Here is a 56,587-nt window from a genome sequence, read left to right as displayed (position 1 = left end):
CGGCGGTCTGTCCGGCGCGGGCGGCGGCGGTGGTGCGGGCGCGGACGACCGGGCCGGGGTCGGGGCCGTTCAGCCACTCGGCCTCGGGTCTGGTGGCGATGCGGTCCATCAGCGTGGCGTCGGCTGCTCGGCCGTCCTCGCGCCAGGTGGCCGCCTGGCGCGCGGCGCGGGAGTCGGGGGTGGTCCAGAAGGCTTCCGGTACGTCGCGGGTCGCTCCGGCACAGAGTCCTGCGAGGAGCGTGGCGAGGAGGGCTCGCTGTACCGGTGTGGGCAAGGGAGGCTCCGTTCTTGCCGGTGACTTGTCCTTCCGGGAGTTTGCGGGGCACGCGTCAACGAGTCGCCGTAGCGTCGGTCAGGTCGCTGCGAGATCACCCCGATGGATGCGCTATCGAGAGTGCCGCGATGTGTTGTTTGGCGGGTGCGGCGGCGGCGTGGCTGGTCGCGCAGTTCCCCGCGCCCCTGAAGGGGCGCTGCCCCACAACCTCTTCTTCGGCACCGGGCTCGCATAGCTCCCCGCTCTGCTCGTTCTCAGGCCCAACCCCACCAGCGACTCCGCCAGTTTCACCGCCGCGCCGACCCCGTCCACGACCGGCAGCCCCAGCTTCTCCCCCACCGCCCGCTGCAGTCCCGTCATCCCCGCGCAGCCCAGGACCAGGACCTCGGCGCCGGCCGCGCACGCCCGTTGCGCCGCCGCGAGGAACGCCGCCTCCGTACGGTCCTCGTCGCCGCCGAGGTCGAGGACGCTCAGCCCCGTCCCCACCACCGCCGCGCAGTTGCGGCCCACCCCGGCCAGCTCCAGGCTGTCCTCGATCTGGCCGCACGAGCGTTCCAGCGTGGTGACGACGCCGTAGCGGCGGCCCAGCAGACAGGCCAGATGGGCAGCGGCCTCGGTGATGTCGACGACCGGTACGTCCACCAACTCCCGTACGCCTTCCCGCCCGTGCTCCCCGAAGCCGGCCATCACGACGGCGTCGTAGCGCGGTCCGTCGTAGGTCCGCAGCAGGTCCATGACGGCCGCGGCCGAGAGGTAGCTGTCGAGCCAGCCCTCCGCCGATTCCGGTCCCCATGCGGGGGTCAGTCCGGTCACGGTGGTGCCCGGGCCTGCGGCGGCCCGGGCACCTCGTACGATCTCCTCGGTCATCTCCTGCGTGGTGTTGCAGTTGGTGACGACGATGCGCACTCCGCTCAGACCTCCACCGGCTTGAGGACGGGCTCGGCGGCGGCTCGGTCGGTGCGGCAGATCAGCAGGTAGAGGCCGGCGCCCAGGGCCGTACCGATGAACCACGAGTACGGGGCGACGTCGCTGAACGTCTTCACCAGTGCGAGTGCGGCCGCGACGCCCGCCGAGGGCAGGAACGCCCACAGGGCCTTGGGGTTGACGCCCTTGCGGTAGTAGTAGCGGGAGCCGGGGGTCGCGTCGAAGAGTTCGTCGACGTCGACACGGCCGCGCTTGACCCAGTAGTAGTCGACCATGATCACGCCGAACAGCGGGCCCAGGAAGGCGCCGAGGCCGCCGAGGAAGTAGTTGACGACCGTGGGATTGGAGAAGAGGTTCCACGGAGTGACGACCAGTGCGGCGACCGTGCTGATCATGCCGCCGATCTTGAACGTGATCTTCTGCGGCCAGACGTTGGCCAGGTCGTACGCCGGGGAGACGAAGTTGGCGACGATGTTGACGCCCATGGTGGCGACGGCGAACGTGAACGCGCCCAGCACCATCACCCAGGTGTTGCCGACCTTGGCGACCAACTCGGCCGGATCCGTGATGGCCTGTCCCCAGACCTCCAGCGAGCCGGCCGTCACGATCACCGAAACGACCACGAACGCGGTGGAGTTGATGGGCAGGCCCCAGAAGTTGCCGCGGCGGACGGTCTTGTAGTCGGGTGCGAAGCGGGAGAAGTCGCAGAAGTTGAGCATCAGGGTGCCGTAGATGGCGAGGATCAGGCCGATCGCGCCGAACCACTGGCGCCACTGCTCGCCGAACGAGACCGGGTGCGGGGTGGAGGTCAGCGAGATCGACCAACCGGCCTTCGCCAGCACCCAGATGGCCAGCGCGATCATCACCAGCCAGATCGCCGGGCCGCAGAAGTCCTGGAACTTCCGTACCGACTCCATGCCTTGACTGATGATCACCGCCTGGATCAGCCACAGGGACACGAAGGAGACCCAGCCGAGGGCGTCAAGTCCCAGGAAGGAGTGGTGAGTCCAGGATTCCAGGCCCGGCCAGGCGGCCAGCAGCATCACGTTCACGGCGACGGAGGCCAGATAGGTCTGGATGCCGTACCACATGATGGCGATCACGGCCCGGATGAGGGCCGGGATGTTGGCGCCCCAGACGCCGAAGCTGATGCGGCTGACGACGGGGAACGGGACGCCGTGCGCCTGCCCGATCCTCCCCATCCAGTTCATGCCGACGTAGATGAGCACGAAGCCGACGAGGAGGGAGGTGAAGACCTGCCAGACGTTCATGCCGAGGACCAACAGGCCTGCGGCGAACGTGTAGTTGCCGAGGTTGTGGACGTCCGACATCCACATGGCGAAGAGGTCGAAGACCTTCCAGTTGCGCTTGTCGGCGGGGGCGAGGTCTTCGTTGGTGAGCCGGGGGTCGGGGACGAACGCTGGTGTGCCGGTGGCTTCGGCGTGGTCGGCGAGGGACACGGGGCCTCCAGGGCAAGGGGACGGAGGTGCGAGGAGGGGTGGGGGGTGGAGTGGGAGAAGGGGGAGCAGGACGGCTACCGGTGTCTTTTGGTATACCAAACTGCCGTCATGGTCCTCCCGTCAACGGTTCCGACCGATGTCCCCACTGTTAACGCTCCGTAAAAGACCCCCGGAGTCGGCGAAGATGGCCCCATGAGCTCCATGACAGCGAAGATCGAACCCCTCGGGGCGGTGCGCGAACGCGTCCTGGCGACCCTGCGGCAGGACATCATCGCCGGTCGTCTCCGTCCCGGAGACCGGCTGGTGGAACGCGAGCTGGCCGAACGCTTCGGGGTCTCGCGGGTGCCGGTCCGGGAGGCGATCCGGGCCCTGGTCGCGGAGGGCTTCGTCCTGTTCGAGTCGGCCCGCCGTACGGTCGTACGACGGCTGACCCCGACCGACGTCAAGGAGCTGTTCGAGCTGCGCGAGGCGCTGGAGGTGTACGCGGCCGGGCTCGCCGCGACCCGCGCCACTCCTCAAGCACTCGCCGAACTACGGGAGTTGCTGGACAGCGCGGCAGAAGCCACCAGGTCCGACGACGCCGAGGCGATCACTGACGTCAACACCCGCTTCCACGACCGCATTCTGGCCCTGGCCGGCAACAGCCTGCTGATCTCGGTCATGGAACCGGTCGACGGCAGACTGCGCTGGCTCACCCGGCAGAACGAGGAGTGGCCCCAACTCCTCACCGAACACGAGGAGTTGTACGAGGCGATCGCCTCCGGCGACCCGGAACGCGCCCGCGCCCACGCCCTCAGCCACGTCCAGGCGAACTACCGGTCCACCGTGCGTCACCTCTTCGGCACCGCAGGGGACCAACTGGGCTGACGGCGGGCGTACTTGTCCGTCGCCGCCACCAGCGCCTCCGCCACACCGGGCGCGCTCGCGTTGTGCCCGGCCTCGTCGACGATCACCAACTCGCTGCCGGGCCAGGCGTGGTGCAGCCGCCAGGCGCAACCGACAAGGTTGCCGAGGTCGAGGCTGCCTTGGACGAGGGTGCCGGGGATGCCCTTGAGCAGGTGCGCGTCCCGGAGCACGACGCCCTCGTCGTTGCCCTCGCCGAGAAAGTGGTCGTTGCCGAAGTAGTGCGTGACGGTGCGGGCGAAGCACATACGGAACTTCGGGTCCTCGTACCGCTTTTCGGAGCGCGGTGGGGCGGGGATGATCGCCGTCTCCCAGTCGGTCCACGCACGCGCCGCCCGCTCCCGCACCGCCCGGTCGGGGGACTCGATGAGGCGGTTGTAGGCGGCGGCGAGGTTCCCGTCGCGTTCCCCCACGGGCAGTTCAGCGATGAACCGCTCGAAGGCCTCGGGGAAGATTCTCCCAAGTCCCCTGGTCAGCAAGGCCACTTCGGGATCGGAACCGGTGGCCACACAGGTCAGCACCAGCTCCGACACCGCCCCGGGATGCGTCTGCGCGTACCGCAGTCCGAGCACCGAGCCCCACGACGCGCCCCACACCAGCCACCGTTCGATCCCCAAGTGCCGCCGCAGCAGCTCCAGATCGGCGATCAGATGAGCCGTCGTGTTCACGCTCATGTCGGTGTCGTAGACGCTCGCGTGCGGGGTGGAACGTCCGCACCCGCGCTGGTCGAGCAGCACGATCCGGTAGACGGCGGGATCGAAGTAGCGCCGGGGGTAGGGGGAACAGCCCGATCCCGGGCCGCCGTGCAGCACGACCGCCGGTTTGCCGTTCGGGTTTCCGCAGGTCTCCCAGTGGACGAGGTTGCCGTCTCCGACGTCGAGCATGCCGTGGTCGTACGGTTCGATCTCCGGATACAGGCCCATCCGGCGACCCTAACGTCCGCCGCGAATCCCCTGCCACCGGTTAAGAATCCCCTCGACCGGTCATGGCGCGACCGGCAGCCCCGCCGCCCCGGCCGCCGTGCGCAGCACGTCCCGCAGCATCGCGGGGGTGAGCTTCCCGGTGAAGGTGTTGCGCTGGCTGACATGGAAGCAGCCGAAGAGGTCGAGGCCGTCGAGCGGCACCCGCACGCCGTGCCCGAACACCGGCCGCGGCCTCGGCACGGCCCATCCCGCCGCCGCGAACGCGGGCAACGCGGCCTGCCAGCCGAAGCCACCGAGCACGATCGCGGCCTTCAACGTCGGCCGCAGCAGCGTCAGTTCGTCGACGAGCCAGGAACGGCAGGTGTCGCGCTCCTCGGGGGTGGGCTTGTTGACGGGCGGTGCGCAGCGCACCGGCGAGGTGATGCGCACGCCGTACAGCTCCAGGCCGTCGTCGGCGCTCACGGCGGTCGGCTGCGAGGCGAGACCCACGTCGTACAGGGCCTCGTACAGGACGTCCCCGGAGCGATCGCCCGTGAACATGCGGCCGGTCCGGTTCGCACCGTGCGCGGCCGGGGCGAGGCCGATGATCAGCAGGGGTGCGTCGGCGGGACCGAAGCCGGGTACCGGGCGGCCCCAGTACGTCCAGTCGGCGAAGGCCGCACGTTTGGTGCGGGCGACCTCCTCACGCCAGGCGACCAGCCGGGGGCAGGCCCGGCAGCCGGTGATCCCGCGATCGAGGTCGGACAGGTTCATCCCCTCACCGTACGGGCTCCGGCGATCACCGTACGGACTCGGGTGCGGACCGGGCCGAGCACCGGGCAGCCGCGGGTCAGCCGATCACCCTGACCGGCGGCGTCGGCAACTGCCACTGCCCGCTGTCCCCCGGGGACTAAAATCGCGGCATGGCTTCCGAGGGCGTGCACGAGAGCGACGACGTGAGCGACGAGACCGACGACCGTCGCCCCGCGCCCGAACCGCAGGGCGAAGCCGTGGCCGCCGGTCCCTCGAACGGCGAGAGCGTCCGCGTCGACAGCTGGATCTGGTCCGTCCGGCTGGTCAAGACCCGCTCCATGGGCGCCGCCGCCTGCAAGGGCGGCCACGTCCGCGTCAACGGCGAGCGGGTGAAGCCCGCCCACTCCGTCCGCGTCGGCGACGAGGTACGGCTGCGCCACGAGGGCCGGGAACGGATCGTCGTCGTGAAGCGCGTCATCCGCAAGCGGGTCGGCCCTCCCGTCGCCGCCGAGTGCTATGTGGACAACTCCCCGCCGCCCCCGCCCCGCGAGACCGTGGCCCCGGCCGGTGTCCGCGACCGCGGCACCGGCCGCCCCACCAAGCGCGACCGCCGCGAGCTGGAACGCCTGCGCGATCTGCCCACCTCCGGCTCCCCCGGCGAAACGCCCGATCCGCACCGTCCGGCACACGGCACCGCCCGCCGTACCACCCGCCGGGGCACGCAACGGTGAGATCGGGCGCAGCCGTCGGCTGTCAGTCCATCGGCACCGCCCGCACCCACATCCGGTCCGGTGTCAGATAGCTGTCCACCTTCAGTCCCGCCTCCGCCAACGCCTCCTCGAACTGGTCCTTCGTCAACGGCCGGGACAGGAACGTCTGCGTCCAGATCGCGTCCGGGAACACATACTCCGCGCGGACGGAGTCGACCCCGTCCCCGACCGGCTCCGCCGACACCAACCGCACGGTGAACCCGCTGGGGTCGACCCGCTCGCGCGGCACGTTCGAGTGGTAGTCCTCGCCCTCCCGCTGGATCAGCACGCAGCCGCCCGCCGCGACATGCCGTACGCAGGTCCGCAGCAGTCCGCGCCGCACCTCGGCGTCTCCGGCGTGCACCAGGAACGACGCCAGCATCACGACGTCGAAGGTCTCGCCCAGGTCGAGATTCTCGATGGGGCTGCATATCGTGCGTGCGCCCCTGACCCGCTCCAGCATCTCGGCGGACTCGTCGACCGCCGTGACCGTGAACCCGCGCTCCAGGAGGGGGTGGGTCACCCGTCCCACCCCGCTGCCCAGCTCCAGGATGCGCGCGCCCGCCGGCACGGCCGCCGAGATGATGTCCGGCTCCTCCCCCACGGTTAGCCGTGAGTACAGCTCCACCGCGCAGCCGTCCGGAGTGATTGCCCCGGGTCCTGTCCCCTTGTATCCCTCACGCATTTCGAGTCGCATGCCCGTCCAACGGCTCGCGACCGCACGCCCGTTCCCGACTCGCACTGATTCACTCGTACGAGTCAATTCCCTTTGGAGAGGCAACCGTTGGAGCGGCCTTGGAGTGGAACCCGCCGGAATCGGATGCGGGCGCCCGGGCTCAGAGCGGGAACCACCCGTGCCCGAGGTACCAGTGTCCGCCCGCCCGCAGATGGTCCCCGACGGCCCGCTCCACCGAGGTGCGCCGAGGCAGGGTCGCCACCGGCAGAGCAGGGTTGCCGAACACGAACTGGACCGGATCGCCGTCGGTCGGCTCCGTGTCGTCGTAGGCCACCCGGAACCGTTCCTGGAAGTGGACGATGTTCGAGTCGGCCGGCAGGTGTCGCTTCAACTGCCGGTCCAGCAGCCAGGAGTGGCAGACCGCGATGGCGTGGCGTTCCTCGGGGAAGTACCGGGCGAAGAACGGGCGGGCCAGCTCCAGCGAGCGGTCGCAGGCGGTCGGCGAGAGCGGTCCTTGGAAGTCGGGGATGTGCAGGTTCAGGCAGGGCGATCCCGGCTCGACGTCCAGCCCGGCCGCCTTGAGCGCCTGTGCGGTGCGCTCCCCCAGCCGCGCGCGTTCGTACTGCAGTCGCCCCAGCTGGTACAGCTCGCCGCGGAAGTGCGGGACGAGCCACTGCGGGAACGGCAGGCCTGGCCCGCCGTACCGTTTGCGGTGCACCGCGATGTTGCGTCCCAGGTCAGAGAGGGTGTGCCGGGAGATGTCCGCGGGGATGCCGCGTTCGCGGTGGTACGCGCGCGTGGCGGGCAGCGCGGCGACGAACACGTACACGGCGAAGTAGGGGCCGATCTCCGGCGGGGCCTCGGGCAGCCGGGCGAGGAGCAGCTCGGTGAGCCGGGTCCAGTGGCCGTGCTCCCCGATGTCCTTCACCAGTTCCCCGACGCACTCCTCCAGGAGCCCTACCGCATCGGGGTCGCGCGCCAACACCCGGCGTAGTCGGACCAGTTCGTTGATGTCCTCGTGGGGTACGGCGAGGTCGAGCAGGACCTCGGGCAGTTCGTCGGTGTCCGGCAGCACAGTGCGCTTCCCCTCCCTGTGGAGAACGTCCGACCCGAAGAGTACGTTTCAAGGAGGAGTAGTGATCCTGATGCGTACGGGCAGTGAGCCGACGACAGCGCGCAGTCCGCTGCGGGCGCGGTTCTGGCTGAGCGTGTGGGGGCTGGTCTGGACGATCTTCGGCACGGCCGCGTTCGCACTCGCCGGGCGCCCCGGCTGGGCGGCGGCCTGTGGGGTGCTGTGGCTGATCGTCACGGTCGACATGACCATGATCCTCCGACATATGCGCCAGGGCCCGCACTACCAGCCGGGCCCCGACATCCCGCCGTACCGACCGCCGGAGCACCGCCACCCCTGACCGACCGCGTGGCCCGCGCGGGGTGCGCCTACCCGTCGAAGCGGGCCGCCTTCAGGTACTGCGGCTGGGGATCGAGCGCGGCGGCCAGCCGGAAGTGGCGTTTGGCCTGGTCGGCGCGTCCCTGCCGCTCGTAGGTCCGGGCGAGTGCGAAGTGCGCGAACGCGTTGTCCGGCTCCCGCTCCAGGACGATGGTGAACTCCAGCTCGGCGGGGCGCAGTTGCGCGGCGGCGAAGAAGGCACGCGCGCGCAGCAGGCGGGCGGCGGTGTTCTCGGGGTGCGCGTCGATGACGTTGTCGAGCAGCTTCACCGCGCCCCGCGGGTCCCGCGCGGCGAGCAGCTGCTCTGCGGCGCGGAAGTCGATGACATGCGTCTCCGGAGTACGTCCGGTCGTTCCGCTGTTCTCGGGCACGGCGAATTCCTTCCCTCGCTCGGACGTTTCAACGCCCGGGAGAAGGCCCGCTATTCCTGGGGTGGCTGCTGGGGCGCGTGCGCCCTGCGCACGAGTTCCGCCCATACGTCCTGTACGCGCCGCTCCAGCGCCTCCAGGGGTACGTCGTTGTCGATGACGATGTCCGCGACGGCAAGCCGCTTCTCGCGCGTCGCCTGGGCGGCCATGCGCGCGCGTGCGTCCTCCTCGGTCATGCCGCGCAGCCGCACCAGCCGGTCGAGCTGTGTCTCGGGGCTCGCGTCGACGACGATTACGAGGTCGTACAGCGCGGCGAGGGCGTTCTCGGCGAGGAGGGGTACGTCGTGGATCACCACGGCGTCGTCGGCCGCCGCGGTTTCGAGCTCTCGGGAGCGCCGGCCCACCAGGGGGTGGACGATCGAGTTGAGCACGGCGAGCTTCTCGGGGTCGGCGAAGACGATGCTGCCCAGCTTCGGCCGGTCGAGGCCGCCGTCCGCGCCGAGCACGTCCTCGCCGAAGGCCTCGACGACGGCCGCGAGCCCGGGGGTTCCGGGCGCGACGACCTCGCGCGCGATGCGGTCGGCGTCGATCAGTACGCCGCCGTACCCGACGAGCAGCCGTGACACTTCGCTCTTACCGGCACCGATGCCCCCGGTGAGGCCGACCTTCAGCATGGACAGAAGCCTACGGCCTGTCACTGACAGGCCACTCGGCAACCGTCGACCGCCGGCTGCGGGCCGGCTTCGGCTAGTTGTCGCCCTCGCGCTCCGCCAGGAAGCGCTCGAACTCCTGCCCGATCTCGTCCGCCGACGGGATCTCGACCGGCTCGGCGAGCATGTTGCCGCGGCTCTCGGCGCCCGCGGCGGCGTCGTACTGGTGCTCAAGGCCCTGGACAAGCGCCACGAGTTCCTCGTCGCCCTCCTGGATCTGGCGGTCGATCTCGGTCTGGGTGCGGTGGGCCTCGGTGCGCAGGGAGTGCGCGATACCCGGGAGGACCAGTCCGGTGCCCGCCGTGATGCCCTCCAGGACGGTCAGGGCCGCGTCCGGGTACGGGGAACGGGCGATGTAGTGCGGGACGTGCGCGGCGACGCCCAGGACGTCGTGGCCGGCCTCCATGAGGCGGTACTCGACGAGCGCCTCGGCGCTGCCGGGGACCTGCGCCTCGTCGAAGGGGCTGCGGTGGCCCGGGACGAGGTCGGTGCGGTTGCCGTGCGGGGTCAGGCCCACCGGGCGCGTGTGCGGGACGCCCATGGGGATGCCGTGGAAGTTCACGGACAGGCGGACGCCGAGGCGCTCCACGATCTGCTGGACGGCCAGGGCGAAGCGCTCCCACTCCACGTCCGGCTCGGGGCCGGAGAGCAGCAGGAAGGGCGCTCCGGTGGCGTCCTGGACCAGCCGTACGTCGAGCGTGGGCTCCTCGTAGTCGGTCCACCGGTCGCGCTTGAAGGTGAGCAGCGGACGGCGGGCGCGGTAGTCCACGAGCCGGTCGTGGTCGAATCTGGCCACGACCTGGTGCGGCAGCGTGTCGAGCAGTCGTTCGACGATCTGGTCGCCCGTCTCGCCCGCGTCGATGTATCCGTCGAAGTGGTAGAGCATGACAAGACCGGCCGACTCCTGTGCGAGCGCCATGTCGACGACGGCCAGGCCCTTCGGCTCCCATGCGTACAAACCCTGCGGATCAAGCACTGTGACCGCTCCTCCTCGTGTTCGTACTGCACAACGCCCTCCAGGGCATGGGCATTCCCGCCCATGCCCCTGATCAGGCGCCTCTTACTGGCTTTTCATGCGCCGCTCCCCTGCGTCACCAGGAGAGCGCCCGCGTCACGAGGACAGCACGCGCGCGTGGAGCGCGGTCACGGCCTTGCGGGCGGAGGAGAACGCGCCGTGCTGCCAGGCGTCGGTGTAGCTGAGCCAGTCGCCGGCGAAGTAGACGCGTCCCGTGGGTTGGTTGAGCGGCTTGTAGCGGACGTCGTCGGGGCCGCCAGGGGTGTCGTGCCACGCGGCCTCCAGGTGGGGCGTCTGACGCCAGTGGTGGGAGAAGGACGATGCCAGTTCGCTGCGGTACTTCTCCCCGTAGATCTTCACGCCCACGGCCACCGCCCGCTCCTCACGCCCCTTCGGGGAGAGCTTCGCGTACGAGTCCGCGTCGTCGTCATAGTTGTAGTACCCGATGAGGACGCCCCGCTCACCGTGGAAGCCGTACGAAGGGTGCCAGATGTGGGTGACGTCCTGGTCGGTCTCGGTGATGCCGCCGTAGATCCGGTGATCGAGTTCCCACCAACGGGACTTGTACTCCAGGCCGATCTTGGCGGCGGACGACGGGGTGATCGCCTCAAGGGCGCTCTGGACGCCGCTGCCGAGGTTGTGCGGGATCTTGGCGAGGATGTTGGGCGGCAGGGCGCCGACGCAGTAGTCGGCCTCGACGACCCTCGTGCGGCCTCCCTGGGTGTAGGTGACGGAAACACCACTCCCCTTGTCGGTGATTTTCGAGACGACCGCTCCGGTGCGGATGCGATGGGCGCCGATCGCCCGGGTCAGCGCCTTCGGGATCTGGTCCATGCCGCCGACCGGCTGGAACATCAACATGGCTTGGTCGAAGCCGAATTCGAAGGAGAAGTAGCGGCCGACACCGCTGGCGAGCACCTCGGAGGCGGTGGGTATGTCCCCGAGCAGTACGCCCGGGGTGCCCGCGGCGGCCGGTACGGTCGTGTACCCGCGCCGCTCACCGCCCGTGTACTTCAGCGTGTCGCCCAGCTCGCCCCAGTCCTTCAGGAACTCGACCAGCCGCTCCTGGTCGGTGGCGGTCAACTCCTTGTCCAGGGCGCCCTTGTCGGTGGCCTTGGCGAGCAACTCCGAGACATAGCCGTAGACATCGGCCTTGGCGGTGCGATAGCGCTCGGGCTTGGTCATGCCGGCGGACTCGTTGTAGATGTACGCGTCCGCGTTGACGTTGGTGAACACCTGGATGGGGACGCCGAGTTCACGGCAGTAGTCGAGGGTGACCATCCACTGCGGGATCCGCGCGGGGCCGCAGTTCATGTAGTGCCCGTCGGCGAAACGGGCGGTCTGCCGGTTGCCGTAGAGGTCGGTCGTCGTGTCGCCGCCGCGGACGGTGAAGTTGCGGCCTCCGGTACGGTCCCTGGCCTCCAGGATCGTACAGTCGTAGCCGGCCTTGCCCAGTTCGTACGCCGTGGTCAGTCCGGCGATGCCACCGCCGACGATCACGACCTTGGCCGCACCGCGCCCGGTGAGCGTGAAGTCGCTCGCGTTCAGGGCGCGGAAGGGCTGCTCCCGCTGGGCCGCCTGGGCGGTGGGGGCGAGCCCGAGGGCCCCCATGGTGGCGAACATGGTGCCCGCGCCACCGGTGAGACCCACGTTCCGCAGAAAAGCACGTCGGCTCTGGTTGCTTGCCATGGTCCGGCTCCCCTCTCCGATCATGAATGACCGGGGAAGCGTGCCAACGGCCGGTTACGGCACAGCGGTTGCTGATGTATCCCGCAGGTTTCTGCAAGCCCGGGAAAACGCGCCCCTGGGGCGCGCCCCAAAGGGGCGCGGGGAACTGCGCGCCCAGCCCCCACCGGCCCGCAGCCAAACACACGACTGAGGGGCCGCACCCCGAAAGGTACGGCCCCTCAGTTCAAGAGCTACTGCTCAGGTGATCAGCTCTGGCCGCCGGCCAGCTTCTCACGCAGGGCAGCGAGCGCCTCGTCCGAAGCCAGGGCACCAGACGTGTCCGCACCCTCGGAGGAGTACGAACCGCCGCCGCCACCGGCCGCGGCCGGAGCCGCACCCGGGGTGTCGACACCCTCGGCCGCCGCCTGGGCGTCGGCCTCGCGGGACTTGATGACCTGCGCCTGGTGCTGCTCGAAGCGCTGCTGCGCCTCGGCGTACTGGTGCTCCCACGCCTCCCGCTGGGTCTCGTAGCCCTCAAGCCAGTCGTTGGTCTCGGGGTCGAAGCCTTCGGGGTAGATGTAGTTGCCCTGGTCGTCGTACGACGCGGCCATGCCGTAGAGCGTCGGGTCGAACTCGACCGAGGCCGGGTCGGCACCGAAGGACTCGTTGGCCTGCTTCAGGGACAGCGAGATCCGGCGACGCTCAAGGTCGATGTCGATGACCTTGACGAAGATCTCGTCGTTGACCTGGACGACCTGCTCCGGGATCTCCACGTGGCGCTCGGCCAGCTCGGAGATGTGCACCAGACCCTCGATGCCCTCGTCCACGCGGACGAACGCACCGAACGGAACCAGCTTCGTGACCTTGCCGGGCACGACCTGGCCGATCTGGTGGGTCCGGGCGAACTGCTGCCACGGGTCTTCCTGGGTCGCCTTCAGCGACAGGGAGACACGCTCGCGGTCCATGTCGACGTCGAGGACCTCGACGGTGACTTCCTGGCCGACCTCGACAACCTCGGAGGGGTGGTCGATGTGCTTCCAGGACAGCTCGGAGACGTGAACCAGACCGTCGACGCCACCCAGGTCCACGAAGGCACCGAAGTTGACGATCGAGGAGACCACGCCGGAGCGGACCTGACCCTTCTGGAGGGTCGTGAGGAAGGTCTGGCGGACCTCGGACTGGGTCTGCTCCAGCCAGGCACGGCGGGACAGGACCACGTTGTTGCGGTTCTTGTCCAGCTCGATGATCTTGGCTTCGAGCTCCTTGCCCACGTAGGGCTGGAGGTCGCGGACACGGCGCATCTCGACGAGAGAAGCCGGCAGGAAGCCACGGAGGCCGATGTCGAGGATGAGACCACCCTTGACGACCTCGATGACGGTACCGGTGACGATGCCGTCCTCTTCCTTGATCTTCTCGATGGTGCCCCAGGCGCGCTCGTACTGGGCGCGCTTCTTCGAGAGGATCAGGCGGCCTTCCTTGTCCTCCTTCTGGAGAACAAGGGCTTCGATCTCGTCGCCGACCTTGACGACCTCGTTCGGGTCGACGTCGTGCTTGATCGAGAGCTCGCGGCTCGGGATGACACCTTCGGTCTTGTAACCGATGTCGAGCAGGACCTCGTCCCGGTCGACCTTCACGATGACGCCGTCGACGATGTCGCCGTCGTTGAAGTACTTGATCGTCTCGTCGATCGCGGCGAGGAAGGCTTCCTCGTTACCGATGTCGTTGACCGCTACCTGCGGGGTGGTGGCGGTGGTCTCGGTGCTGCTCGTCATGTGGGAAAGGGCTCCGGTACGGACATTGAAGTCGTAGGTACTGCTCACGCCGAGAGCCTTTTTCGCTTCGCTCTGCAGAAGGCCGGACAGCCAAGGAAGCGCCGATCCGGAACACCAGGTGTCCGGTGGCGCCTCGAAAACCGAGGGGACATACATACAGATGCGAGCGCAACCTGCTACGTCTGAGGTGCGCAGGCCCGCAGCGCAACTTGTAGCATACGGGGGCAGCCGGACAGGGTCAATGCGCGAAGGCGCACACCCGGGGCGGATCGCCGCATACCCGGCACAAAACGTGTCCCGCGAGGCCACGCAGGCCTGACACACCCCTTCAGTGACGCCGCCGGGGCAGCCGCACCGTAGAGGTGACGGAAGAGTACGACGAGGGAGCCGATCATCCAAGAGCCCGATACGTTCGAACCGGAAGCCACCCGACGTGACGCCGACGTCACCGAGAGTTCGCGCGCCAACCGCGGCTGGTGGGACCGGAACGCGGACGACTACCAGGTCGAGCACGGCACGTTCCTCGGCGACGACCGGTTCGTGTGGGGCCCCGAGGGCCTCGACGAGGTGGAGGCCGAACTCCTCGGCGCGCCGGAGGAGCTGAAGGGCAAGGACGTCCTGGAGATCGGCGCCGGCGCGGCCCAGTGCTCGCGCTGGCTGGCCGCCCAGGGTGCCCGTCCGGTGGCCCTGGACCTCTCGCACCGCCAGCTCCAGCACGCGCTGCGTATTGGCGGATCGTTCCCTCTGGTGTGCGCCGACGCGGGCGCGCTGCCCTTCGCGGACGAATCCTTCGACCTGGCGTGCTCGGCGTACGGGGCGCTGCCGTTCGTCGCCGACCCGGCCCTGGTGCTGCGCGAGGTGCACCGGGTGCTGCGGCCCGGCGGCCGGTTCGTCTTCTCGGCCACGCACCCGATCCGCTGGGCGTTCCCCGACGAGCCGGGCCCCGAGGGACTCACGGTCTCGGCCTCCTACTTCGACCGCACTCCGTACGTCGAGCAGGACGACGAGGGCAACGCGGTCTACGTGGAGCACCACCGCACCCTCGGCGACCGCATCCGCGACATCGTCGCGTCGGGCCTGCGCCTGGTGGACCTCGTCGAGCCGGAGTGGCCGTCCTGGAACACCGCCGAGTGGGGCGGCTGGTCGCCCCTGCGCGGCAACCTGATCCCGGGAACGGCCATCTACGTCTGCGAACGCGACCGCGGGCGGGACTGACGGAACACGGGCACGCGCGCGTAGAGGCCGTTCCGGAAGCCGTACGACACTGGGGGCGTGATCCGCTACGACGCCCTCGACGCGCTGCCCGTCCACAGTGCCCTGCCCGGCCTCGACGCAGCCCTGGAGGCGGGCGGCGCCGCGGTGCTCGTCGCGCCGCCCGGCACCGGCAAGACGACGCTGGTGCCGCTCGCGCTGGCCGGGCTGCTCGGCAGGGGCAGCGAGGGGCCCGCGCGGCGGGTGGTCGTCGCCGAGCCGCGGCGGATAGCTGCACGGGCGGCGGCCCGGCGGATGGCGTGGCTGCTGGGCGAGAAGGTCGGCGAGAGCGTCGGCTACACCGTGCGCGGCGAACGGGTCGTGGGACGGCACGCACGCGTGGAGGTCGTCACGACCGGGGTGCTGCTCCAACGCCTGCAGCGGGACCAGGAGTTGACGGGCGTCGACGCCGTGGTCCTGGACGAGTGCCACGAACGGCACCTGGACGCGGACACCGTGGCGGCCTTCCTGGTCGACGTACGGGAGGCGCTGCGGCCCGAGTTGCGTCTGCTCGCGGCGTCCGCGACCACCGACGCGCAGGGCTGGGCCCGGCTGTTGGGCGGGGCGCCGGTGGTCGAGGCGGAGGGCGTCGCGTACCCCGTGGAGGTCGTCTGGACCCCTCCGGCACGCCCGGTACGGCCGCCGCATGGGATGCGCGTGGACCCGGCGCTGCTCACGCACGTGGCGTCGGTGGTACGGCGGGCGCTGGCCGAGCGGGACGGGGACGTGCTGTGTTTCCTGCCCGGGGTCGGCGAGATCGCCCGTGTCGCCGGGCAGTTGGGGAACATCGGTGACGTCGAGGTGCTCCAGGTGCACGGGCGGGCGCCGGCCGCCGTACAGGACGCGGTGCTGTCCCCGGGGACGCGACGGCGGGTGGTGCTGACGACGTCCGTGGCGGAGTCCTCGCTGACGGTTCCCGGTGTCCGCGTGGTCGTGGACTCGGGATTGGCGCGGGAGCCGCGGGTCGATCACGCGCGCGGGCTCAGCGCGCTCGCGACGGTACGTGCCTCGCAGGCGGCCGGGCGGCAGCGGGCGGGCCGGGCCGGGCGCGAGGCGCCGGGGGCGGTGTACCGGTGCTGGGCGGAGGCCGAGGACGCGCGTCTGCCGCGTTTTCCGGCGCCGGAGATCAAGGTGGCCGATCTGACGGCGTTCGCCCTTCAGGCGGCGTGCTGGGGGGATCCTGGGGCGTCCGGGCTGGCGTTGCTCGACGCGCCTCCCGCCGGGGGTATGGCGGCGGCTCGGGGGGTGTTGGCTGCGGTGGGGGCCGTCGACTCGGGTGGGCGTGCGACGGCTCGGGGGGTGCAGTTGGCTCGGTTGGGGTTGCATCCCCGGTTGGGGCGGGCGTTGTTGGATGCGGGGGCGGCGGGTGCGGAGGTTGTCGCGCTGCTCAGTGAGGAGGCTCCGCGGGAGTACGGCGATGATCTTGCCGGGGCGCTGCGGCTTGCCCGGCGTGGAGGAGACGCCTATGCCGGGCGGTGGCGTGCGGAGGTTCGGCGGCTGCGGGCCGTGGCGGCAGAAATCTCCCACCCACCCACCGGTTACGCCCCTCCTGCAAAAGTGAACGTCGAAAACGACGATTCGCTCGTCGGACTCGTCGCCTCCCTCGCCTACCCCGAACGTGTCGCCAAGGCCGACGGCGGCTCCTATCTCCTCGTCTCCGGCACCCGCGCCGAACTCCGCGACAACAGCCCCCTTCGCGGCGCCCCCTGGATCGCCATCGCCGCGGCCGACCGACCCATTGGCAAGGGGCACGCGCGCGTGCAGCTCGGGGCCGTCGTCGACGAGGACGTCGCCCGGTTCGCGGCCGGGGCGCTGCTCAGCGAGGTGGACGAGGTGCACTGGGCCGGCGGTGACGTCGTGGCCCGGCGCGTCGAGCGGCTCGGGGCGGTCGAGTTGGCGGTGCGGCCGCTCAAGGACGCCGACCCCGTCGCCGTACGGGATGCGCTTGTCGACGGGCTGCGGGAGGAAGGGTTCGGGCTGTTGCGGTGGTCCGCGGATGCCCAAGTGCTGCGGCAGCGGCTGGCGTTCCTGTGGCTGAACGTCGGGGCGCCGTGGCCGGACGTGTCCGACGAGGCGCTGCACGCGCGCGTGGACGAGTGGTTGGAGCCCGAGTTGGGGCGGGCGCGGCGGCGGAGTGATCTGGGGCGGATCGAGGCCGGGCAGGCGCTCCAGAGGTTGCTGCCGTGGGCCTCGGGGGAGGCCGGGCGGCTCGGCGAGCTGGCGCCGGAACGGATCGCCGTACCGAGTGGGTCCAGGGTTCGCATCGACTACGGGAACCCCGAACAGCCCGTCCTCGCCGTGAAGTTGCAGGAGATGTTCGGGCTCCACGAGTCGCCGAAGGTCGCGGGGGTGCCGGTACTCGTGCATCTGTTGTCCCCGGCCGGGCGGCCCGCCGCCGTGACCGCCGATCTCGCGTCCTTCTGGAAGGACGGGTACCGGGGCGTGCGGGCCGAGTTGCGGGGGCGGTATCCGAAGCATCCGTGGCCCGAGGACCCGGCGACCGCCGAGGCCACGCGGTTCACCAACGCGCGGCTCAGGCGGTGACGGGTTCCGGTTCCTGGACCTCGGTGGGGGCGGAGTCGCCGGGGCGCCTGCCGCGGGCCTCCAGGTAGAGGGAGAGCGCCAGCAGGAGGAGGCCGAGGCTCAGGAAGCCCCAGGGGAGGTAGGAGACCATCAGCAGGACGAGGGTGCGGTTGGACTTCACCAGGGCGACGGTGTGCTTGATGTAGTCCTCGCGCATCTTCACGTCACCGGCGAACGCCGTCACCTTCGCGCGACCGCCCAGGAGGGTGCCGCCGCGCAGTTCCTCCTTGTGGATCTCCTCGCCGTAGACCGGTGCTCCGGTGACGGGTTCGACCCAGAACCTGCGGACCGTGGTGTACCAGCGCGTGGTGCCCGTCTTGGCGACGGACTCCGGGGTGATGCCCTTGACCGGCATCGTCTTCGGGAAGGGGACCTTGGTCCAGGGGATGGTCTGCTCGAAGTAGTAGACCTTGACGCCGCGGAAGTTCTGGGTGCCCTTGTAATGGATGGGGTTGGTGGTGCGGGTCTGCGCGTCGAAGTACTCGTAGTCCCGTTTCTGCGTCAGGAACGGCCACTTGAACTCGATGCCGTCCCGTTTCACCGGGTCGCCGTCGACCATCTCGCCGGTGGCGTGGACGGGGTCCTGGGTGTGCGCGTCGAAGATGTAGCGCTCGGGGATCGAGGAGACCATCTTGCCGTCGGGGCCCTGGACGTAGGACAGGCCGTCCCAGACGACGACGTCCCGGCCGGCGGTCTTGTCGATCTTCTTGGCGGCCTCGACGTCGCCCTTGAGGGTCTGCACGATGGTGACCTTGGGGACCGTCTTGGCCTGCATGGTGCCGTAGTCGAGGAGGGTGGCGTTCTTCGCCTCCAGGACCATGTCCTGGTACTGGTTCGCCGGGATCTTGGCCAGGCGCGGGAAGGCGTACCAGCGCAGCAGCGGGGACAGCGCCGTGAAGAACACGGCGAGGGCGAGCAGGATCAGGCTGGCCTTGCGGCGCAACTCGGCCTCCCTACCAAGGAGTTAAACGCTTGCGCAATCGTTTACGGATGCGCGGGCACCGTCGTCAGCAGCGGTTTCGGGGAGGTCTTCCCCATCGGTGAGCCCATCGCGGTGATGGTCAGGATCAGCGCGAACGCGAGCACCAGTCCGGTCGCGGCGGCGATCAGGGCGCGCATGCCGGCCTCCCGACAGACAGAAACCAATGGATTCAGGAACTGATAGGTCGTCAGGTCGGGCACCGTAGCAACGCGCGGGCGAGATGAGAACACGTTGCACACGGACGAGGGGCGGACAGCGGACACGACGAGGGCGCCCGCCCGCCGAAGCGGAGGAGCGCCCTCGTCCTGTCGCAGGGGTTGCGCGGCCGGCTACGCGCTCGGTGAGGCCGACGGGCTCGGGTCGGCCGAGGCGCTCGGGCTGGGCGAGGGGGTGTCGGTCGCCGCGGCCACGGTCAGTTCGACCGTGAGGGTCGCGCCGCCCGTGGTGGTGATGCGGAGCAGGAAGGTGCCGGTGGTGTCGTCCGCGTACAGCTTCGGCAGCTTCAGGAGGCCGTCGGCGTCCGTGGCCAGGCCGGTGAGGGTGCGGACGGTCTTGCCGTCGGCGTCCTTGAAGTAGGGGCCCTTGTCGTTCTCGGTGGCGTCGTCGGTCGCCTTGATGAGGGTCGCGGTGGCCGCGACCTTGTCGGCGACCGCGCCGCCGTAGGTGGCCTTCACCTCGACCTGGTCGGCGAACTCGCCGCCCGGGGTGCAGGTCAGCGCGGTGGTGCTGGTGCGGACGAGGGTGTCGGCGACCCGGGGCGTGACGCTCGCCGTGTAGTCGAGAGCGGTGATCGCACGGCCCAGGAGCGTGGCACGGACGGTGAAGTCACCGGTGGTCTCGCCCGCTTGGAGGGCCGGGGCGACGGCCACACCGGACGCGTTGGTGACGACCGTGGCGACCTTCTCGCCGCCGGTGAACGTGGCGTCCGTGGTCCCGACGATCGTGAACCGGATCCTGACCTTGGCGACGGCCTTGCCGGCCGAGTCCTGGGCGCGGGTGCTGATCTTCTTGGTGAACGCCTCGCCCGCCGTCGCGGTGAGCTTCGCCGTGCCCGCGTCCGCCAGCTTGGCCACCGTGTCGGTGGGGGTCGGAGTCGGCGTCGGCGTAGGCGTGGGAGTGGGCGTCGGGGTCGGCGTGGCCGGCGTGGTGGGGGTCGGGCTGGGGCTCGGCGACGAGGTGCCCGGAGTCGAGGGCGAAGTCGAAGGCGTGGGGTTGGCCCCGGAGTTGTCGTCGCTGCGGCCCGAGGGCAGGGTGCCCGTGCCGTCCGGGACCGAGTGGGTGCCCTTGCGGTAGTACTCCAGCCACGACAGGACCGTGTTCAGGTAGTCCGTCGAGTTGTTGTAGCTGAGGATCGCGCTGCGCACGCCCGCGTCGGTCGACAGGTTCCAGTTGTTGCGGCACAGGTAGTGGCCGGCGGCGAGCGCGGCGTCGTAGACGTTGTTGGGGTCCTTGACCCCGTCGCCGTTGCCGTCACGGCCCGCCCAGGCCCAGGTGGACGGGATGAACTGCATGGGTCCGACGGCCTGGTCGTACTCGCTGTTGCCGTCGTACTTGCCGTTGTCGGTGTCCCTGATGAGCGCGAAACCGTTGCCGTCGAGCGCGGGGCCCAGGATCTTGGAGGTCGTGGTGCCGTTCGCGTCGACCTGACCGCCGCGCGCCTGGCCCGACTCCACCTTGCCGATGGCGGCGAGGAGTTGCCAGGGCAGGTTGCAGCCCGGCTTGGAGGTGGCGAGTTCGGCCTCGGCCTTCTTATAGGCGTCGAGGACGGTCGCGGGGATGCCCGCCTCGGCCTCGCCGACCGAGACGGGGGTCCCTATGGACGGCGACTGGCTGGCGCCCGTACTGGGGTTCGGGCTGCTCAGCGGCGGGAGGTCCGTGTAGTACGGCGAGTCTCCGGTGGCGCTGCGACCAGTGCTCCCGTCACTCCCGTCGAGCGCGGTCCGGCCGGCGGGGAGCGTTCTGTGGCCGCCGGTCACCGCCGGAGCCTGGGACGCGGACAGTGCCGCGACCGCTGCCGCGGCCACCGCCGTCGTCGCCGCACCCTTGCGCAGCCGCCTGCCGAAATGCGCCGTCATGGAGTGAACCCCTCCCAGGGACGCCTGAGCGCCCGCCTTTTCTGTTGCCTCTGCGCCTGTTGTGACGGTCGAGCCGCCCCACAGGTTGCCCTCATGGTGGTTATCGGATGGTGTGTACTTGTTCTCCGTCTCCGCCCGCTCGCGAGCCCCGCACGGGGGCCCAGGCGACCCTACGACAACTTGCTTTGCACGGGCACCCGTTGGTGGCCGTTATTCACCACCTGGCCATATGCCGATGACCCCTACGGGGAGACCTGTTGCCGTTCACTTTGAGTCATGCCGCCGCCGTACTGCCCGCCGTGCGCGGCGACGGCAGAGGGCGCGGCCGGCTGGTACCGGCGGTGCTGGTGGCGGGCTCCTTCGCCCCCGACATGACGTACTACGCGGCGAGCGCGGTCCCCGGGGCGATGGAGTTCGGGAACGTCACGCACTCCTTCCCGGGCGTCTTCACGGTCGACGTCCTCATCACCTGGACGACGGTCGCCCTCTGGCTCCTGCTGCGCGAACCCCTGGTGGCCCTCCTCCCCCGCGCCCGACAGCCCCGGACGGCGGCCCTCCTGCGCTGCGGCACGCCACGCGCGCGTGCCACCCCGTCACTGGCCGCGTGGTGGTACGTCTCCGCGGTCCTCGGCGGTCTGACCCATGTCGTGTGGGACGCGTTCACGCACCACGACCGGTGGGGCGTACGGCTCTTCCCCGTCCTCGACCGCACGGTGGGCGGCAGACCGCTGTTCTCGGCTCTCCAGTACGGCAGTTCGGCGGTCGGCGCGCTCCTGATCGCCGCGTTCGTGCTGCGTGCGCTACGACGGGTTCCGGCCACCGCGCCGGTGGGGGTGCCCGTGCTGTCGGTACGGGACCGATGGGCGGCCGGTGCCGTCCTCGGTGGCTGCGCGCTGGTGGCGGCGGTGGAACGGGCCTCGCACTGGTGGGCGTACTGGGGCTCGACGGCGAGCGCCTGGGACCTGATCCCGACCCTGTGCTTCGGGGCGGGGGCCGGGCTGGTCCTGGGCGTGCTGCTGTACGCCGTGGGCGTCCGTGTGTGGCGCCCGGCGACCTCCGGGGCACCCGACGAGGTCAGCGCGGAGCGGAGCCGTCCGGCGGGGTCGCGATGAACACCGTCATGGTGTGCACGGAGCGTGACCTCGCAAGCCGGGTGAGCACGAGGTCCAGGTAGCTGCGGCCCAGCTCGGCCCACAGCCGCCACACGGGGGTGCCGGTGGGGGTGGTGGCGGGCCCCTGCGGGTGTCTGGCCTGTTCCCGGGGGTCCACGGCCGTGTCGTCCCGGAACGTGAGGCGGCACCGGAGGCCCGCGGCCGTGTGCCGGACGGCCATGGCGAGGTCGGCGGGGATGCGGGCGGTGCTTGCGCCGGCGGCGAGGGCCGGTACCGGCGGGCGGGGCGTGACCTGGGCGGCAGCGGCGCCCGCTGCCTGTGTCCGGGTCCGCGCCCGGCCCGACCGGCGATGGAGCATGCGTATACCCATGCCCGCATCCTTACGGTCCCCAGGGCCGACAGGCGCCTCCGCGAGGGCCACGCGGGTGACGGGTCCGCTGGGGGTCGGGCGGGGCTCGTGCGGGGAGTTTCTGTTGCCGGGGAGGGGCGAGAGTGGCTTCGGCACCGCCGGGATGCGCCGTGGTGGGTACGCTCCGTTGCGGCGGAGAGTCGAGGCGACCTCGGTCGAAAGGCTCGCCCCTCCGCCGCACCACCGCCCGCTAGTGCGCCGCCGACTCCCAGTCCGGGCCCACACCCACCGAGACGTCCAGCGGCGCCCGGAGATGCACCGCGCCCGCCATCTCGTGGCGGACCAGTTCCTCCGTGGCCGCTCGTTCGCCGGGGGCGATCTCCAGGACGATTTCGTCGTGGACCTGGAGGAGCATGCGGGACTTGAGGTCGGCCTCGCGCAGGGCGGTGTCCACCTTGAGCATGGCCATCTTGACGATGTCGGCCGCGGTGCCCTGGATCGGCGCGTTCAACGCCATGCGCTCGGCGGCCTCGCGGCGTTGACGGTTGTCGCTGTTGAGGTCGGGGAGGTAGCGGCGGCGCCCGAAGAGGGTCGCCGTGTAGCCGGTGGCCCGCGCCTCGTCGACCGCGCGGCGCAGATAGTCCCGTACACCGCCGAAGCGCTCGAAGTACGTGTCCATCAGGACCCGCGCCTCGCCCGCGTCGATGTTCAGCTGCTGGGAGAGGCCGAACGCCGAGAGGCCGTAGGCAAGGCCGTACGACATCGCCTTGATCTTGCGGCGCATCTCCGCGTCCACCGCCGAGCCCTCGACGGAGAACACCTGGGAGGCCACCGTGGTGTGCAGGTCCTCGCCCGAGGTGAACGCCTCCAACAGGCCCTCGTCCTCGGAGAGATGGGCCATCACACGGAGTTCGATCTGGCTGTAGTCCGCGGTCATGAGCGATTCGAAGCCTTCGCCGACCACGAAGCCGCGGCGGATCGCCCTGCCCTCGTCCGTGCGGACCGGGATGTTCTGCAGGTTCGGGTCCGTCGAGGAGAGGCGGCCGGTGGCGGCGACCGTCTGGTTGAACGTGGTGTGGATACGGCCGTCCGTCGCGATCGTCTTGATCAGGCCCTCGACGGTGACGCGCAGCTTCGCCTGTTCGCGGTGGCGGAGCATGATGACCGGCAGTTCGTTCTCGGTCTGGTTGGCGAGCCAGGCCAGGGCGTCCGCGTCGGTCGTGTAGCCGGTCTTCGTCTTCTTGGTCCTGGGCAGGCCGAGTTCGCCGAAGAGGACTTCCTGAAGCTGCTTGGGCGAGCCGAGGTTGAACTCGTGTCCGGCCGCCGCGTGCGCCTCCTTCACCGCCTGCTGGACGGCGCCGGCGAACATCTGCTCCATGGCTTCGAGATGGGCCTTGTCGGCCGCGATGCCGTACCGCTCCAGGCGGGCGAGGAGGATCGAGGTGGGCAGCTCCATGTCCCGCAGGAGGTCCGCCGCACCGACCTCCTGGAGGCGCTCCCCGAAGGCGTCTCCCAGGTCGAGGATCGCGCGGGCCTGCACCATCAGGGCGTCCGCCTCGGCGCCGTCGTCCGCGCCGAAGGCCAGCTGGCCGTCGGCCGTGGCGGCGGGGGCCAGCTCACGGCCGAGGTACTCCAGGGACAGCGCGTCCAGGTCGAAGGAGCGGCGGCCGGGCTTGACCAGGTAGGCGGCGAGCGCGGTGTCCATGGAGATGCCGTTGATGGTCCAGCCGTGCTCGGCGAAGACCCGCATCGCGCCCTTGGCGTTGTGGAACACCTTGGGGCGGTCGGCGTCGGCGAGCCAGGCCGCGAACGCGTTCTCGTCGCTCTCGTCCAGCTCGGCGGGGTCGAACCAGGCGGCCGGTCCCCCGGCGGTGGCGAGCGCGACCTCGGTCACCGAACCCGAGCCGAGGGTCCAGGTGTCGACGGTGGCGACGCCGAGGGGCTCGGTGCCGTAGTCGGCGAGCCAGCCGGGCAGTTCGCCGGTGCCGAGGACCGAGCCGTCGACCGCCACTCCGCTCTCTGCGGGCGGGGTCGGGTCGGCCTCCTCGCTGCCCGGGTCGACGGCCAGCAGCCGTTCGCGCAGCGAGGGGTTGCGGATCTCCAGGGTGTCGAGAACCATCGCGACGGCCGTGCGGTCGTACGGAGCGCGCTCCAGGTCGATCACCGTCTTGGGCAGCTCGACGTCCTTGACCATCTCGGTGAGGCGGCGGTTGAGCTTGACCGCGTCCAGGTGGTCGCGGAGGTTCTGCCCGGCCTTGCCCTTGACCTCGTCGACGCGGTCGACCAACTCGGCGAAGGAACCGAACTGGTTGATCCACTTCGCGGCGGTCTTCTCGCCGACACCGGGGATGCCGGGGAGGTTGTCGGACGGGTCACCACGCAGGGCCGCGAAGTCGGGGTACTGGGCGGGCGTCAACCCGTACTTCTCGACGACCTTCTCCGGAGTGAACCGGGTCAGCTCGGAGACACCCTTCGTCGGGTAGAGCACCGTGGTGTGGTCGGACACCAGCTGGAAGGAGTCCCGGTCGCCGGTGACGATCAGCACGTCGAAGCCCTCGGCCTCGGCCTGGGTGGCGAGCGTGGCGATGACGTCGTCGGCCTCGAAGCCGTCGACCGCGAACCGCGACACGTGCATCGCGTCGAGCAGCTCGCCGATCAGCTCGACCTGGCCCTTGAACTCGTCCGGGGTCTTGGAGCGGTTCGCCTTGTACTCGGTGAACTCCTCGGAGCGCCAGGTCTTGCGGGACACGTCGAAGGCCACCGCGAAGTGCGTGGGCGCCTCGTCGCGCAAGGTGTTGGCCAGCATCGACGCGAAGCCGTAGATCGCGTTCGTCGGCTGGCCCGTCGCGGTCGTGAAGTTCTCCGCGGGCAGCGCGAAGAACGCGCGGTAGGCCAGCGAGTGCCCGTCCATCAGCATCAGCCGTGGACGGTCTCCGCCGGAGGTGTTCCCGGAGGTCTTGTCGGTCTTCTTCGATGCTGTCTCTGCCACGACCCCGATCCTGCCACGCCCCACTGACAGTCGGGGTCACGGTCGCCGCGTCGGAGCGCGTGGCCGCGATGAACGACGGAAAGCCACGTACGCGTGAAGAGGTCGCGGTCGCGGCAGGAGACCCCGTCGAAGGCTCCTGGGCCCGCCGCGGCCAGGAGCCGGACAAACCCACCCGCCCCGCCTCTCCCCACAACCCACCCCGCCCCGCGCACCCGCCGAACATCGCCGAAACCATTGAGCCCACGAACCGACCTCAGCGTTGTCACCGCCGCGTGCGAGGATCGGAGATGTAGTGCACATGTGCCAGCGAAGGAGGGCCCGCGATGGCCACGAAGCCGCCCCAGGGCGATCCGGTCCAGGACGCGCCGCAGGTCACCGAGCCGAAGCATGCCGCGGCCGGTCTCCCGGCGATCGGGCACACGCTGCGCATCGCCCAGCAGCAGATGGGTGTGAAGCGCACCGCGCTGACGCTGCTGCGGGTCAATCAGAAGAACGGCTTCGACTGCCCGGGCTGTGCCTGGCCCGAGCCGGACCACCGGCACGCGGCGGAGTTCTGCGAGAACGGCGCGAAGGCGGTCGCCGAGGAGGCCACCCTGCGCCGGGTGACCCCCGAGTTCTTCGCCGCCCATCCGGTGGCCGATCTCGCGAACCGCAGCGGCTACTGGCTGGGCCAGCAGGGCCGTCTCACGCACCCCATGTATCTCCCCGAAGGGGCCGACCGCTACGAACCGGTCACCTGGGAGCGGGCGTTCGACATCGTCGCCGAGGAGATCGCCGCCCTCGGCTCGCCCGACGAGGCGCTGTTCTACACCTCGGGCCGCACCAGCAACGAGGCCGCGTTCCTGTACCAGTTGTTCGCGCGGGAGCTGGGCACCAACAACCTGCCGGACTGCTCGAACATGTGCCACGAGTCGTCGGGTTCCGCGCTGAACGAGACGATCGGCATCGGCAAGGGCAGCGTCCTGCTCGAGGACATCTACCAGGCCGACCTGATCGTCGTCGCCGGCCAGAATCCGGGCACCAACCACCCGCGCATGCTCACCGCCCTGGAGAAGGCCAAGGCCAACGGCGCGAAGATCATCAGCGTCAACCCGCTGCCCGAGGCGGGCCTGGAGAAGTTCAAGAACCCGCAGACCCCGCAGGGCATGCTCAAGGGCGCCGCCCTCAACGACCTGTTCCTGCAGATCCGCATCGGCGGCGACCAGGCCCTCTTCCGCCTCCTGAACAAGCTCGTCCTGGAGACGGAGGGTGCCGTCGACCAGACCTTCGTCGACGAACACACCCACGGCTACAAGGAGTTCGCCGCCGCCGCGCGGGACGCCGACTGGGACGAGACGCTCCTCGCCACCGGGCTGACCCGCCCGGAGATCGAGAAGGCCCTGGAGATGGTCCTCGCCTCCGAGCGCACCATCGTGTGCTGGGCGATGGGCCTCACCCAGCACAAGCACGCCGTGCCGACCATCCGCGAGGTCGTCAACTTCCTCCTGCTGCGCGGCAACATCGGCCGCCCGGGCGCGGGCGTGTGCCCGGTGCGCGGCCACAGCAATGTGCAGGGCGACCGCACCATGGGCATCTTCGAGCGCCCCGCACCGGCCTTCCTGGACGCCCTGGAGAAGGAGTTCGGCTTCGCCCCGCCGCGCGAGCACGGCTACGACGTGGTCGCCGCGATCCGCGCCCTGCGTGACGGCGACGCGAAGGTGTTCTTCGCGATGGGCGGCAACTTCGTGGCCGCCTCCCCCGACACCGAGGTCACCGAAGCGGCCATGCGGCGCGCCCGCCTCACCGTGCACGTCTCGACGAAGCTGAACCGCTCGCACGCCGTCACGGGCGCGCGTGCCCTCATCCTGCCCACCCTGGGCCGTACCGAGCGCGATCTCCAGGGCGGCGGCGAGCAGTTCGTGACCGTCGAGGACTCGATGGGCATGGTGCACGCCTCGCGCGGCCGACTGGAGCCCGCGAGCAAGGAGCTGCTGTCCGAGCCGGCCATCGTGTGCCGACTCGCCCGCCGCGTCCTCGGTGCCGAATCCCGCACTCCGTGGGAGGAGTTCGAGAAGGACTACGGGACGATCCGCGACCGCATCGCGCGCGTGATCCCCGGCTTCCAGGACTTCAACGAGCGGGTCGCCCACCCCGGCGGCTTCGCTCTCCCGCACGCCCCGCGCGACGAACGCCGCTTCCCGACGGCCACCGGAAAGGCCAACTTCACCGCCGCACCCGTCGAATACCCCGAACTCCCGGAAGGGCGCCTGCTGTTGCAGACGCTGCGCTCGCACGACCAGTACAACACCACGATCTACGGCCTCGACGACCGCTACCGGGGCATCAAGAACGGCCGCCGGGTCGTCATGGTCCACCCCGACGACGCTGCCCGGCTCGGCATCGCCGACGGGTCGTACGTCGATCTGGTCGGCGAGTGGAAGGACGGCGTGGAGCGGCGGGCGCCCGGCTTCCGGGTGGTGCACTATCCGACCGCGCGGGGCTGCGCCGCCGCCTACTACCCCGAGACCAACGTCCTCGTCCCGCTGGACGCCACCGCGGACACCAGCAACACCCCGGCCAGCAAGTCCGTCGTCGTACGTCTGGAACAATCGGTGACCGACTGAGCGTTTGCTCAGTAGTCGCAACAGTGATCACGACGAACGGAGTCGGGCCCCATGGGCGAGCAGCAGCAGGTGCAGTTCCCGCAAGAGGTCGTCGACGAGTACGCCGCGCTCGGCGTCGATCTGCCCGCCCTCTTCTCCGCCGGATACCTGGGCTCGCGCATGGGCCTGGAGATCCTGGAGGCGTCCGCCGAGCGCGTCGTCGGGACGCTGCCGGTCGAAGGGAACACCCAGCCGTACGGGCTGCTGCACGGCGGCGCCTCGGCCGTGCTCGCCGAGACCCTCGGGTCCATCGGATCGATGCTGCACGGCGGCAGCACGAAGATCGCCGTCGGCGTCGACCTGAACTGCACCCACCACCGCGGCGCCCGCTCCGGCCTGGTCACCGGCGTGGCCACACCCCTGCACCGGGGGCGCTCGACGGCGACGTACGAGATCGTGATCAGTGACGAGGAGGGGCGACGGGTGTGCAGCGCGCGGCTGACCTGTCTGCTGCGGGACGTGAACCCGGGGGACGGAATACCCGAGCGCGCCGCGCTCTGATCCCGCCGGTCCATCAGCCCGTCGGGGGCGGTGGGCCGGACTCCGTCTTCCGCACCCCCGTCCACTCCCCTACCGTTTCCCCATGAGGCTGCCGGCATGAGCGGTATCGGGCCCGTCGAATCCGTCGACTCGCCGGAGACGAACGGGAGTTACGAAGTCATCGGCGGCGACCCGCCCCATCTGACGGACCGCTGGCACACCCTGTCGCCGCGCGCCCGCAGAACCGTGTTCGCGGCGGGCGCGGTCGCCGCGCTGGGCGTCGGAGCCGTCCTCCTGCCCCCCGTCCACTCCGTCCGGGAGTCCGACCCGCAGCCACCCACGCCATGGCCCGCGAACGTCACCAACTGGCGCTACGTCGGACTCGCCCAGACCACCGACTCCCCCACCACGACCGGTTTCTTCCGCTTCGCGGTCGCCGTGGACAGCGGACCCGCCGTCACCCTGCGGGTCACCGGCGCCGCCTTCGACGGACTCATCGCCCAGGCCGTCCCGGAACCGTCCTTCACCGTGCACACCGGAACGACCCGCCGCGTCACCGTGGAGATATCCGTTTCCGACTGTTCGGGACTGCCCCTGAATGCGGACCTCGCCTTTCTGGACGTAACGCTGCGTAACACGCGCGCAATACAACGCCACAGTTTCATCTTCGGCGCCTCCTACTCCAAGGACCTTTCCCAGCTCCTCCACAGGGCCTGCGGCACGACAAACGCCAGGCCAGGCCCACGGCCAAGCGGAAGTGCAGGTTCTCAAAATGTGGACCGCGGCTGAATTCCGCCAAACCGGCTGAGACCCACCTTTCGCGAAGCCCGCCAACCGGCACGTCATAACAAGAAAGTCACAAGCCAGCGCACGACGATGCCCATGCCCACAGACCGGGCTTAGAGTCACGGCCAGTCACCGCTCCATCGGGAGTTGGGTACCAGCGCAGCACCTACGCCGCTCCAGACCGGAGCGACTGTGCCTGCGGAAAGGACTGATTGTGCGACAGCGTTCTTTGGTGATACTGACCTCCGTTCTCACGACCGGAGCTCTGACCCTCACCGCCTGCGGCTCCCGGGACAGCGGTAGCAAGAGCGACAGCGGGACCACCCTGACCATCGGTGTCGACGCCCCGCTGTCCGGTGAGAACTCCACCACCGGCCTCGGCATCCAGTACGGCGTCCAGATCGCCGTCGACGACGCCAACAAGAACAACTGGGTTCCCGGCGTCAAGTTCAAGGTCAAGGCCCTGGACGACAAGGCGCAGCCCGCCACCGGCCAGTCCAACGCCACCGCCTTCACCGGCCAGAGCGACGTCGTCGGCGCCGTCGGCCCGCTGAACTCCGGCGTCGCCCTGTCGATGCAGAAGGTGTTCGCCTCGGCCAACATGGTCGAGATCTCCCCCTCGAACACCGACCCCAGCCTCACCCAGGGCAAGGACTGGGCGACCAGCAAGACGCGGCCGTACAAGACGTACTTCCGCACCGCCACCACCGACGCCCTCCAGGGTGGCTTCGCCGCCGACTACGCGTACAACGGCCTCAAGAAGAAGAAGGCCTTCGTCGTCGACGACAAGCAGACCTACGGCGCCGGCCTGGCCGGAATCTTCAACAGCGGCTTCAAGAAGCTCGGTGGCACCATCGCGGGCACCGACCACGTCAACACCGGCGACACCGACTTCAGCTCGCTCGTCACCAAGATCAAGAACTCCGGCGCCGACCTGGTCTACTACGGCGGCCAGTACGACGAGTCGGAGAAGATCACCAAGCAGCTCAAGGGCGCCGGCGTCAAGATCCCGCTGTTCGGCGGTGACGGCATGTACGCCACCACCTACATCCAGACCGCGGGTGCGGCCGCCGAGGGCGACCTCGCCACCTCCGTCGGCGTCCCCGTCGACACCCTGCCCGCCGCCAAGCAGTTCATCGCGACCTACAAGGCCAAGGGCTACAAGGGTGACTACGGCGCCTACGGCGGCTACTCCTACGACGCCGCCACCGCCATCATCAAGGCCGTGAAGGCCGTCAAGGACGCCAACGGCGGCAAGCTGCCCGACAGCAACGACCTCCGCTCCAAGGTCGTCGACGCCGTCCAGAAGTCCGACTTCGAAGGCATCACCGGCAAGGTCACCTTCGACGAGTACGGCGACACCGGCAACAAGCAGCTCACCGTCTACCAGGTCACCAACGGCGCCTGGAAGGCCGTGAAGACCGGCACCTTCACCGGCTGATCCCAGCCCAGCACCACAGCACCACCGCACCACGGGCCGCGCGGAAGGAGGACCCCGACCGCGCGGCCCGTTGTCACACCCCCCCCCACCCCCAGGCACGCGATCTGTGCACACGACCACCAGCGACAATGGAGGCCACGCGGTGAACACCCTGCCGCAGCAGCTGGCCAACGGGCTGCTCCTAGGCTCGATGTACGGGCTGATCGCCATCGGCTACACGATGGTGTACGGCATCGTCCAGCTCATCAACTTCGCGCACGGCGAAATCTTCATGACCGGGGCCTTCGGCGCCCTCACGGTCTACGCCTACATCCTGCCCGACGGCACCGCGATGGTGGTCGCCGTACCGCTCATGCTGATCGGCGGCGGAATCGTCTCCGTCCTCGTCGCGGTAGGGGCCGAACGATTCGCCTACCGCCCCCTGCGGCAAGCACCACGGCTGGCCCCCCTCATCACCGCCATCGGCCTCTCACTGGCACTCCAGGAAGTCGTCCGCAACTTCTACCCGGGCGCCGACAAGGACCGCTCCTTCCCCAGCCTCGACGGCAGCCACGACATCGGCTCGGTCACCATCACCGACGCCGACATCTTCCTCGTCATCGCCGCCATCGTCTGCATGTCCGGCCTCGCCTGGTTCGTCCGCAAGAGCCGCACCGGCCGCGCCATGCAAGCCACCGCCCAGGACCCGGACACCTCCCAGCTCATGGGCATCGACACCAACCGCATCATCGTCATAGCGTTCGCCATCGGCGGCTTCTTCGCCGCCGTAGCAGCCGTCTCCTACGGCCTCAAGTACGGCAACATCGGCTACCGCATGGGCTTCCTGATGGGCCTCAAGGCCTTCACCGCGGCCGTCATGGGCGGCATCGGCAACATCTACGGCGCCATGCTCGGCGGAGTCGTCCTCGGCGTCGCCGAAACCCTCGCCTCCGCCTACATCAACCACATCCCCGGCATGCAGCAGCTCGGCGGATCCGGCTGGGCCAACGTCTGGGCCTTCTGTCTCCTCATCCTCGTACTGCTGTTCAGGCCACAGGGCCTGCTCGGCGAACGCGTCGCGGACAGGGCGTGATCACATGACCGAGACGACCAAAACTCCGGCCACCCCGCCCGCCGACGCCCCCACGACCGAGCACCAGGGCCTCATCCCGATGCCGGCCGCGGCCGCCCGCGCCCTCACCCTCGGCGGCGGCATCGCCACCATCGTCTCCGCGTTCCTCGCCTGGACGTGGACTTCCGACTTCCCCGGCGACCTCACGGTCTACGGCTACCCCGGCGGCCTCCAGTGGCTCACCGTCGTCGGCGGCATCCTCGTAGCCCTCTTCGCCCTCTCCGGATACGGCACCCGCGGCCTCGGCTGGCTCGCCCCCGCCGGCGCCACCGGACCCACCCTCCTCACCGCACTCGGCGTCTTCGCCACCACCTGGTACACGGTCATCGCGATCGCCGTGAAACTCGGCGGATTCGTCAACCTCGAACCCGGCGGATACATCGCGGCCATCGCCTCCCTCGCCACGGTCATCGGCGCCTTCGCCCTGCCCGCGGGCGAAGGCTCGACCCGCAAGGCGAAAGAAGCCTCCAGCACCTACCTCGCCACCCACGGCCGCTCCCGGTGGCGACTCATCCTCGCCGGCGTCAAGTTCCTCAACGCCTACATCGGCAAGCCCGACACCATCCCCGCCGCCGCGCCCACCGCCCCCTGGGTCCAGCGACTGATCATCACGATCGTCGCCGCCCTCGGCCTCACCGTCTTCGCCTACGGCATCGACGCCGAGGACGAACTCTTCATCGGCTTCCTCATCGTCGTCGTCTTCACCTCCTGGGCCCTGCACAGCGCCGGCCTCTTCGACCGGTTCAGCCACCTCACCGCCACCAACCGCAGCTTCGCCCTCGCCATGGGCTTCGTCGCCGCGATCGGCTTCCCCTTCACCCAGACCAACGACCACTACGCCAACCTCGGCGTCAACATCCTGATCTTCGGCACCGTCGCCCTCGGCCTCAACATCGTCGTCGGCCTCGCCGGACTCCTCGACCTCGGCTACGTCGCCTTCCTCGGCGTCGGCGCCTACACCGCCGCCCTCGTCTCCGGCTCCGAGTTCTCCAAGTTCTCCGGCGTCCAGTTCCCCTTCTGGGCCGCCGCCCTCACCGGAGCGGCCGCCAGCCTGGTCTTCGGCGTCCTCATCGGCGCCCCCACCCTGCGCCTGCGCGGCGACTACCTCGCCATCGTCACCCTCGGCTTCGGAGAGATCTTCCGCATCGCCGTCAACAACATGGACGGCGTCTCCGGCCCCGACATCACCAACGGCCCCAACGGCATCCCGTCCATCCCCGACCTGTCGTTCTTCGGCTTCAACTTCGGAGACACCCACGACATCGCCGGATTCACCATCGGCCGGTTCGCCAACTACTACCTGCTCATGGTCCTGATCATGGCGCTCGTGGTCACGATCTACCGCCGCGCCTCCGACTCCCGCATCGGCCGATCCTGGATCGCCATCCGCGAGGACGAGACCGCCGCCACCGCCATGGGCATCAACGGCTTCCGCGTCAAGCTCATCGCCTTCGCCCTCGGCGCCACCCTCGCCGGCCTCGCCGGCACGGTCAGCGCCCACGTCACCTACAGCGTGGTGCCCAACCCGTACCAGTTCGCCGGAGCGGCCCCGCCCAACTCCGCGTTCCTCCTCGCCGCCGTCGTCCTCGGCGGCATGGGCACCGTCTCCGGACCCTTCCTCGGCGCCGCCCTGCTCTACCTGCTCCCGGAGAAGCTCGTCGCCCTCCAGGACAAGTCACTCCTCGCCTTCGGCATCGCGCTCATCCTCCTGATGCGCTTCCGCCCCGAAGGCATCATCCCCAACCGCCGACGCCAGCTGGAATTCCACGAGACCGGCCAACTCGACGTACCGGACACCACGACCCTGACCGACGAACCGGCCATCACCAAGGCAGGGGCGTAGAGAGCCATGACGACACCAGTACTCGAAGCCCGTGACGTCACCATGCGCTTCGGCGGCCTCACCGCCGTCCGATCCGTCGACTTCACCGTCAACTCCGGCGAGATCGTAGGCCTCATCGGCCCCAACGGCGCCGGCAAGACCACCTTCTTCAACTGCCTCACCGGCCTCTACGTCCCCACCGAGGGCACCGTCTCCTACCAGGGCACGGTCCTTCCCCCCAAGCCCCACCTCGTCACCAAGGCCGGCATCGCCCGCACCTTCCAGAACATCCGCCTGTTCGCCAACATGACGGTCCTGGAAAACGTCCTCGTCGGCCGCCACACCCGCACCAAGGAAGGCCTCTGGTCGGCCCTCCTGCGCGGCCCCGGCTTCAAGAAGGCCGAAAAGGCCAGCGAAGAACGCGCCATGGAACTCCTGGAGTTCATCGGCCTCGCCCACAAGCGCGACCACCTCGCACGCAACCTCCCCTACGGCGAACAGCGCAAGCTGGAGATCGCACGCGCCCTCGCGTCCGAGCCCGGCCTGCTCCTGCTCGACGAGCCGACCGCCGGCATGAACCCCCAAGAGACGCGCGCCACCGAAGAGTTGGTCTTCGCGATCCGCGACAAGGGCATCGCCGTCCTCGTCATCGAGCACGACATGCGCTTCATCTTCAACCTCTGCGACCGCGTCGCCGTCCTCGTCCAGGGCGAAAAACTCGTCGAAGGCACCTCCGACGTCGTCCAGGCCGACGAACGCGTCGTCGCCGCCTACCTCGGCGAACCGTTCGAAGGCACACCCGAGGACACCCCGCCCGCAACGGAAGCGGAGAGCACCACCAGCGCCGAGGGAGAAGCCCAGTGACCGCACTGCTAGAGGTCGAGGACCTCAAGGTCTCCTACGGCAAGATCGAAGCCGTCAAGGGCATCTCCTTCAGCGTCGAGGCCGGCCAGGTCGTCACCCTCATCGGCACCAACGGCGCCGGCAAGACGACGACCCTCCGCACCCTCTCGGGCCTGCTCCAGCCCTCCGGCGGCAAGATCACCTTCGACGGCAAGCCGCTCAACAGCGTCCCCGCCCACAAGATCGTCGCCCTCGGCCTGGCCCACTCCCCCGAAGGCCGGCACATCTTCCCCCGCCTCACCATCGCGGAGAACCTCCAGCTCGGCGCCTTCCTCCGCAAGGACAAGGAAGGCATCGAAAAGGACATCCAGCGCGCCTACGACCTCTTCCCCATCCTCGGAGAACGTCAGAAGCAGGCCGCGGGAACCCTCTCCGGCGGCGAGCAGCAGATGCTGGCCATGGGCCGCGCGCTCATGTCCCAGCCGAAACTGCTCATGCTGGACGAGCCGTCCATGGGCCTCTCCCCGATCATGATGCAGAAGATCATGGCGACCATCGTCGAACTCAAGGCCTCGGGCACGACGATCCTCCTCGTCGAACAGAACGCCCAAGCAGCCCTGTCGCTCGCCGACCAGGGCCACGTCATGGAGGTCGGCAACATCGTCCTCTCCGGCACGGGCGAGGACCTGCTGCACGACGAATCGGTACGGAAGGCGTACCTCGGCGAGGACTGACGTCCCTGCCGCAGCACTTCCCTACGACGAGGCCCGCGCCCCCAGCTCGGGGGCGCGGGCCTCGTCGTAGTCACCGTCTCGTGGGTCAGCCCTTCGAGGACTTCTTCTCGTCCGCGTCCTGGATGACCGCCTCGGCGACCTGCTGCATCGACATCCGACGGTCCATCGACGTCTTCTGGATCCACCGGAACGCGGCGGGCTCGCTCAGCCCGTACTCGGTCTGAAGGATCGACTTCGCACGGTCGACCAGCTTGCGGGTCTCCAGCCGCAGCGTGAGGTCGGCGACCTCCTGCTCCAGCTGCTTCAGCTCGGTGAAGCGCGACACCGCCATCTCGATCGCGGGCACGACGTCACTCTTGCTGAACGGCTTCACCAGGTACGCCATCGCACCGGCGTCCCGAGCCCGCTCCACAAGGTCGCGCTGCGAGAACGCGGTGAGCATCAGCACGGGCGCGATGCCCTCCTCGGCGATCTTCTCGGCGGCGGAGATACCGTCCAGCTTCGGCATCTTCACGTCGAGGATCACCAGGTCGGGCTTGTGCTCACGGGCCAGCTCGACGGCCTGCTCACCGTCACCGGCCTCACCGACGACGGTGTACCCCTCTTCTTCGAGCATCTCTTTGAGATCGAGCCGGATCAGGGCCTCGTCCTCGGCGATGACGACACGGGTCGTCAGCGGAGGCACGTGCGACTTGTCGTCGTCGGGCGCGTCTACGGGCTGGGGCGACTCGGGGGCGGTCACGGGGGCTCCTCGTTCAGGGCACGGGGGTAGTGCTGACAAGAGCCTACCTAGCTGCGATAAGGTAGGGGCACAGCGGGAGACCGCTGACCTTCGTATCGAAGGGGCCCCGGTAGCCCAGCGGTAGAGGCCATGGATTCAAAACCCATCCAGCGTCGGTTCGAATCCGACTCGGGGCACTTTTCCTTCAAATCGAAGGCTGCTATTTAAGCGGAGGCTCACGTTCGCGTGAACCTCCGCTTTTTGCTGCGTGTCACGGCGACCACTCTCACAGAGCGTCCACATGTACGACATCAGCACACGCAAGCGAGCCCTCGCACTGGTCGAACAAGGCCGCAGCCTCAACTCCGTGAGCCGCGAGACCGGCATCTCACGCGCAGCGATCCGCTCTTGGCAGGATCGGCTCGAACCGCTGCCCAGCATCTCGACTCCAGACCCCGGACCACCCGCCGACGACCCCGCATACGCGTACCTCCTGGGCCTCTACCTCGGCGACGGCTGCATCAGCGCCCATCCCCGAGGAACCGGCTACTACTTGAGGATCGCGTGCGCCAACGCATGGCCGGGGCTCCTTCAACTGTGCCGCGAGGCCGTCACGAAGGTACGCCCAGGCATCGGCGTCTACGCACTCCAGAAGGAGGGCTACGCGATGGTCACCAGTCACTCCCGGCACTGGCCCAATCTGTTCCCCCAGCATGCGCCCGGCAAAAAGCACGAACGCCGCATCGCCCTCGAACCTTGGCAACAAGACATCGTCGACACCCACCCCTGGGAATTCGTCCGGGGCCTCATCCACTCCGACGGCTGCCGAATGACGAACTGGACGACTCGGGTCGTCGGCGGCGAGACAAAGCGCTACGAATACCCCCGCTACTTCTTCACCAACCTGTCCAGGGACATCAGGCAGCTCTACACCGACACCCTCGACAAAGTCGGCGTCAGCTGGAAACAGGCGAACGCCCACAACATCTCCGTCGCCCGCAAACCCTCAGTAGCCCTCATGGACACCCACGTAGGTCCCAAACACTGACCCCCCGCCGCTACTTGGGGCTGTCGTCCTCGCCGACGTGGTGCACGCGGACGAGGTTGGTGGAGCCGGCCACTCCAGGGGGTGAGCCCGCGGTGATGACGACGATGTCGCCCTTCTGGCAGCGGCCATATTTGAGGAGGAGTTCGTCCACCTGGTCGACCATCGCGTCGGTGGAGTCGACGTGGGGGCCGAGGATGGTCTCCACGCCCCAGGTCAGGGTGAGTTGGGCGCGGGTGGCCGGGTCGGGGGTGAAGGCCATCACGGGGATGGGGGACCTGTAGCGGGACAACCGCCGTACCGTGTCGCCGGATTGAGTGAAGGCCACCAGGTACTTCGCGCCCAGGAAGTCGCCCATCTCGGCGGCCGCTCGGGCCACCGCGCCGCCCTGGGTGCGGGGCTTGTTGCGTTCGGTCAGTGGGGGCAGGCCCTTGGCGAGGATGTCCTCCTCGGCGGCTTCGACGATGCGGGCCATGGTGGTGACGGTCGCGATGGGGTAGTTGCCGACGCTGGTCTCGCCGGAGAGCATCACCGCGTCCGTGCCGTCGATGACGGCGTTCGCCACGTCCGAAGCTTCGGCCCTGGTCGGGCGGGAGTTCTCGATCATCGAGTCGAGCATCTGGGTGGCGACGATGACCGGCTTGGCGTTGCGCTTGGCCAGTTTGATCGCGCGCTTCTGGACGATCGGAACCTGTTCGAGGGGCATTTCGACGCCGAGGTCGCCGCGGGCGACCATGATGCCGTCAAAGGCGGCGACGATGCCGTCGATGGCCTCGACCGCCTGGGGTTTCTCGACCTTGGCGATGACGGGGAGGCGGTGGCCCTCCTCGTCCATGATGCGGTGGACGTCGTCGATGTCCTTGCCGCTGCGGACGAAGGAGAGGGCGATGACGTCGAAGCCGGCGCGCAGCGCCCAGCGGAGGTCGTCCTCGTCCTTGTCGGAGAGGGCGGGGACGGAGACGGAGACTCCGGGGAGGTTGAGACCCTTGTGGTCGGAGACCATGCCGCCTTCGACGACCTTGGTGTGGACGCGGGGGCCGTCGACGGAGGTGACTTCGAGGCAGACCTTGCCGTCGTCGACGAGGATACGTTCGCCGGGGGTGACGTCGGTGGCGAGTCCGGCGTAGGTGGTGCCGCAGGACTGGCGGTCGCCTTCGGCGCCTGTTTCGACGGTGATGGTGAAGGTGTCTCCGCGTTCAAGGAGTACGGGGCCTTCGGTGAATCGGCCGAGTCGAATCTTCGGACCTTGAAGGTCGGCGAGCATTCCGATGCTGCGGCCGGTCTCTTCGGCGGCCTTTCGGACGCGCTGGAAACGCTCCTCGTGTTCGGCGTGGGTGCCGTGGCTGAGGTTGAAGCGGGCTACGTCCATTCCGGCTTCGACCAGGGCTTTGATCTGGTCGTACGAGTCGGTGGCGGGGCCCAAAGTACAGACGATTTTTGCTCGGCGCATGGTTTGAGCCTAGGCCTTACCGACGGGTAGGGAATTGGTCGCGCATGACTACTCAACAACCTTTGGGTGAAGGGTTATTGACAAGGCTTGAATGTGCGGCGGGGTGCTCCAATGAGCGTTCGAATGGTCGCCATATGAACTCCGGTCACAGAATCGGAGGCGCCATCGTGAAGCGGGCGTTGACCTGGGCGTAGACGTGTTGCCGTTGGGGTTCGAGGTCGAGGGGTGCGGCGGTGGTGTCCTCGGCGGCGGCGCCGGCGAGGGACATGGAGCGCATACGGCGCTGGGGGGTGCCGTAGGTTTCGGCGTTCTCGGCGCCGATGTCGGCGAGTTCGACGAGGGCGGCGAGGGTGGTGCCGAGTGCTTCGGCGTATTCGCGGGCGCGTTGGACGGCTTCGCGTACGGCTTGCTGGCGGGCCTGGCGGTGGACGGGTGAGTCGGGTCGGAGGGCCCACCAGGGGCCGTCGACGCGGGTGAGTTCGAGGTCGGCGAGGCGGGTGGTGAGTTCGCCGAGGGTGGTGAAGTCGGCGAGTTCGGCGGTGATGTGGACTCTGCCGTGGTAGCGGTGGACGCGTTCGCCGCGGCCGTGCTTGGTGAGTTCGGGGGTGATGGAGAAGCCGCCGGTTTCGAGGCGTTCGACTGCTTCGCCGTAGCTTTTGACGAGGTCGAGGACGGTGGCGTTGCGGCGGGTGAGGTCGTCGAGGGCGGTGCGGCGGTCGGTGCCGCGGGCGGCGACGGTGATGCCGATGCGGGCGATCTCGGGGTCGACTTCGAGGCGGGCTTCGCCGCGGACGGCGATGCGGGGTGCGTCGGGGGTGCCGTAGGGGACGGCGGGTTGGGGTTCGTCCGGGGTGGTCATACGTCCCACTCTGTCAGTCGTGCCGCCTGCTGGTCATCAGATCGAAACCTGCGGGACCTGTCGCATCCAGTAAGAAGCAAGTAAGAATCTACGCGCGTTGTTGACCGTTTCCCGAGGAGATCGAGACATGCCCTTGAACCGCCGGAAGTTCCTGAAGAAGTCCGCCGTGACGGGTGCGGGGGTGGCGCTGGCCGGTGCGGCGGCGGCTCCGGTGGCGCAGGCCGCGGAGAAGAAGCCGGGCAGGCAGCCGAAGCGGTACTCGCTGACGGTGATGGGCACGACGGACCTGCACGGGCATGTCTTCAACTGGGACTACTTCAAGGACGCGGAGTACTCGGACGCCAAGGGCAACGCGATGGGTCTGGCGCGGGTGTCGACGCTGGTGAACCAGATCCGGCAGGAGAAGGGTCGGCGGAACACGCTGCTGCTGGACGCGGGCGACACGATCCAGGGCACTCCGCTGACGTACTACTTCGCGAAGGTGGATCCGATCACCGCGAAGGGTGGTCCGGTGCATCCGATGGCGCAGGCGATGAACGCGATCGGGTACGACGCGGCGGCGCTGGGCAACCACGAGTTCAACTACGGCATCGAGACGCTGCGGAAGTTCGAGGACCAGTGCCGTTTCCCGCTGCTGGGGGCGAACGCGCTGGACGCGAAGACGCAGAAGCCGGCGTTCCCGCCGTACTTCATCAAGAAGTTCCAGGTGCCGGGGGCGCCGCCGGTGAAGGTGGCGGTGCTGGGGCTGACCAATCCCGGCATCGCGATCTGGGACAAGGCGTATGTGCAGGGGAAGTTGACGTTCCCGGGGCTTGAGGAGCAGGCGGCGAAGTGGGTGCCGAAGCTGCGGTCGATGGGTGCGGATGTCGTCGTGGTGTCGGCGCATTCGGGGTCGTCGGGGACGTCGTCGTACGGTGATCAGCTGCCGTACGTGGAGAACTCGGCGGCCCTGGTGGCGCAGCAGGTGCCGGGGATCGACGCGATTCTCGTGGGTCACGCGCATGTGGAGATCCCGGAGTTGAGGGTCACGAACACGGCGACGGGGAAGACGGTCGTGCTGTCCGAACCGCTGTGTTTCGCCGAGCGGTTGAGCGTGTTCGACTTCGAGTTGGTCTTCGAGAAGGGGCGTTGGACGGTCGAGTCGGTGGCGGCTTCGCTGCGGGACGCGAAGACCGTTGCGGACGATCCGAAGATCACGCGGTTGCTGAAGGACGAGCACGCGCTGGTCGTGGAGTACGTCAACCAGGTGGTCGGTAAGGCGACGGCGACGCTGACGACGGTGGAGGCGCGGTACAAGGACGCGCCGATCATCGATCTGATCACCAAGGTCCAGGAGGACGTGGTGAAGGCGGCGTTGGCGGGGACGGCGTATGCGTCGCTGCCGGTGATCGCGCAGGCTTCGCCGTTCTCACGGACGTCGGAGATCCCGGCGGGCGAGGTGACGATCCGGGATCTGTCGGGTCTGTATGTGTACGACAACACGTTGGTGGCGAAGTTGCTGACGGGTGCTCAGGTGCGGGCGTATCTGGAGTACTCGGCGCAGTACTTCGTGCAGACGGCCGCCGACGCGGTCGTGGACACGGAGAAGCTGACGAACGCGGCCGGCCGTCCGGACTACAACTACGACTACGTGTCCGGGTTCTCGTACGAGATCGACATCGCGCAGGCGGCCGGTTCGCGGATCAGGAACCTGACGTACAACGGTGCGGCGCTGGACGACGCGCAGCAGTTCGTGCTGGCGGTGAACAACTACCGGGCGAACGGCGGTGGTGCGTTCCCGCATGTGGCGTCGGCGACCGAGGTGTGGTCGGAGTCGACGGAGATCCGGACGCGGATCGCGGAGTGGGTGACCGCGAAGGGTGTGCTGGATCCGGCCGAATTCGCCTCGGTGGACTGGAAGTTGACGCGGAACGGGACGCCTGTCTTCTAGTGCCGGCCTGTCTTCCGGTGCCTGCTGGAGCCCTCACCTTCCTTCGACGAGGGGGGTGAGGGTGCGGGCGGCCTGGCGGGCCTGGGGGATCTGGGCCTGGGGGTCGAGTCCGAAGGTGGTGAAGGCGGTTCGGCCGGGCAGGGGGTAAGGCTCTTTGCCGGTCAGGGAGTTGAGGATGGTGGCGCTGCGCCAGGCGGCGAGGCCGAGGTCGGGGGCGCCGACGCCGTGGGTGTGGAGTTCGGCGTTCTGGACGTAGACCTGGCAGCCGGCGCCGGTGACGGAGGGGTCGAGGACGAGTCTGAACTGCTCGTCGACGCGCGGGCGTTCGGCGCTGTCGCGGCGCAGGTAGGGGTCGAGTCCGGCGAGGATGCGGCCGAGGGGGCGTTCGCGGTAGCCGGTGGCGAGGACGACGGCGTCGGTGGTGAGGCGGGAGCGGGTGTTCTGCTGGAGGTGCTCCAGGTGGAGTTCGACCTTGGTGGTCGCGATGCGGCCCGCGGTGCGGACGCGGACGCCGGGGGTGAGGACGGCGTCGGGCCAACCGCCGTGCAGGGTGCGGCGGTAGAGCTCGTCGTGGATGGCGGCGATGGTGTCGGCGTCGATGCCCTTGTGGAGTTGCCACTGTGCGGTGACGAGGCGGTCGCGGACGGGTTCGGCGAGGGCGTGGAAGTAGCGGGTGTAGTCGGGGGTGAAGTGTTCCAGGCCGAGCTTGGAGTACTCCATGGGGGCGAAGGCCTCGCTGCGGCCGATCCAGTGGAGTTTCTCGTGTCCCGCGGGGCGGTTGCGGAGCAGGTCGAGGAAGACCTCGGCGCCGGTCTGTCCGGAGCCGATGACGGTGATGTGCTCGGCGGCGAGGAACGTTTCGCGGTGGGCGAGGTAGTCGGCGGCGTGGATGACGGGGACGCCGGGTGCTTCGACGAGGGGCTTGAGCGGGTCGGGGACGTAGGGGGCGGTGCCGACGCCGAGGACGATGTTCTTGGTGTAGGTGCGGCCCAGCGCCTCGGCTTCTCCGTCGCTGTCGAGCTGGGTGAAGTCGACCTCGAAGACGTCGCGTTCGGGGTTGAAGCGGACGGCGTCGACCTGGTGGCCGAAGTGGAGTCCGGGGAGGCTGTCGGCGACCCAGCGGCAGTAGGCGTCGTACTCGGCGCGCTGGATGTGGAAGCGCTCGGCGAAGTAGAAGGGGAAGAGCCGGTCGCGGGCCTTCAGGTAGTTGAGGAAGGACCAGGGGCTGGCGGGGTCGGCGAGGGTCACCAGGTCTGCCAGGAAGGGGACTTGGACGGTGGCGCCGTCGATGAGGAGGCCGGGGTGCCAGTCGAAGCCGGGGCGCTGTTCGTAGAAGACGGTGTCGAGTTCGGTGAGCGGGTGGGCGAGGGCGGCGAGGGAGAGGTTGAAGGGGCCGATGCCGATGCCGACCAGGTCGCGGGGTGGATCGGGTTCGTGGCGTGGGGGGTTGGGGGTCTGGGGGTGACCCGTCGGGGGGTGGCTCATCGGGGGGTGTGTCCTTCCACCAGTTTCAGGAGGGCGGCCAGGTCGTCGGGCCGGGTGTGGGGGTTGAGGAGGGTGGCCTTGAGCCAGAGCCTGCCGTCGAGGGCGGCCCGGCCGAGGACGGCGCGTCCGTCGTGGAGGAGTTGTCGGCGTACGGCGGCGACGGCTTCGTCGGTGGCTTCGGCGGGGCGGAACAGGACGGTGCTGATGACGGGTGGGTCGTAGAGTTCGAAGCCGGGGTGGTTGTGGACCATGGCGGCGAACTCCCGTGCGCGGGCGCAGACTTGGTCGACGAGGGTGCCGAGTCCGGTGCGGCCGAGGGTTTTCAGGGTGACGGCGAGTTTGAGGACGTCGGGGCGTCGGGTGGTGCGCATGGAGCGGCCGAGGAGGTCGGGGAGGCCTGCTTCGGTGTCGTCGTCGGCGTTGAGGTAGTCGGCGCGCTGGGTGAGGGCGGCGAGGTCGCGGGGGTGGCGTACGGCGAGGAGGCCGGCGGCGACGGGCTGCCAGCCGAGTTTGTGCAGGTCGAGGGTGACGGTGTGGGCGCGGTCGAGGCCGGCGAGTTTGTCGCGGTGGCGGTCGCTGAAGACGAGGCCTCCGCCGTAGGCGGCGTCGATGTGGAGGCGGGCGCCGTGGGCGGCGCACAGGCCGGCGATCTCGGGGAGGGGGTCGATGAGGCCGGCGTCGGTGGTGCCTGCGGTGGCGGCGACCAGGACGGAGCCGCGGGGGCCCGGGAGTGCGGTGAGGGCCTCGTCGAGGGCGGCGGGGTCGAGGGTGCCCGCGGGCGCGGGGACGACGACGGGGGCGGGCAGGCCGAGGAGCCAGGCGGCGCGGGGCAGCGAGTGGTGGGCGTTGGAGCCGCACACCAACTGGACGGTGCCGCTGTGGGCTTCGCGGGCGAGGAGCAGGGCGAGTTGGTTGGCTTCGGTGCCGCCGCTGGTGACGAGGGCGTCGGCGAGGCCGATCTCGTGGGCGAGGGTGCGGGTGACGAGGGCTTCGAGGGCGGAGGCGGCGGGGGCCTGGTCCCAGGAGTCGAGGGAGGGGTTGAGCGCGCTGACGGCGAGGTCGGCGGCGGTGGCGACGGCGAGCGGCGGGCAGTGCAGGTGTGCCGCGCACAGCGGGTCGGCGGGGTCGGCGGCGCCTTCGGCGAGGGCGTGCACGAGGGTGCGCAGGGCGGTCGGGTCGCCGTCTTCGGGGAGTACGTCCCCTACGGCGTCGCGCATGCGGGCGGCTACCGCGTCGGGGCCGCCCGCGGGGAACGGTCCGCCTCGTGCGCGGCGTCCGGTGCCGAGCGCGTCGAGGACGGTGTCGAGCAACGGCCGTAGGGCGTCGGGGCCTTCGGCGCCTGAGGCGAGGGGCGCGTTGCTCATGGGCTGTCCTCCGGGGCGCGGGGCAGGGGCGGTTCCAGCTTGTACCTGGATGGGTCGGCGCGCCCGGGAAGAACAACGATCAGAACCCGAAAGTGTTGTGTGACCGGTGTGGGAGGGTCACCGGAAGTCGTCCGCGTGGTCCTTCGCCCAGGTGCTGAAGGGGCGGGCGGGTACGCCGGTGATCTCCTCGACCGTGGTGGTGATCTCCGGTGTCGTGCCGACGCTTCCGCCGAAGGCCTTGAGGAGGCCGGGGAGCATTTCCGGGGGTACGTGGGGGAAGAGTTCGGGGCCGACCTCGTCCACGGGGATCTCGTCGAAGCGCAGGTCGCGGCCGATGGCGTGGCCGATCGCGGTGATCTGCTGGGCCGTGGTGACCGGTTCGGGGCCGGAGAGGCGGTGGACCGCTCCTTCGTGGCCGGGGTCGAGGAGGGCGCGTTCGGCGACGGCGGCGATGTCGTCCTCGTGGATCGGTGCCGAGACGCCGTCGGCGAAGGGGCCGCGTACGGTGTCGCTCGCGCGGATCTGCGGGGCCCATTGGAGGGCGTTGGTCGCGAAGGCGTTGGGTCGTAGGAAGGTCGCCGGGAGGCCGCTGTCGCGTAGGTGTTGTTCGGCCTTGGTGTGCCAGATGTGGATGGGGTGGCTGGTGTCGGCGCCCTCGCGGATGATTCCGGAGGAGAGCATGACGACGTGCCGGACGCCGGCCGCGCGGGCCGCGTCGAGGAGTGCCGGGATGGTGTCGCCGGTGGCCCGGAGGTTCAGGAAGAGCTGGGTGGCGCCGGTGAACAGGGCGGCGGGGTCGTCGAGTTGGTGGCGGACGACTTCGGCCTGCTGCGGTAATGCGGCCCGCTGGGGGTCGCGGGTGAGTGCCCGCACGGGCCGGCCGGCGGCGGTGAGGCGTTCCACCAGTGCGCGGCCGACGTTGCCGGTGGCGCCTGTCACTACGATCACGGGTTCCTCCTGGGGCTGATCGTCCTTGGCGGCATCGAGCCTAGGAAGGACGATCAGCCCGCCGCATCGTCGGCAGGGACGAGGCGGGTCCGTGACGGCGTAGGGCCTCGGTCCTACGCCTCCCGTACCCGCAACGCCCGTGCCAGGTCGTCGAGTTGGTCGACGAGCTTGCGGCGCAGGGCCGGGATGAGGTCGGCGTCGCGCAGGCAGTCCTCGCCGAGGCGGAGGGTTTCCGGTTCGACGGCGTGGGTGGGGAAGGCCCAGCGGCCGGCGGCTTCGGCGATGGCGGGGCCGCGGCGGGCGGCGAGGGTGACCGCGTCCTCGTAGAAGCGGGGCACGTACTCCCGTACGAGATCGGCCTGTTCGGGTTGCCAGAAGCCCTGGGCGGTGGCGGTGAAGAGGTAGTTGGAGAGGTCGTCGGCGGTGAACATCGCCTCCCAGGCCGTGCGTTTGGCCTCGGGGTCGGGCAGGGCGGCGCGGCAGCGGGCGGCGCCTTCCTGGCCGGTGGCGGACGGGTCCCGCGCCAACTCGGCGGCGATCGCGGTCTCTTCGGTGGCGCCGAGGACGGCGAGGCGGGACAGGACGCGCCAGCGCAGCTCGGGGTCGAGTTCGGGGCCGCCGGGCACGGTGCCCTCGGTGAGCCAGGCGGCGATGGTGTCGGGGTGGGCGGCGACGTCGATGAAGTGGCGTACGGCGATGAGGCGCAGGCCGGGGTCGGAGCCGTCCTCGGTGCGGCGGATGAGGTCGCGGCACAGGGCGGTGAGGGTGGTGAGGGCGGCCGGGCGGTCCTCGGGGGTGAGGTAGCGGTCGGCGACCTGGGCGGAGGCGAAGGCCAGGACGCCTTGTACGAGGGCGAGGTCGGTCTCGTGCGGGAGGTGGGCGCGGGCGGCGTCCAGGTAGGCGGAGGCGGGGAGTTCGCCGTCGCGGACCGCGTCGCGCAGGGCGTTCCAGACGACCGCGCGGGTGAGGGGTTCGGGGAGGCCGGAGAGGCTGGTGCGGACGGTTTCGAAGGAGTCGGGGTCGAAGCGGACCTTGGCGTAGGTGAGGTCGCCGTCGTTGAGGAGGAGCAGTGCGGGGCGCTTGCCGAGGGCCTGGGGATCGCTCTGCGGGATGTCGAGGTCGAGGCGTTCCCGCAGGACGAGGCGGCCGGTGTCGCCGAGGTCCTGGTCGTAGAGGCCGACGGCGATGCGGTGGGGGCGGCTGCCGGCGCGGTCGACGGTGAGGGTGTGGGTGCCGTCGTCGGCGCGGGTGGTGGTGGGCGTGAGGGTGTCGACGCCCGTGGTGCGCAGCCATACGTCCGCCCAGGCGTGGACGTCGCGTTCGGTGCCGGAGGCGAGGGAGTCGATGAAGTCGGCGAGGGTGGCGTTGGCGAACTTGTGGCGGGCGAAGTGGGTGTTGATGCCGGCGAGGAAGTCCTTCTCGCCGAGCCAGGCCACCAACTGCCGTAGCGCGGAGGCTCCCTTGGCGTAGGAGATGCCGTCGAAGTTGAGGAGGGCGGAGGCGGTGTCGTCGACGTTCTCGGGGGCCACGGGGTGGGTGGAGGGGCGCTGGTCGGCGTCGTAGCCCCAGGCCTTGCGGACGACGCCGAAGTCGGTCCAGGTGTCGGTGAAGCGGGTGGCTTCGGTGAGGGTCTGGTAGCCCATGTACTCGGCGAAGGACTCGTTGAGCCAGATGTCGTCCCACCACTGGAGGGTGACGAGGTCGCCGAACCACATGTGGGCCATCTCGTGGGCGATGACCATGCCGCGGGTCTGGCGCTCGGTGTCGGTGACGGCGGAGCGGTAGACGAACTCGTCGCGGAAGGTGACCAGGCCGGGGTTCTCCATGGCGCCGGCGTTGAACTCGGGGACGAAGGCCTGGTCGTAGGAGTCGAAGGGGTAGGGCTCCTCGAACTTCTCGTGGTAGCGGTCGTAGCACTGGCGGGTGATGTCGAGGATCTCCTCGGCGTCCGCGTCGAGGTGGGGGGCCAGGGAGCGGCGGCAGTGGATGCCGAAGGGCAGTCCGCGGTGTTCGGTGCGGATCGAGTGCCAGGGGCCGGCGGCGACGGCTACGAGGTAGGTGGAGATGAGGGGGGTGGTGGCGGCCTGCCAGCGGCCTTCGCCGAGGTGTTCGGTGATGCCGTTGGCGAGGACGGTCCAGCCTTGGGGGGCCGTGACGGAGAGGTCGAAGACGGCCTTGAGGTCGGGCTGGTCGAAGGCGGCGAAGACGCGCTGGACGTCGTTCATGAACAGCTGGGTGTAGAGGTAGGTCTCGCCGTCGGTGGGGTCCGTGAAGCGGTGCATGCCTTCGCCGGTGCGGGAGTAGCGCATGCTCGCGTCGACGCGCAGTTCGTGCTCGCCGGCGGTGAGGGCGGGCAGCGGGAGCCGGTTCTCGACGAGTTGTTCGGGGTCGAGGGGGTGTCCGTCGAGGGTGACGGAGCGCAGCTCGGCGGGCTTGAGTTCGACGAAGGTGTCCGCGTCTGCACGAGCGGTGAACCTGATGACGGTGCGGGAGTCGAAGGTGTCTTCGCCCGTCGTCAGATCGAGTTCGATCGTGTAGTGGTGGACGTCGAGGAGCCTGGCACGGGTCTGCGCTTCGTCGCGCGTCAGTACGGACATGGTGGACATGCTGCCTGATGGCACTGACATGGCACAGAGCAGGTCCGGTACGCGGCCTATGTCCGGTCGGGGGCGGGAGTGGGGCCGTCGGCGGAGGCCGTGTTCTGGGCGTCGCGCTGGTTGGGCACGCGCGCGTCCGGGTGAGGCAGGGCGGGGCGGGATTCCTGGGGCTCCTTGAGGAGGGCGCGCAGTTCGCGGAGTTCCTGCTCCAGGGCCAGGTGGCGCTGGTGGGCGTCGTAGAGGTAGCGGATCTTGGTGCGCAGGGTCCAGGGGTCGACGGGTTTGGTGATGAGGTCGGCGACGCCGAGGCCGAAGGCGGTGGCGGTCAGTTCGGGGTCGAGGCCGAAGCCGGTGAGGAGGACCACGGGGATGTGCTGGGTCTGTTCGAGGCGGCGCAGATAGCGGACCACGTCGAGGCCGCTGACGCCGGGCATCCGTACGTCGAGCAGGAGCAGGCCGACCTGGCCGCGGAGCACCTGCTTGAGGGCCTCGTCGCCGCTGGTGGCGCGGGCGAGCCGGTAGCCCAGCGGAGCGAGGGCGCTCTCCAGCGCGTACAGCGTGTCCTCATGGTCGTCGACGATGAGGATCCTGGCATCCGACGGCATGACCCGAGGCCCCTCCCGCGTGGGACGACCAGCTTATGACGCAGACGCTGACGGGGTGTGCCCGTCGGCTGACAACGAGTGCACATGCAGGTGCACAGCGCAGCATCACCCCGAACGCACCCCGGTGTCACGCCCCTTACGGGTCCGGCGGGCTCAGTTCGCCGTGGGTGAACCGCCGTTCACGGCGTCCTCCGCGATGCGCTCGTGGTGGCGGATCACCTCGCCGATGATGAAGTTGAGGAACTTCTCGGCGAACGCCGGGTCCAGTTTGGCGCTTTCGGCCAGGGCGCGCAGGCGCTCGATCTGGCGGGCCTCGCGGGCCGGGTCGGCGGGCGGCAGCCGGTGGGTGGCCTTGAGGAAGCCGACCTGCTGGGTGGCCTTGAAGCGTTCGGCGAGCATGTGGACGACGGCCGCGTCGATGTTGTCGATGCTGTCGCGCAGCCTGGCCAGTTCCTCGCGCACGGCGGGGTCGACGTCACCGGTTCCGTTGTTGCTGGTGGTCATGGGCGACCACCCTACGTGGAGTGCGGCCACCCGATCATCGGCGGATCGGCGGGATCGGGCACCTGGTCGCTCCAGCCGCCGGGGACGGTACGGCCCTGCTGGGCGCGGAAGCGGACGGGGGGCATGCCGACGCGGCGGGTGAACAGGCGGGAGAAGTAGGCGGGGTCGTCGTAGCCGACGCGGCGGGCGACGGCGGCGACGGGCAGTTCGGTGGCGGCGAGGAGTTCTTTCGCGCGCCCCAGGCGGATGCCGAGGAGGTAGTCCTTGGGGCTGCAGCCGGCGCCCCGGCGGACGGCGGCGCGCAGGGCGGCGGGGGTCATGCCGTGCCGGGCCGCGTGGTCGGCGACGGTCAGCGGCAGACAGGCGTCGCGGGCGAGGGCCTGGAGAACCGGGTCGCCGTCCGGGGCGAGATCGGCGCGGGCCCGGCGCAGGGCCACCAGGAGTTCATGGACGGCGGCCCCGGTCTCCACCTCCAGGAGAGGGTTTCCGCGGCGCGCGGCGCGGGCCATGCGCCCGATGACCGCGCGGGGTCCGCTCGCGTCCGAGAGGGCCACCACGGGCCGCTCCGGCTCGATGTAGCCGAGTTCGGTGTACGTCGCCGTAGCGGGCCCGGTGAAGTCGACGAACCCCTCGTCCCAGCCGGCGCCGGGGTCGGGCGCGTAGTGGTGCGGCACTCCGGGGGTGAGCCACAGCAGGGCGGGCGCGGTGACGGTCGTACGACGTCCGTCCGGGGTGAGGTACCAGCCGCCGCCCGCGCTGATCACCACGGCCACGTGGTGGTCGAGGGTGCGGGGTCCGACGGTGGGGAGTTCGCCGTACTGGAGGCCCACGCCGAGGCAGGCGAGGCCGAGGCGGTGGTGGGCGGGTGCGGGCGTGAAGAACCGCATCCAGGTGTGGTACATCCGCGCCCCCTCGCGCATTGCCCGGTTCACACAATGCTCGGTCCAAGTAGTGGCGATCTTTGTCCATGGACGTGATCGCCGCCAAGGGGAGAGAGTCGGGGCATGAGCGAGTTCACCGTGGGCGACAGGGACTTTCTGCTGGACGGGCGGCCGGTGCGGCTGCTGTCCGGGGCGCTGCACTACTTCCGGGTGCACGAGGCGCACTGGGGGCACCGGCTGGCGATGCTGCGGGCGATGGGCCTCAACTGCGTGGAGACGTACGTCCCGTGGAACCTGCACGAGCCGGCGCAGGGCGAGTTCCGGGACGTGGCGGCGCTGGGCCGGTTCCTGGACGCGGCCCGGGAGGCGGGCCTGTGGGCGATCGTGCGCCCGGGGCCGTACATCTGCGCGGAGTGGGAGAACGGCGGGCTCCCGCACTGGCTGACGGGTGAGCTGGGGCCACGCGCGCGTACCCGTGACGCACGCTTCCTGGGCCACCTGGAGCGCTGGTTCAGCAGGCTGCTGACCGAGGTCGTGCCCCGCCAACTGGACCGCGGCGGCCCGGTGATCATGGTGCAGGTCGAGAACGAGTACGGCAGCTACGGCTCCGACGCGGAGTATCTGCGGCAGGTGGAGGCGCTGTTGCGGGACCAGGGGGTCGCGGTTCCTCTGTGCACCTCGGACGGCCCCGAGGACCACATGCTGGGCGGCGGCTCCCTCCCCGGTGTCCTGGCGACGGTGAATTTCGGGTCCCACGCGCGCGAGGCCTTCGAGACGCTGCGCGCCTTCCGCTCCGAGGGGCCGTTGATGTGCATGGAGTTCTGGTGCGGCTGGTTCGACCACTGGGGCGGCGAGCACGTCGTCCGCGCGGCCGAGGACGCGGCGTCCGCGCTGCGGGAGATCCTGGAGTGCGGCGCGTCGGTCAACGTCTACATGGCGCACGGCGGCACCAACTTCGCCGGCTGGGCGGGCGCCAACCGGGGCGGCGGCGCCTTGCACGAGGGCCCGTTGGAGCCCGATGTGACGTCGTACGACTACGACGCCCCGATCGACGAGTACGGGCGCCCCACGGAGAAGTTCTGGCGCCTGCGCGAGGTGTTCGCCGAGTACGCCGACGCTCCGCTGCCCGAACTGCCGCCCGCACCGCCCGTGTTGGCCCACCCGGCCGGGGCAAGCCTGACCGGCTGGGCGTCCTTGAGTGACGTACTGGAGACACGCGGCGGACCGGAGTCCACGGGCCCGGTCCCGCCCACCTTCGAGGAACTGGACGTCGACCGCGGTCTCGTCCGCTACGAGGTGACCGTGCCGGGGCCGCGCGCCCCGTATCCGCTCACCGCGCGGGGGTTGCGGGACCTCGCGGTGGTCCACGTCGACGGGGAGCGGGCCGGGATCCTCATGGAGGGCGACGAGCAGCTCAAGGAACCCGTCGCCGGGCACGCGCGCGTGGAGCTGTGGGTGGAGTCCCTGGGGAGGACCAACTACGGGCCCCGGCTCGGGGAACCGAAGGGGATCACCGGGGGCCTGCTGCACGAACGGCAGTACCTGCACGACGTCCGCGCGCGTGGGCTGCGGCTTGACGCGCTGGACGACCTGGAGGACGTCGAGGGGATTCCGCTGGGGGCGCTGTCCCCGGGCGACTCCCCCGGCCTGTACCGGGGCACCGTCGAGGTACGGGGCGCCGGGGACGCCGTGCTCGAACTGCCGGGCTGGACGCGGGGGTTCGTGTGGGTCAACGGGTTCAACCTGGGGCGGTACTGGTCGGCGGGGCCGCAACGGGAGCTGTACGTGCCCGGACCCGTGCTGCGGGAAGGGGTGAACGACGTGTGGGTGCTGGAGCTGCAGGAGCGGGCTCCGGACACCTCCGCCGTACTGCTCCGGGCGGTGTGAACACCTAGAGTGGGAACAGGTCGGGGGCGTCTTTGGGGGTACGGACGTGGCGGACGACGGACCGGTCGAGCACGGCTACCCGCATCTGGACACGGTGCGGGACTCCATCACCGCGCTCTACAAAAGGTTGTCGTACGACACCGTCCAGACGTTCGCGACCAGTGTGGCCCCCGTCGACGTGGCGTTCTGCGACACGGACGATCTGCATCTGGGGGCGCAGCGGGTGGCCCGGGAGATGGTCCGGCACTACCGGCTCCCGGATGCCCGGCTGATCGTCAGCTTCCGTGAGATGACGCATGCGGCGAACGTCGAACTCACGGCCGGGCCCGAGTACTTCGTGGAGCTGAACGACCGGTTCCGCACGCATCGGCGGGACATCGGCGCGGCGCTCGCGCACGAGGTGATGCACGTCTATCTGCACCGCCTGGACCTGTCGTTCCCCGGCACCCGGGAGAACGAGATCCTCACGGACACGGCGGCGACGTATCTGGGGGCGGGGTGGCTGCTGCTGGACGCGTACCGGGAGGACTCGGCGTCCTCGCAGAAGCTCGGGTATCTCACGCCGGAGGAGTTCGGGTACGTCCTCGCCAAGCGGGCGCTGGTCTTCGGCGAGGATCCCTCGGTGTGGTTCACGAGTCCGCAGGCCTACACGGCGTACGTCAAGGGCATGGAGCAGGCCCGGCGCGACGAGCAGCAGCCTCCGCTCACGGCGGCGGGGTGGGCGGGGCGGCGGCGCTACGCGCACGACCGGCGGCACGGGCCCGGCGCCCAGAAAGGGGTGCCGTACGCCTTCAGCGGGGACGGGCACGGGAGCTTGCGGGTGTCGTTCCCTTGCCCCACGTGTCATCAGCGGATCAGGGTGCCGGTACGGGGGCGGGTGCGGGCTCGGTGTTCCTTGTGCCGGACGGTGTTGGAGTGCGACACGTAGGCCGGTGTGGCCGCCCACTGGGGGCTCCGCCCCCAGACCCCCGACCTGTGCCCTCCCAACCACCCGACTCGGTGGGCCAAGAAGTGGACCCACAAAGGCAGGCTCGGCGGGCCGAAAGTGCATGTTCTTCCGCCTACGCCCCGTACACCGTCCCCGGAACCTCCGCCTCCGCCAGCAGTTTCAGCACAGTCTCCCCCGCCTCCCCCGCACCCCACCGCGCCCCCTTGTCCGCGCTCGGGCCCGCCCGCCACCCCTCCATCACGGTGATGCGCCCGCCCTCCGTCTCGAAGACCCGGCCCGTGACCCCCGCGCTCGCGGCGGAGCCCAGCCATACCACCAGGGGGGAGACGTTCTCCGGGGCCATCGTGTCGAAGCCGGAGTCGGGGGCGGTCATCGTGTCGGCGAAGGTGTGTTCCGTCATGCGGGTGCGGGCCGCGGGGGCGATCGCGTTGACCTGGACGCCGTAGCGGGACAGTTCGGCGGCCGCGACGAGGGTGAGGCCGATGATGCCGGCCTTGGCGGCGCTGTAGTTGCCCTGGCCCACCGAACCCAACAGGCCTGCTCCGCTGCTGGTGTTGACGATCCGGGCGGTGGGGGTGCGGCCCGCCTTGGACTCCGCCCGCCAGTGCGCGGCGGCGTGTTTCAGGGGCAGGAAGTGGCCCTTCAGGTGGACGCGCAGCACCGCGTCCCAGTCGTCCTCGTCGAGGTTGACTAGCATCCGGTCGCGCAGGTAACCCGCGTTGTTGACCAGGGTGTCGAGGCGGCCGTAGGTCTCCAGGGCGGTCGTCACCAGCGACGCGGCACCGGTGCCGGTGGCGATGTCACCGCCGTGGGCCACCGCCTCGCCGCCCGCCGCGCGGATCTCCGCGACGACCTGGGCGGCGGGGCTGTCGGGGTCCGGGGTGCCGTCGAGGCCGACGCCGAGGTCGTTGACGACGACCCTGGCGCCCTCGGCGGCGAAGGCGAGGGCATGGGCGCGGCCCAGGCCGCGGCCCGCGCCGGTGACGACGACGACCCGGCCGTCGCAGAGAGCACTGGCACTACTGGTACTCATCTCACGTCTCCTTGTTGGCAGTTGCCGCGTCCAGGAAGGCCGGCCGCTCGCCGCCCCCGTGGACCAGGAGGCTCGCGCCGCTGATGTACGCGGCGGCGGGGGAAGCGAGGAAGACCGCCGCCGCGCCCACGTCGGTGGGGTCGGCGAGGCGGCCGAGCGGGACGGTGCGGGAGACGGCCGCGATGGCGTCCTCGCCGCCGTAGTGCAGGTGGGACGACTCCGTGCGGACCATGCCGACGACGAGGGTGTTGACGCGGATGTCCGGCGCCCACTCCACCGCCATCGAGCGGGCCAGGTTCTCCAGTCCGGCCTTGGCCGCCCCGTACGCCGCCGAGCCGGGCGAGGGGCGGCTGCCGCTGACGCTGCCGATCATCACGACCGAGCCCCTGGCCCGCCTGAGGTGTTCGTACGCGGCGAGGGAGGCGGTGAGCGGGGCGAGGAGGTTCAACTCGATGATCCGGGCGTGGCGTTCGGCCGTCGCGTCGACCAGCGGGCGGTACGGCGCGCCGCCCGCGTTGTTGACGAGGACGTCGAGCCGGGGCAGCGCGGCGAAGAACTCCCGTACGGCGTCCGGGTCGCGGAGGTCGAGGAGGCTGAACTCGGTTCCCCGGACCGGGTCTTCGGGCGGTTTGCGGGCGCAGGTCAGCACGTGGGCGCCGGCCTCGACGAAGGCGCGTGCGATACCGGCGCCGACGCCTCGGGTGCCGCCGGTGACGAGGACGGTACGGCCGTTCAACGGGCGGTCGGGCGAGTTGTCCACAGAGGGGTTGTCCACAGGGTGGTTGTCCACAGGCCCTCCCGCTCGGATTCCACGGCTGCTAGCTTCGAAGCCTCACACCTAACAAATGTTTGGTGGAAAGGTAGCTGATGCGTCCATGGGTGTCTCCACCTCCTCCCCGGAAAACTCGTTCGCGAGCAAGGGGGTCTCGGTCGTCACGGTCGACTTCCCGCCGGTGAACGCGCTGCCGGTGGACGGTTGGTTCGCGCTGGCCGACGCCGTGCGCGCGGCCGGCCGTGACCCCGGCGTGCGCTGTGTGGTGCTGGCGGCCGAGGGGCGGGGCTTCAACGCGGGCGTGGACATCAAGGAGATACAGGCGCGCGGACAGTCGGCCCTGGTCGGGGTGAACCGGGGCTGTTTCGAGGCGTTCGCCGCGGTGTACGAGTGCGAGGTGCCCGTGGTGGCGGCCGTGCAGGGCTTCTGCCTGGGCGGGGGCATCGGTCTGGTGGGGAACGCGGACGTGATCGTGGCGAGCGAGGACGCCACCTTCGGGCTGCCCGAGCTGGACCGGGGCGCGCTGGGCGCCGCCACGCATCTGGCCCGGCTGGTCCCCCAGCACCTGATGCGCGCCCTGTACTACACCTCGCGCACGGCGACGGCGGCCGAGCTGCACGCGCACGGCTCGGTGTGGCGGGTCGTACCGCGCGATGAACTGCTGTCCGCCGCGCTGGAGTTGGCGGCCGAGATAGCAGCCAAGGACGGCGAGCTGATCCGGCTCGCCAAGTCCGCGATCAACGGCATCGACCCCGTCGACGTCCGCCGCAGCTACCGCTTCGAGCAGGGCTTCACCTTCGAGGCGAGCGTCAGCGGGGTGGCCGACCGGGTCCGTGACACCTTCGGGAAGGAGGGTGCCGAAAGTGGCTGACAAGACGATGACCGCCGACGAGGTCGTCTCCCGGCTGGCGAGCGGCATGACCCTGGGCATCGGCGGCTGGGGTTCCCGCCGCAAGCCGATGTCGCTGGTCCGAGCATTGTTACGGAGCGACATCGGCGATCTCACCCTGGTGTCGTACGGCGGCCCGGACGTCGGGATGCTGGTGGCCGCCGGGCGGGTCCGCAAGCTGGTGGCGCCCTTCGTCACCCTCGACTCCATCCCGCTCGAACCGCACTACCGGGCGGGGCGCGAGCGCGGGGAGTTCGAGCTGACGGAGGTCGACGAGGGCATGTTCATGTGGGGCCTGCGCGCGGCGGCGAACCGGCTGCCGTTCCTGCCGGTGCGCGCGGGGATCGGTTCGGACGTCATGCGGGTCAACCCCGGCCTGCGGACGGTCACTTCGCCGTACGAGGACGGCGAGACGTTCGTGGCGATGCCCGCGCTGCGCCTGGACGCGGCCCTGGTGCACGTCAACCGGGCCGACCGGCTGGGCAACGGGCAGTATCTGGGCCCGGACCCGTACTTCGACGACCTGTTCTGCGAGGCGGCGGACGCGGCCTATGTCTCCTGCGAACGGATCGTGGACACGGCCGAGTTGACGAAGGAGGCACCGGCGCAGTCCCTGCTCGTCAAGCGGCTGAGCGTCACCGGGGTCGTCGAGGCGCCCGGCGGCGCCCACTTCACGTCGTGCGCCCCCGACCACGGCAGGGACGAGGACTTCCAGCGGCTGTACGCGACGACACCCTGGGCGGAGTTCGCCGAGCGCTTCCTCGGCGGGGACGAGGCGGACTACCGGTTGGCGGTACGCAACTGGCAGGAGGAACAGGGGTGATGGAGGTACTGCGTTCCGAATACTGCGTGATCGCCTGTGCGGAGGCGTGGCGTGACGCCGGTGAGATCCTGGCCAGCCCGATGGGCTTGATCCCGTCCGTCGGCGCGCGGCTGGCCCGGCTCACCTTCGCGCCCGACCTGTTGCTGACCGACGGCGAGGCGATGATCGTCCGTCCGGACGGGACACCGGAGGGCTGGTTGCCGTACCGGCAACACCTCGCCCTGGTGTCCGGCGGGCGCCGGCACGTGATGATGGGCGCGAGCCAGATCGACCGGTACGGCAACCAGAACATCGCGTGCATCGGCGACTGGGCGCGCCCGAAGCGGCAGTTGCTCGGGGTGCGCGGGGCGCCGATCAACACGCTGAACAATCCGACGAGTTACTGGATACCGCGGCACTCCCGGCGGGTGTTCGTGGAGAAGGTCGACATGGTGTGCGGGGTGGGGTACGACCGGGTCGCCGAGCACCCCGGGACGGCCCGCTTCCACCGCATCCCCCGGGTCGTCTCCGACCTCGGTGTCTTCGACTTCGCGACCCCGGACCGCTCGATGCGGCTGGCCTCGCTGCATCCGGGGGTCACGGTGGAGCAGGTCAGGGAGGCGACCGGGTTCGAGCTGACGGTCCCGGACGAGGTGGAGCCGACCCGTGAACCCACCCCGGAGGAGCTGCGGTTGATCCGTGAGGTCATCGACCCGGCCGACACCCGCCGCAGAGAGGTGGCGGTCTGATGGAGACCGCGCTGACCAGGCTGGTCGGGGTGCGGCATCCGATCGTGCAGACGGGGATGGGCTGGGTGGCGGGCCCGCGGCTGGTGTCGGCCACGGCGAACGCGGGCGCGCTGGGCATCCTCGCCTCCGCGACCATGGACACCGACCGGCTCCGGGAGGCGATCCGGGAGGTCAAGTCCCGTACGGGGGCGCCGTTCGGGGTGAATCTGCGGGCGGACGCGGCGGACGCGGGCGACCGGGTGCGGATCATGATCGAGGAGGGCGTACGGGTGGCGTCCTTCGCGCTCGCGCCG

The 56,587-nt window shown here is 69.9% G+C and carries 51 protein-coding genes and 1 tRNA gene (2 of these 52 cut by a window edge); 23 read left to right on the top strand and 29 right to left on the bottom strand.

The genetic code is table 11. The annotated features are described in order from the left end of the window. From ACIBJH_RS33245 to ACIBJH_RS33235, 3 genes are all read right to left on the bottom strand, one after another. On the bottom strand, positions 1-274 hold the 5' end (the start) of the coding sequence (locus ACIBJH_RS33245) for a glycoside hydrolase family 6 protein (RefSeq protein WP_399120613.1). It extends 671 nt beyond the left edge of the window; the window shows 274 of its 945 coding nt (coding positions 1-274); its start codon is at positions 272-274; the stop codon falls past the left edge of the window. A 111-nt stretch (positions 275-385) separates the two neighbouring features. Continuing rightward, a complete protein-coding gene (locus tag ACIBJH_RS33240; protein ID WP_399120612.1) occupies positions 386-1,180 on the bottom strand; it encodes an aspartate/glutamate racemase family protein in 795 nt (264 codons plus the stop codon). A gap of 5 nt (positions 1,181-1,185) precedes the next feature. Continuing rightward, a complete protein-coding gene (locus ACIBJH_RS33235) occupies positions 1,186-2,658 on the bottom strand; it encodes an NCS1 family nucleobase:cation symporter-1 (RefSeq protein WP_399120611.1) in 1,473 nt (490 codons plus the stop codon). 192 nt (positions 2,659-2,850) lie between these two features. Here ACIBJH_RS33235 and ACIBJH_RS33230 point away from each other — a divergent pair, with 192 nt between their 5' ends. Then, positions 2,851-3,525 (top strand): GntR family transcriptional regulator, encoded by a 675-nt coding sequence (locus ACIBJH_RS33230; protein WP_399120610.1) that lies wholly within the window; start codon positions 2,851-2,853, stop codon positions 3,523-3,525. Here the strand turns inward: ACIBJH_RS33230 and pip are convergent. Together pip and ACIBJH_RS33220 are read right to left on the bottom strand one after the other, a co-directional pair. Further along, positions 3,489-4,484: a prolyl aminopeptidase gene (gene pip, locus ACIBJH_RS33225; RefSeq protein ID WP_399120609.1), complete on the bottom strand. Its 996-nt coding sequence runs from the start codon at positions 4,482-4,484 to the stop codon at positions 3,489-3,491. The two genes, ACIBJH_RS33230 and pip, sit on opposite strands and share 37 nt — an antisense overlap. A 60-nt stretch (positions 4,485-4,544) precedes the next feature. Beyond that, a complete protein-coding gene (locus ACIBJH_RS33220; RefSeq protein WP_399120608.1) occupies positions 4,545-5,237 on the bottom strand; it encodes a uracil-DNA glycosylase in 693 nt (230 codons plus the stop codon). A gap of 149 nt (positions 5,238-5,386) precedes the next feature. Here ACIBJH_RS33220 and ACIBJH_RS33215 point away from each other — a divergent pair, with 149 nt between their 5' ends. Further along, positions 5,387-5,947, top strand: coding sequence for an RNA-binding S4 domain-containing protein (locus ACIBJH_RS33215; RefSeq protein WP_399120607.1), 561 nt, complete (start codon positions 5,387-5,389; stop codon positions 5,945-5,947). Positions 5,948-5,969: 22 nt separating this feature from the next. Here the strand turns inward: ACIBJH_RS33215 and ACIBJH_RS33210 are convergent, their stop codons facing one another. Then, the gene (locus ACIBJH_RS33210; protein ID WP_399120606.1) at positions 5,970-6,662 is read right to left on the bottom strand and encodes a class I SAM-dependent methyltransferase; all 693 of its coding nucleotides are present in this window, start codon (positions 6,660-6,662) and stop codon (positions 5,970-5,972) included. 139 nt (positions 6,663-6,801) lie between these two features. Then, the gene (locus tag ACIBJH_RS33205) at positions 6,802-7,716 is read right to left on the bottom strand and encodes an acyltransferase domain-containing protein (protein WP_399120605.1); all 915 of its coding nucleotides are present in this window, start codon (positions 7,714-7,716) and stop codon (positions 6,802-6,804) included. Between the two features lie 70 nt (positions 7,717-7,786). On the opposite strand from ACIBJH_RS33205, the gene ACIBJH_RS33200 reads away from it, so the two are divergent. Continuing rightward, positions 7,787-8,053 carry a DUF6343 family protein gene (locus ACIBJH_RS33200; protein WP_399120604.1) on the top strand — a complete coding sequence of 89 codons (267 nt, stop codon included), beginning with the start codon at positions 7,787-7,789 and terminating at the stop codon, positions 8,051-8,053. A 28-nt stretch (positions 8,054-8,081) separates the two neighbouring features. Here the strand turns inward: ACIBJH_RS33200 and ACIBJH_RS33195 are convergent, their stop codons facing one another. The 5 genes from ACIBJH_RS33195 to rpsA form a co-directional block, all read right to left on the bottom strand. Continuing rightward, entirely contained in the window at positions 8,082-8,462 is a 381-nt protein-coding gene (locus tag ACIBJH_RS33195) for a tetratricopeptide repeat protein (protein WP_019067641.1), read from the bottom strand. A gap of 50 nt (positions 8,463-8,512) precedes the next feature. After that, entirely contained in the window at positions 8,513-9,133 is a 621-nt protein-coding gene (gene coaE / locus ACIBJH_RS33190; protein ID WP_399120603.1) for a dephospho-CoA kinase, read from the bottom strand. A gap of 73 nt (positions 9,134-9,206) precedes the next feature. Beyond that, on the bottom strand, positions 9,207-10,145 hold the full coding sequence (locus ACIBJH_RS33185; RefSeq protein WP_399120602.1) for a PAC2 family protein: 939 nt from the start codon (positions 10,143-10,145) through the stop codon (positions 9,207-9,209). A 135-nt stretch (positions 10,146-10,280) separates the two neighbouring features. Next, positions 10,281-11,807, bottom strand: coding sequence for a flavin monoamine oxidase family protein (locus ACIBJH_RS33180; protein WP_399120721.1), 1,527 nt, complete (start codon positions 11,805-11,807; stop codon positions 10,281-10,283). A gap of 311 nt (positions 11,808-12,118) precedes the next feature. Then, a complete protein-coding gene (rpsA, locus tag ACIBJH_RS33175) occupies positions 12,119-13,624 on the bottom strand; it encodes a 30S ribosomal protein S1 (RefSeq protein WP_200690747.1) in 1,506 nt (501 codons plus the stop codon). A gap of 393 nt (positions 13,625-14,017) precedes the next feature. On the opposite strand from rpsA, the gene ACIBJH_RS33170 reads away from it, so the two are divergent. Continuing rightward, the gene (locus tag ACIBJH_RS33170) at positions 14,018-14,839 is read left to right on the top strand and encodes a class I SAM-dependent methyltransferase (RefSeq protein WP_399120720.1); all 822 of its coding nucleotides are present in this window, start codon (positions 14,018-14,020) and stop codon (positions 14,837-14,839) included. Positions 14,840-14,896: 57 nt separating this feature from the next. Continuing rightward, complete coding sequence (gene hrpB / locus ACIBJH_RS33165; RefSeq protein WP_399120601.1) at positions 14,897-17,419, top strand: ATP-dependent helicase HrpB; 2,523 nt, start codon at positions 14,897-14,899, stop codon at positions 17,417-17,419. Here hrpB and ACIBJH_RS33160 read toward each other — a convergent pair. From ACIBJH_RS33160 to ACIBJH_RS33150, 3 genes are all read right to left on the bottom strand, one after another. After that, on the bottom strand, positions 17,409-18,401 hold the full coding sequence (locus ACIBJH_RS33160; protein WP_399120600.1) for a DUF3068 domain-containing protein: 993 nt from the start codon (positions 18,399-18,401) through the stop codon (positions 17,409-17,411). The genes hrpB and ACIBJH_RS33160 overlap by 11 nt on opposite strands. A 41-nt stretch (positions 18,402-18,442) precedes the next feature. Further along, the gene (locus ACIBJH_RS33155) at positions 18,443-18,577 is read right to left on the bottom strand and encodes an SPW_0924 family protein (RefSeq protein WP_106417094.1); all 135 of its coding nucleotides are present in this window, start codon (positions 18,575-18,577) and stop codon (positions 18,443-18,445) included. A gap of 192 nt (positions 18,578-18,769) precedes the next feature. After that, entirely contained in the window at positions 18,770-20,515 is a 1,746-nt protein-coding gene (locus ACIBJH_RS33150; protein WP_399120599.1) for a lytic transglycosylase domain-containing protein, read from the bottom strand. Positions 20,516-20,772: 257 nt separating this feature from the next. Between ACIBJH_RS33150 and ACIBJH_RS33145 the strand changes: the two genes are divergently transcribed. Then, entirely contained in the window at positions 20,773-21,627 is an 855-nt protein-coding gene (locus ACIBJH_RS33145) for a DUF4184 family protein (protein ID WP_399120598.1), read from the top strand. On the opposite strand, the gene ACIBJH_RS33140 is transcribed toward ACIBJH_RS33145, so the two are convergent. Together ACIBJH_RS33140 and polA are read right to left on the bottom strand one after the other, a co-directional pair. Beyond that, positions 21,590-21,997 carry a hypothetical protein gene (locus ACIBJH_RS33140; RefSeq protein ID WP_399120597.1) on the bottom strand — a complete coding sequence of 136 codons (408 nt, stop codon included), beginning with the start codon at positions 21,995-21,997 and terminating at the stop codon, positions 21,590-21,592. The genes ACIBJH_RS33145 and ACIBJH_RS33140 overlap by 38 nt on opposite strands. Before the next feature lie 229 nt (positions 21,998-22,226). Then, positions 22,227-24,965, bottom strand: a complete 2,739-nt coding sequence (gene polA / locus ACIBJH_RS33135; protein ID WP_399120596.1) for a DNA polymerase I — start codon at positions 24,963-24,965, stop codon at positions 22,227-22,229. 323 nt (positions 24,966-25,288) lie between these two features. On the opposite strand from polA, the gene ACIBJH_RS33130 reads away from it, so the two are divergent. The 8 genes from ACIBJH_RS33130 to ACIBJH_RS33095 all read left to right on the top strand — a co-directional run bounded on the left by ACIBJH_RS33130 (position 25,289) and on the right by ACIBJH_RS33095 (position 34,824). Next, on the top strand, positions 25,289-27,568 hold the full coding sequence (locus ACIBJH_RS33130; RefSeq protein ID WP_399120595.1) for an FdhF/YdeP family oxidoreductase: 2,280 nt from the start codon (positions 25,289-25,291) through the stop codon (positions 27,566-27,568). 51 nt (positions 27,569-27,619) lie between these two features. Beyond that, positions 27,620-28,108 (top strand): PaaI family thioesterase, encoded by a 489-nt coding sequence (locus ACIBJH_RS33125; RefSeq protein WP_399120594.1) that lies wholly within the window; start codon positions 27,620-27,622, stop codon positions 28,106-28,108. A 96-nt stretch (positions 28,109-28,204) separates the two neighbouring features. After that, positions 28,205-28,876, top strand: coding sequence for a hypothetical protein (locus tag ACIBJH_RS33120; RefSeq protein WP_399120593.1), 672 nt, complete (start codon positions 28,205-28,207; stop codon positions 28,874-28,876). A 226-nt stretch (positions 28,877-29,102) separates the two neighbouring features. Continuing rightward, positions 29,103-30,314, top strand: a complete 1,212-nt coding sequence (locus ACIBJH_RS33115; protein ID WP_399120719.1) for a branched-chain amino acid ABC transporter substrate-binding protein — start codon at positions 29,103-29,105, stop codon at positions 30,312-30,314. Positions 30,315-30,456: 142 nt separating this feature from the next. Next, a complete protein-coding gene (locus ACIBJH_RS33110; RefSeq protein ID WP_399120592.1) occupies positions 30,457-31,386 on the top strand; it encodes a branched-chain amino acid ABC transporter permease in 930 nt (309 codons plus the stop codon). Between the two features lie 4 nt (positions 31,387-31,390). Then, positions 31,391-33,268, top strand: coding sequence for a branched-chain amino acid ABC transporter permease (locus ACIBJH_RS33105; protein WP_399120591.1), 1,878 nt, complete (start codon positions 31,391-31,393; stop codon positions 33,266-33,268). A 6-nt stretch (positions 33,269-33,274) separates the two neighbouring features. Further along, positions 33,275-34,111 carry an ABC transporter ATP-binding protein gene (locus ACIBJH_RS33100; protein ID WP_399120589.1) on the top strand — a complete coding sequence of 279 codons (837 nt, stop codon included), beginning with the start codon at positions 33,275-33,277 and terminating at the stop codon, positions 34,109-34,111. After that, positions 34,108-34,824, top strand: coding sequence for an ABC transporter ATP-binding protein (locus ACIBJH_RS33095; protein ID WP_399120588.1), 717 nt, complete (start codon positions 34,108-34,110; stop codon positions 34,822-34,824). Before ACIBJH_RS33100 ends, ACIBJH_RS33095 begins: the two co-directional genes overlap by 4 nt. An 85-nt stretch (positions 34,825-34,909) precedes the next feature. On the opposite strand, the gene ACIBJH_RS33090 is transcribed toward ACIBJH_RS33095, so the two are convergent. Beyond that, positions 34,910-35,566, bottom strand: a complete 657-nt coding sequence (locus tag ACIBJH_RS33090) for an ANTAR domain-containing response regulator (RefSeq protein ID WP_019062225.1) — start codon at positions 35,564-35,566, stop codon at positions 34,910-34,912. Positions 35,567-35,669: 103 nt separating this feature from the next. On the opposite strand from ACIBJH_RS33090, the gene ACIBJH_RS33085 reads away from it, so the two are divergent. Both ACIBJH_RS33085 and ACIBJH_RS33080 read left to right on the top strand, forming a co-directional pair. Continuing rightward, a tRNA-Leu gene (locus ACIBJH_RS33085) sits at positions 35,670-35,742 on the top strand. A gap of 104 nt (positions 35,743-35,846) precedes the next feature. Further along, complete coding sequence (locus ACIBJH_RS33080) at positions 35,847-36,593, top strand: helix-turn-helix domain-containing protein (RefSeq protein ID WP_399120587.1); 747 nt, start codon at positions 35,847-35,849, stop codon at positions 36,591-36,593. Positions 36,594-36,603: 10 nt separating this feature from the next. On the opposite strand, the gene pyk is transcribed toward ACIBJH_RS33080, so the two are convergent. Together pyk and ACIBJH_RS33070 are read right to left on the bottom strand one after the other, a co-directional pair. Continuing rightward, complete coding sequence (gene pyk / locus ACIBJH_RS33075; protein WP_399120586.1) at positions 36,604-38,040, bottom strand: pyruvate kinase; 1,437 nt, start codon at positions 38,038-38,040, stop codon at positions 36,604-36,606. A gap of 145 nt (positions 38,041-38,185) precedes the next feature. Further along, positions 38,186-38,899, bottom strand: coding sequence for an SIMPL domain-containing protein (locus tag ACIBJH_RS33070; protein WP_399120585.1), 714 nt, complete (start codon positions 38,897-38,899; stop codon positions 38,186-38,188). A 127-nt stretch (positions 38,900-39,026) separates the two neighbouring features. Here ACIBJH_RS33070 and ACIBJH_RS33065 point away from each other — a divergent pair, with 127 nt between their 5' ends. Further along, positions 39,027-40,829 carry a bifunctional metallophosphatase/5'-nucleotidase gene (locus tag ACIBJH_RS33065; protein WP_399120584.1) on the top strand — a complete coding sequence of 601 codons (1,803 nt, stop codon included), beginning with the start codon at positions 39,027-39,029 and terminating at the stop codon, positions 40,827-40,829. 33 nt (positions 40,830-40,862) lie between these two features. Here the strand turns inward: ACIBJH_RS33065 and ACIBJH_RS33060 are convergent, their stop codons facing one another. The 7 genes from ACIBJH_RS33060 to ACIBJH_RS33030 all read right to left on the bottom strand — a co-directional run bounded on the left by ACIBJH_RS33060 (position 40,863) and on the right by ACIBJH_RS33030 (position 49,234). Next, positions 40,863-42,314 (bottom strand): lysine N(6)-hydroxylase/L-ornithine N(5)-oxygenase family protein, encoded by a 1,452-nt coding sequence (locus tag ACIBJH_RS33060; protein WP_399120583.1) that lies wholly within the window; start codon positions 42,312-42,314, stop codon positions 40,863-40,865. After that, entirely contained in the window at positions 42,311-43,678 is a 1,368-nt protein-coding gene (locus ACIBJH_RS33055; RefSeq protein WP_399120582.1) for a pyridoxal phosphate-dependent decarboxylase family protein, read from the bottom strand. Before ACIBJH_RS33055 ends, ACIBJH_RS33060 begins: the two co-directional genes overlap by 4 nt. Positions 43,679-43,795: 117 nt before the next feature. Then, positions 43,796-44,626, bottom strand: coding sequence for an NAD(P)H-binding protein (locus ACIBJH_RS33050; RefSeq protein ID WP_399120581.1), 831 nt, complete (start codon positions 44,624-44,626; stop codon positions 43,796-43,798). A 113-nt stretch (positions 44,627-44,739) separates the two neighbouring features. Further along, positions 44,740-47,223 (bottom strand): aminopeptidase N, encoded by a 2,484-nt coding sequence (gene pepN, locus ACIBJH_RS33045; RefSeq protein ID WP_399120580.1) that lies wholly within the window; start codon positions 47,221-47,223, stop codon positions 44,740-44,742. A 56-nt stretch (positions 47,224-47,279) separates the two neighbouring features. After that, entirely contained in the window at positions 47,280-47,828 is a 549-nt protein-coding gene (locus ACIBJH_RS33040; RefSeq protein ID WP_399120579.1) for a two-component system response regulator, read from the bottom strand. Positions 47,829-47,981: 153 nt separating this feature from the next. Beyond that, positions 47,982-48,332, bottom strand: a complete 351-nt coding sequence (locus ACIBJH_RS33035; protein WP_399120578.1) for a chorismate mutase — start codon at positions 48,330-48,332, stop codon at positions 47,982-47,984. Between the two features lie 11 nt (positions 48,333-48,343). Then, positions 48,344-49,234, bottom strand: a complete 891-nt coding sequence (locus tag ACIBJH_RS33030) for a helix-turn-helix domain-containing protein (RefSeq protein ID WP_399120577.1) — start codon at positions 49,232-49,234, stop codon at positions 48,344-48,346. Positions 49,235-49,336: 102 nt separating this feature from the next. Here ACIBJH_RS33030 and ACIBJH_RS33025 point away from each other — a divergent pair, with 102 nt between their 5' ends. Both ACIBJH_RS33025 and ACIBJH_RS33020 read left to right on the top strand, forming a co-directional pair. Beyond that, positions 49,337-51,100 carry a beta-galactosidase family protein gene (locus ACIBJH_RS33025; protein WP_399120576.1) on the top strand — a complete coding sequence of 588 codons (1,764 nt, stop codon included), beginning with the start codon at positions 49,337-49,339 and terminating at the stop codon, positions 51,098-51,100. A gap of 46 nt (positions 51,101-51,146) precedes the next feature. Beyond that, positions 51,147-52,028, top strand: coding sequence for a hypothetical protein (locus ACIBJH_RS33020; RefSeq protein ID WP_399120575.1), 882 nt, complete (start codon positions 51,147-51,149; stop codon positions 52,026-52,028). Positions 52,029-52,161: 133 nt separating this feature from the next. On the opposite strand, the gene ACIBJH_RS33015 is transcribed toward ACIBJH_RS33020, so the two are convergent. After that, positions 52,162-53,082, bottom strand: a complete 921-nt coding sequence (locus ACIBJH_RS33015; RefSeq protein ID WP_399120574.1) for an SDR family oxidoreductase — start codon at positions 53,080-53,082, stop codon at positions 52,162-52,164. Position 53,083: 1 nt separating this feature from the next. Further along, complete coding sequence (locus tag ACIBJH_RS33010) at positions 53,084-53,818, bottom strand: SDR family oxidoreductase (RefSeq protein WP_399120718.1); 735 nt, start codon at positions 53,816-53,818, stop codon at positions 53,084-53,086. 139 nt (positions 53,819-53,957) lie between these two features. Between ACIBJH_RS33010 and ACIBJH_RS33005 the strand changes: the two genes are divergently transcribed. The 4 genes in view from ACIBJH_RS33005 to ACIBJH_RS32990 are tightly spaced (each overlapping or abutting the next) and all read left to right on the top strand, a layout consistent with a single transcriptional unit that may run on beyond the window. Then, positions 53,958-54,725 (top strand): enoyl-CoA hydratase family protein, encoded by a 768-nt coding sequence (locus ACIBJH_RS33005; RefSeq protein ID WP_399120573.1) that lies wholly within the window; start codon positions 53,958-53,960, stop codon positions 54,723-54,725. Beyond that, positions 54,718-55,566, top strand: coding sequence for a CoA transferase subunit A (locus ACIBJH_RS33000; protein ID WP_399120572.1), 849 nt, complete (start codon positions 54,718-54,720; stop codon positions 55,564-55,566). The genes ACIBJH_RS33005 and ACIBJH_RS33000 overlap by 8 nt, the downstream gene beginning before the upstream one ends. Then, complete coding sequence (locus ACIBJH_RS32995; protein ID WP_399120571.1) at positions 55,566-56,294, top strand: CoA-transferase subunit beta; 729 nt, start codon at positions 55,566-55,568, stop codon at positions 56,292-56,294. Before ACIBJH_RS33000 ends, ACIBJH_RS32995 begins: the two co-directional genes overlap by 1 nt. Next, positions 56,294-56,587, top strand: partial view of an NAD(P)H-dependent flavin oxidoreductase gene (locus tag ACIBJH_RS32990; RefSeq protein ID WP_399120570.1) — the 5' portion only. The gene runs 759 nt beyond the window's last position; the window shows 294 of its 1,053 coding nt (coding positions 1-294); the start codon lies at positions 56,294-56,296; the stop codon falls past the right edge of the window. Before ACIBJH_RS32995 ends, ACIBJH_RS32990 begins: the two co-directional genes overlap by 1 nt.

Source organism: Streptomyces sp. NPDC050548, assembly GCF_044457385.1.
GTDB lineage: Bacteria > Actinomycetota > Actinomycetes > Streptomycetales > Streptomycetaceae > Streptomyces.
Note: the sequence above shows the minus strand (reverse complement) of the source record. Positions and strands in the feature narration are given on the sequence as shown.

Bases quoted from the DNA above. Each gene is read 5' to 3' on its own strand.
- ACIBJH_RS33210 (WP_399120606.1), bottom strand. From the start codon at position 6,662: ATGCGACTCGAAATGCGTGAGGGATACAAGGGGACAGGACCCGGGGCA.
- ACIBJH_RS33200 (WP_399120604.1), top strand. From the start codon at position 7,787: ATGCGTACGGGCAGTGAGCCGACGACAGCGCGCAGTCCGCTGCGGGCG.
- ACIBJH_RS33130 (WP_399120595.1), top strand. From the start codon at position 25,289: ATGGCCACGAAGCCGCCCCAGGGCGATCCGGTCCAGGACGCGCCGCAG.
- pepN (WP_399120580.1), bottom strand. From the start codon at position 47,223: ATGTCCGTACTGACGCGCGACGAAGCGCAGACCCGTGCCAGGCTCCTC.
- pip (WP_399120609.1), bottom strand. From the start codon at position 4,484: ATGGGCCTGTATCCGGAGATCGAACCGTACGACCACGGCATGCTCGAC.
- ACIBJH_RS33005 (WP_399120573.1), top strand. From the start codon at position 53,958: ATGGGTGTCTCCACCTCCTCCCCGGAAAACTCGTTCGCGAGCAAGGGG.
- ACIBJH_RS33215 (WP_399120607.1), top strand. From the start codon at position 5,387: ATGGCTTCCGAGGGCGTGCACGAGAGCGACGACGTGAGCGACGAGACC.
- ACIBJH_RS33125 (WP_399120594.1), top strand. From the start codon at position 27,620: ATGGGCGAGCAGCAGCAGGTGCAGTTCCCGCAAGAGGTCGTCGACGAG.
- rpsA (WP_200690747.1), bottom strand. From the start codon at position 13,624: ATGACGAGCAGCACCGAGACCACCGCCACCACCCCGCAGGTAGCGGTC.
- pyk (WP_399120586.1), bottom strand. From the start codon at position 38,040: ATGCGCCGAGCAAAAATCGTCTGTACTTTGGGCCCCGCCACCGACTCG.
- ACIBJH_RS33015 (WP_399120574.1), bottom strand. From the start codon at position 53,082: ATGAGTACCAGTAGTGCCAGTGCTCTCTGCGACGGCCGGGTCGTCGTC.
- ACIBJH_RS33025 (WP_399120576.1), top strand. From the start codon at position 49,337: ATGAGCGAGTTCACCGTGGGCGACAGGGACTTTCTGCTGGACGGGCGG.
- ACIBJH_RS33080 (WP_399120587.1), top strand. From the start codon at position 35,847: ATGTACGACATCAGCACACGCAAGCGAGCCCTCGCACTGGTCGAACAA.
- ACIBJH_RS33120 (WP_399120593.1), top strand. From the start codon at position 28,205: ATGAGCGGTATCGGGCCCGTCGAATCCGTCGACTCGCCGGAGACGAAC.
- ACIBJH_RS33055 (WP_399120582.1), bottom strand. From the start codon at position 43,678: ATGAGCAACGCGCCCCTCGCCTCAGGCGCCGAAGGCCCCGACGCCCTA.
- ACIBJH_RS33030 (WP_399120577.1), bottom strand. From the start codon at position 49,234: ATGTACCACACCTGGATGCGGTTCTTCACGCCCGCACCCGCCCACCAC.
- ACIBJH_RS32995 (WP_399120571.1), top strand. From the start codon at position 55,566: ATGGAGGTACTGCGTTCCGAATACTGCGTGATCGCCTGTGCGGAGGCG.
- ACIBJH_RS33100 (WP_399120589.1), top strand. From the start codon at position 33,275: ATGACGACACCAGTACTCGAAGCCCGTGACGTCACCATGCGCTTCGGC.
- ACIBJH_RS33140 (WP_399120597.1), bottom strand. From the start codon at position 21,997: ATGGGTATACGCATGCTCCATCGCCGGTCGGGCCGGGCGCGGACCCGG.
- coaE (WP_399120603.1), bottom strand. From the start codon at position 9,133: ATGCTGAAGGTCGGCCTCACCGGGGGCATCGGTGCCGGTAAGAGCGAA.
- ACIBJH_RS33220 (WP_399120608.1), bottom strand. From the start codon at position 5,237: ATGAACCTGTCCGACCTCGATCGCGGGATCACCGGCTGCCGGGCCTGC.
- ACIBJH_RS33155 (WP_106417094.1), bottom strand. From the start codon at position 18,577: ATGCGCGCCCTGATCGCCGCCGCGACCGGACTGGTGCTCGCGTTCGCG.
- ACIBJH_RS33035 (WP_399120578.1), bottom strand. From the start codon at position 48,332: ATGACCACCAGCAACAACGGAACCGGTGACGTCGACCCCGCCGTGCGC.
- ACIBJH_RS33060 (WP_399120583.1), bottom strand. From the start codon at position 42,314: ATGAGCCACCCCCCGACGGGTCACCCCCAGACCCCCAACCCCCCACGC.
- ACIBJH_RS33065 (WP_399120584.1), top strand. From the start codon at position 39,027: ATGCCCTTGAACCGCCGGAAGTTCCTGAAGAAGTCCGCCGTGACGGGT.
- ACIBJH_RS33150 (WP_399120599.1), bottom strand. From the start codon at position 20,515: ATGACGGCGCATTTCGGCAGGCGGCTGCGCAAGGGTGCGGCGACGACG.
- ACIBJH_RS33070 (WP_399120585.1), bottom strand. From the start codon at position 38,899: ATGACCACCCCGGACGAACCCCAACCCGCCGTCCCCTACGGCACCCCC.
- ACIBJH_RS33040 (WP_399120579.1), bottom strand. From the start codon at position 47,828: ATGCCGTCGGATGCCAGGATCCTCATCGTCGACGACCATGAGGACACG.
- ACIBJH_RS33230 (WP_399120610.1), top strand. From the start codon at position 2,851: ATGAGCTCCATGACAGCGAAGATCGAACCCCTCGGGGCGGTGCGCGAA.
- ACIBJH_RS33105 (WP_399120591.1), top strand. From the start codon at position 31,391: ATGACCGAGACGACCAAAACTCCGGCCACCCCGCCCGCCGACGCCCCC.
- ACIBJH_RS33180 (WP_399120721.1), bottom strand. From the start codon at position 11,807: ATGTTCGCCACCATGGGGGCCCTCGGGCTCGCCCCCACCGCCCAGGCG.